Raw genomic sequence first — 40,785 nt, forward strand, 5'->3', positions numbered from 1 at the left:
TCGCCTACATTTGTGATGACCCGTAGCCAAAAATGGATAAAGTCGAGCTCAGAGCAAGGATTATTAGGACTAAAGTCCTTACTACAAACTTGAAATTTATTTATGCCTAGATACTTAGCAGTTTTTAACTGTCTAGAATCAAAGACGTTTGTGGAAGAGAAAGCTTTTGTTCTTCCATAACGTGTTACATAGATATGAGAATATTTATAAAGTTAATAAAGCTTAATCTTAAAAAGTTTGTTTTTTATTACAAAAACAAAGATTTTTGTATAAGGCGTCACTTTTTACTAGTAAACTATCGCACTATTATCACACTTTAAAGTTTGATATTGTCAGCTTTCTATTAAGTTGGCTGATTCATCTACAGGAAAATTCATAAAAAGATGAGAAGACAATTTAACCGACGCAAGTTTATAATCTACGGTTCTTTAACTTTTGGTAGCAGCTTTTTTTTGAAAGCTTGCGCGAATAATTCTCCATCTGCTACAGAGAGTCCAGCCGCACCTCCTGCTGCTTCCCCAGCTGCGGCTACTGCTGGTGACACGATCAAAGTAGGTATTTTGCACTCTTTGAGTGGTACGATGTCTATTAGTGAAAAAAGCGTTGTTGATGCTGAAAAATTAGCAATCAAAGAAATTAACGCAGCTGGTGGTGTCTTAGGTAAACAAATTGAAGCAATTACCGAAGATGGCGCTTCTAACTGGGATACTTTTAGAGAAAAAGCAACTAAGCTAATCGATCAAGATAAAGTCGCTGTAGTTTTTGGTTGTTGGACTTCTGCTAGCCGCAAGAACGTTAAGCCAGTATTCGAGAGCAAAAATCACATGCTCTGGTATCCCGTGCAATACGAAGGTCAAGAGTGTTCTAAAAATATTTTCTACACTGGCGCTGCACCAAATCAACAAATTGAACCATCTGTTGATTGGCTGTTAAAAAATAAGGGCAAAGAATTCTTCTTAGTTGGCTCTGACTACGTTTTTCCCCGGACAGCTAATACCATCATTAAAGCTCAACTGGAAGCTTTAGGCGGAAAAACAGTTGGTGAAGATTATTTACCTCTTGGTAATACAGAAGTTACACCAATTATCACTAAAATCAAGCAAAATTTGCCCAATGGGGGCGTGATTTACAACACCTTAAATGGTGATAGCAATGTTGCTTTCTTCAAACAATTAAAAGGGGCTGGATTGACACCAGATAAATATCCCTCTATGTCTGTAAGTATTGCCGAAGAAGAAGTGAAAGCAATTGGTGTAGAGTATCTCAAAGGTCATTATGCAGCTTGGAACTATTTTCAAACAATAGACACACCTGCTAATAAGAAATTTGTAGCAGCTTTCAAAAAAGAGTACGGTGAAAATCGGGTGACAAATGACCCAATGGAAGCTGCGTATATTGCAGTTTATTTGTGGAAACAAGCAGTCCAAAAAGCTGGTACTACAGATATAGCTAAGGTAAGTACTGCGGCTTATGGTCAAACTTTAGATGCGCCTGAAGGTAAAGTGACAATGGATGCCAATCATCACATATCCAAAATTGTGCGGATTGGTGAAGTTAGACAAGATGGTTTATTTGATATTGTCTATGCTACTCCGACAGCAGTTGAGCCGGTTCCTTGGAATCAATTTGTGAAAGAAACTAAGGGATTTGCTTGTGATTGGAGTGACCCTGCTAAGGGTGGTAAGTTCAAGAAAGTTTAAGTCATTAGTCATTAGTCATTAGTCATTAGTCATTGGTGAATAACAAAGGACGAATGACAAATGACCAATGACAAATAAGGAGAAATAAGTGTTAGCAGGATTCTTAGAAGCTGTATTTAATGGTATTAGTATTGGCGCGGTATTATTAATCGCGGCGTTGGGGCTGGCGATTATATTTGGCTTGATGGGCGTGATTAATATGGCGCATGGTGAATTGATGATGTTTGGTGCTTATACAACATTTGTTGTGCAAAATGTATGTAAGCAATTGGGTGGGGTGTGGTTTGAAGTCTATATATTTTTGGCTTTGATTATTGCATTTATATTCACGGCAGGTGTGGGATTAATTTTAGAAAAAGGTGTGATTCGTTATCTCTATGGCCGCCCATTAGAAACTTTACTAGCAACTTGGGGAGTAAGTTTAATTTTTCAACAGTTTGTCCGCAGTGTGAATTGGGTATTGATAATTGGTATCGGCTTATTTTCTCTGCTGTTTTTTGGAGGTTTATGGATTTTAAATTCTCGCACTGATTTGGGAAGGGTTCGTAACTGGATTGTGGCGGTGATATTTTTATTATCGCTAGGGATGACAATCACAACGGGCAATTTATTGAGTCAAACTTATCAGTTAGCAGTAACTCAACCTTGGTTTGGCGCTCAAAATGTGGATGTAACAGCACCGACTTGGTTACAAGCAGGGATATCTTTAGGTGGTGTGCAATTGCCCTTTGCCAGGTTATTTATTATTGCTTTAACAATAATCTGTGTGGCAGGAATTTACTTATTTTTACAACGTTCTAGCTGGGGTTTAAGAATTCGGGCGGTGACGCAAAACCGGAGTATGAGTGCTTGTTTGGGTATCCCAACTCAAAAGGTGGACGCGATTACTTTTGCACTGGGTTCTGGTTTAGCTGGTGTGGCGGGATGTGCGATTAGTTTACTTGGTTCTGTGGGGCCAAATACGGGACAAAACTATATTATTGATACTTTTATGGTGGTTGTCGTTGGAGGTGTGGGCAATTTAGCTGGGACGATTGTGGCTGCTTTGGGTATTGGTACGGCTAATTTTTTAATTGGTTCTGGTACTTTGGCTTTATTGTTGACTCCTGTTAAACCTTTGACTGATTTTTTTACTTTTTTTGCAACGACAAGTATGGCGAAGGTGATGGTATTTGCGCTGATTATTGTGTTTTTACAGTGGAAGCCTGGGGGAATTTTTCCGCAGAAGGGACGTACTGTTGATGTTTAAACCGCAGAGACGCAGAGGACGCAGAGAATGAGGAAGAGGGGAGGAGGGTTATTAATTGAGGTGGGGGTGACGATCGCGATCGCACTCTTCCTTATAATTGTTATGCCACTGCTGCTGTCGGAGTTTCGCCTAAATTTGTTGGGGCGATTTCTGTCGTTAGCGATCGCAGCTTTGGGTATCGATTTGATTTGGGGTTATACTGGTTTACTAAGTTTGGGACATGGTATTTTCTTTGGTTTGGGTGGATATGCGATCGCAATGTACCTGAAGCTGCAAGTCCCTACTGGAGAATTGCCTGATTTCATGGGGCTTTATGGGGTTACAGAACTTCCCGCCTTTTGGCAACCTTTTTATTCTTTTCCTTTGACAATAGCTTTGGTGGTATTAATTCCGGGGTTGTTGGCGGGATTGTTGGGATATTTAGTTTTCCGAAATCGCCTCAAGGGAGTTTATTTTTCCATCTTAACTCAAGCCGGAACTATTGTATTTTTCAACTTCTTTAACGGTCAACAACAATTTTTCAACGGCACGAACGGACTGATAGATTTTACAACTTTGTTTGGCGCAACGGTGAGCGATGCCAAGACGCAGTTTATTTTCTACACGCTGACGGTAGTGTTTCTCGCAGCCACCTACGGAATTTGTCGCTGGTTGACAACTGGACGCTTTGGGAGGTTGTTGATAGCGATTCGTGATGATGAAAGTCGGGTAAGATTTTCTGGCTACGACCCTACAGATTTTAAGGTATTGGTGTTTGCAGTTTCCGGTGCGATCGCAGGTATAGCAGGAGCATTTTACACCATTCAAAGTGGTTCTGTATCACCCAGAGCAATGGATATTGCCTTTTCGATTGAAATGGTGATTTGGGTAGCAGTAGGCGGACGCGCTACTTTAATTGGCGCGATTGTCGGAACTTTGTTAGTCAATTATGCCCGCACTTTTTTAAGCGAACAATTTGCTGAAATCTGGCTGTTTTTCCAAGGCGCACTATTTTTGATAGTCGTCACAGTCCTTCCTGACGGTATCGTGGGATGGTTGCGCAGTCAGAATATTTCTCTTTTCCACCGTGGTCAAGAAATTGCTACATATCCCACCTTAGAAGAAGACCCCGAAGTGCAACATGAACGCGAAAATATTGGAAACTGAAAATGTAACTGTTAGCTTTGACGGTTTTAAGGCTTTAAACCAGCTTAACTTTAGTATGGATGTGGGTGAATTACGAGTCGTAATTGGCCCAAATGGTGCGGGAAAGACAACGTTTCTAGATGTGATTACGGGGAAAGTTCAGCCAACCGTGGGGCGAGTTTTATTCAAAGGAAGAAACCTGCGTTCTTTACCTGAATATAAAATTGCCCGATTGGGAATTGGACGCAAGTTTCAAACACCCCGAATTTACTTAAACTTAACGCCTCGTGAAAATTTAGACATTACCAGTCACAAGAAGAAAAATGTCTTTTCTACTTTGTTTGAACGTTCTCATGCTGTTGAAAAGAATAATATTAAAGGATTATTAGAAACCATTGGTTTAACGCCGAAAGCCGATATCAGAGCAGCTTTACTTTCTCATGGAGAAAAGCAACGTTTAGAAATTGGGATGTTAGTAGCACAGTCACCTGATTTATTACTTGTTGATGAACCCGTTGCTGGTTTAACAGATGAAGAAACCTACAACATTGGCGAACTACTTTTAGCACTAGCGCAGAGTCATTCAATTTTAGTAATTGAACATGATATGGAATTTGTGCGTCAAATTGCTAAGAAAGTGACAGTATTACATGAAGGTTCGGTGCTGTGCGAAGGTAATTTTGAAGAAGTGCAAAATGACTCTCGTGTGATTGAAGTATATTTGGGAAAACAGGAAGACTAAATTTTTAGCTCTACAAGGCTTAGATATACTATAGTCACAAGCTTAGTGACCGAGTATTTGTGGAAAAAGCTATAATTGCCCTAGCTTTAGTTGAAATCGTTTATTCTTATGAGCCAACTGCTAACACTGGAATTAAGTGATGATGTCTATGCAGCTTTGCAGCAGCAAGCTGATGCCATCGGGCTTTCGGTAGCAGAATTGATTGTGACATCTCTTGATGGGCAGCATGGTCTTCTGACTGGTGCAAAGCTACAACCAGAAGTTCAGCCAGAAGAAGCACGTCAACGGTTACTTAGTTATGCAGGTGCAATTAGCTTGGGTTATGCCACAGGTATAGATAACGAAAGCATTGATGCTGACTTGGCAAAAGCTTATGCCAATGATTTTTAAACATTGGAATGTAGATAATGCTGCTTGATACGTCAGGATTGCTCTGCTTTCTCCATAAAGATGAGCCACAACATGAAAGGGCAGTTGAACTGATTGCTACTACAAGCAGAAGTCGGCTTACGCACAACTATGTTTTAGCAGAATTAGTGGCTCTAGCATTGGTTCGAGGTTTTTCCCGTTCAATTGTACTCTCATATAGCCTTGAACTAATCAACAATTCAAACGTTCAAATTGTATGGGTTGATGAGCGGCTACATCGAGAAGCAATAGATTTATTGTTAGCAAGACAAGATAAAACCTATTCATTATGTGATGCTGTAAGCTTTGTGTTAATGCGTAGGCAAGGAATTATGGAGGCATTAACAACTGATAAACACTTTGAGCAAGAAGGTTTTACTCGTTTGTTGCAGTCAGCAGGCTAACACTGCGCTGCACCTCTGTATGAAATTTTCATCTCTATATCTTCCATAGAAATTTCTAATGTCTGGCGAACAAATAGAAAATTGTGGACATCCCAATTGTGATAAAAAGCTTGCTTTAGCATAAGTAGAAACACCTTTGAGATTTTAGATTGTTCAATCCAAAATCTCAAATCCAAAATCCAAAATAATATGTAAGGATTCAGGTCTAATATTGAGGAAGTAAAGAAGGGCGGGACACAGAGTTACGAGAATCAGCAATTAGAGCCTGTGCAAAAAAATCAATAACAGACCTACCTTGACGGCGACAACTCTGCACCACTGTCAGCAAATTAGCAGTGTGTTGAAACCGCTCCATCGAGCGAGAACCACCACTAATCTTACGTTTTGTGACAGCCAAACGCAGCGATCGTTCGGCCTGATTATTATCAGGAGGAATTTCAGGATGGTCGAGGAAATACCACCATTGATGAGCTTTATCGCGTAAAGAGCGTAAAAGCTGACCTGCGGTAGCCCCTGCTAAGTCAATCCACTGATTGAGTGAGGAGTGTAACTTGGATTTGAATTGATTGACCCAATCGTTGTAATTGGTGGAGTTAAGAGTCTCAAACCATTGGGCGTAATGTCTAAAAGCTTCATCAATTAAATCAACAAACGCTTTGCCAATAGCTTGGTTGTGAAGACCTGGAAGCTGAATTAATTTTTTGAAGTGACGGCGTAGATGTGCTAAACATTTCTGCTGGGCTACAGCTTGATAGCCATTGTAAACGCTAAAATCATCGCTGCTGAGTATACCTGTATATTTGGCTCCTAAAATTGTTTCTAGTTCGGCTCTAGAACGAGTATCAGCCGCAGTAAACAGGCAGAAATCGGAATTGGCAACTACCCACAACCATTCTTTAACTCCTTTGACTGACCAAGGAGTTTCATCTACATGAACATTAGGTTGGGTCTGTTTTACCCAATTACTTAATTCTATAATGCTGGGTTCAATTGCTAAAGTAATCCGTTCATTAGTGGCGACTAAAGTACCTAGACCAATTTCAATTTGCCCTAGTTCCCAAAGCATTTCTTGCTGTTTTTCATAGGGCATATGTGCATAATTATTTGCCCACCCTAAAAACGCTTGTAAAGAGGTTCCTAAATCTTGTCCTGGGATGATATCTTCTGGCCAAGAGGAAGTTTGTACATTGCCACAACTCTCACACACGCAGGTGTGGCGTTGATACTCCACTATTTCTATGGGACGTTCCACTAATTGCGCTACGACGTGTTTTTCTACTTTTACTGCCACACTTGCAAACGCTTTGTGACCACAACAGATACAATCTGTAGGACGTAAAATTTCAAAACGATCTATTCTGCCAAAACCTTTACGAGTCTTCCCTTGATGTCCTGGCTGTCCCCCTGGTTTTCTTTTGGGATGATTTGATTGGTCTTGGGTCAGTGCTTTTTTGTTTTCGCTCTTTTTGTGAATGTCTCCTGATGGCGGTTTTGATGAAGTCTTACTGTCAATTTTTAAAATTTGTTTGAGCCTTGCTACTTCCTCTTGCAACGCCTTGATGATTTCTACCAACTGTTCCTTTGACAATTGGTTTAGTTCTTCCTCTGCAATGGCTTTTACAGTTTTTTGGCTCATGACAGTGATGCTCTCGCACTCTTGTCTCCTTTGTCAACTAGCTTCTACCTGAATCCTTACAATAATATTATCTCATTTTCTATGCAGTTTTCTCATTTTTATCTGATGCTTGCTCTGCAATATTTTTTAAGCGGCTCGCTCTCATTTTGCGGAGGCGATCGCTATTACGAACACCACCCGCCATTTCATATTCAGCGCTGTCTTTACCGTACTTGATAGCAACCACCATTAACATTTTCTCAGAAAACTGCTTCAAGTTTTTTTCCATATCTTCAACTTCTGTTAAAGTAGAGTCAACTATAGCCAGAGCGCTATTATGAACATCAATTTTATTACGTAACTGTTCGATTGAATCAATCAGTTTTTCTAAAGTATAATCTTCTTCAAATTTAATGCTTGGAATAATCGATTTCATTCCAGATGCTCTTAATTCAGCTTTTTCTAAAACGCGGGATGTACGTTTTTGACGAGACATAAATTTTCTCTTTTAAGATACTTCTAGAACTAGCTTGCCTTAATTAAACCCGATTCTGGTTCAGCATAAATCGCAAATTGCGATCGCAAAATTTTTTGCTTATACCAGTAATATCCCGGTATATAATTACTCATATACGAGGGCAAGAGGTAGAAAACACGAGAGTAGTCGCTACAGACTTGAGAGTAGTCGATACAGGCTTGAGAGTAGTCGCTACAGACTTGAGAGTAGTCGCTACAGACTTGAGAGTAGTCGCTACAGACTTGGGAGTAGTCGCTACAGACTTGGGAGTAGTCGCTACAGACTTGAGAGTAGTCGCTACAGGCTTGGGAGTCGTCGCTACAGACTTGGGAGTAGTCGCTACAGGCTTGAGAGTAGTCGCTACAGGCTTGAGAGTAGTCGCTACAGACTTGAGAGTATTTGATTTTTGAAAAAAACTCAGTACACTACACTTCTTGGCATTTGTCGGGAAAAGGGGAAGGAGAAAGGGGGAAAGGTTTGTTATTTTCCCTTTCCCCTTTAACCTTTACCCTTTTCCCCTCTCTTGCAAAAAGCACTTTTGCAAGAGGTCTACTTTTATTCCTTCTTCCCTGTTCCCTGTTCCCTATTACCTATTCCCTGCCTACGCAAATAATTTCAGGAATCAAAATGGATTCCTATACTTTCAGATTTAACGCCATAAAAAACCCCACTAACTTATAGAAAGTGGAGCAATCAAGTTACAAATTTAGGAGTTACTCATCGTTAAAATCGCTATTTGTACTAGACTAGCGAAATTATTCTAAAACTTTTTTCAGTTCGTCTTTAATATTTTCTACGGTGTGACCAATTTGGGCTTCAGCTTGCTTTGCTTGTCCTTCAGTTTTATCTTGTGGATTACCTGTGACTTCACCCACAATCTCTTGAATTTTTCCTTCAATATTTTTTACAGTCGCTTCTATTCTCTTTTCGACACTCATGGTTTTTATCTCCAGCTTGTAGTTGATTCAGAGAACTCGCAAGATAACAGGATTTACGCAACTGGGATATTATTTTCAGTTCGTAGTGTACCCCTCCGGGGAAGCAAGCTACGCGCAGCGTCTCGTTGGCGTAGCCTCTCGCACAGAAGAGAGGACTTTAGTCCTCAATATAAGGGCTAGAGCCGCTTACTACAAACTACAAATCCGATTTTTTTGTGACACTTGCGTAAGTCATAGATAAATTACTACTACTTGCAAAGTGGGACGAAAAGCCCGCCCATTTCACGGAACGGGTAAGACGCTCACCCTACAAGTAATAAAATATTGCTTATCTTATTACTTGTAAGTCCCTAAAGCTATTACATAATCTAACAGTTATGTATTGTTTTTTACTTCCATCAACCGAGATAATATTTTGGTAAATTATATTATCTTAAGATAGATGCCGATCGGTACTGTAGCAGATATTACAAAACATGAAAATCTGATAAATAAAATTTATATATATTAAACAAATAACTTTTTCGCCAATAAATGAACTATAAATTAAAACAAAATTTAAATAAAAGGAAAATAAAGGAGTGCCAACGAAAAGTCAAAAAAATATCTGGAAGAATGAGATTAATGACATCATTCGAGGTGCTTGTGGAGGTTTTTTGTTTGGCATACCCTTGCTGTACACAATGGAGGTTTGGTGGATTGGATCGCTGGCGAAAGCACAATTTATCATGACGGCGATCGCATTGATGTTTATTGTGGTTTACTTGCTCAATTATACAGAAGGCTTTCGGAAACGCAGATATACAGGCCTTGCTCATCAAGCCGCAATCGATACCATCGAAGCGATCGCGATCGGCATAGCTTGTTCTACCTTTGTGCTGTTACTATTGCGAGAATTGGCACCAGAAACCTCCCTAAAGGAATCTTTAGGTAAAATTATCTTTGAAAGTGTGCCCTTCGCTCTCGGTGTAGCATTAGCGAATCAGTTTTTGGGAGAGACTGAAAACACTAATGGAAAAGGACAAGGAAGCGATCGCGAAAATAACACAACCAAGAACAAAGGTGATGAGTTACACGCCACTTTTGTGGATGTGGGTGGAACCTTGATTGGTGCAACCATAATTGCATTTAACATCGCTCCCACAGATGAAATTCCTATGCTTGCAGCCGCAACTTCTCCACCTTGGGAGTTGGCAATGATCGCCGCATCTTTGCTGATTTCTTATGGCATTGTATTTCAGGCAGGTTTTTCTAACCAGCAAAAACGTAAAGAGCAAAAGGGAATTTTTCAACGACCATCGAGCGAAACTATTATGTCCTACTTAGTATCATTGCTAGCAGGCGCTTTTATGCTGTGGTTCTTTCAAAAATTAACTTTTAGCGACCCCTGGACAATGTGGTTAGATCACACATTGATACTGGGTTTACCCGCAACCATTGGTGGTGCAGCCGGAAGGTTAGCAATATGACTAAAACAGAACAACCAAAGCGCTCAATAGCTGAGTGGATAACATTCAGCATCGCCTCATTCATCCTAGCAACGATTGTGATTCTAGTAGGCTACACTTGGCTGAACGAAAAAAATCAACCTCCCGTCCTTTCTGTCACTAAAAAACAAACAATTCGAGAAGTTAATGGCCAGTTTTATGTTCCTTTTGAAGTTGTAAATAGTGGAGGAGATACAGCTGAGTCAGTTCAGATTATGGCTGAGTTAATGATTGACGGCAAAGTTACAGAAACAGGAGAGCAACAAATCGACTTTTTATCTAGTGGGGAAAGCGAAGAAGGCGCATTTATATTCAGCCATAACCCGCGCCAAGGTCAGTTAAATCTACGTGTTGGTAGCTATAAATTACCATAAGGTACTGACATATAATTTTAAGAAATAGGTAATCGTATTTTTTTCTCTCGCCAGAGATATAAAATCGGATTAACTATTTTTAAGTATATTTCATCAGAAATTTATAATTGCGATCGTTGTAATATGGGACTATTACGACGATCGAATACATTTGATCTACAAAACTATAAAGGTATATTTTATATCTATCGTTGCTGGTACTCCCCTAACGATAACTTTTTGCTAGGTAGTAGTGACGAGTATATTTTTACTCGTGGAGGCAATAATAATATCTCTACTAATCTGGAAATAACCTGATTGATGCTGGAGAAGACAATAACAAGTTGGTTAGTAATGGCGGTAATGAAACATTTAAGCTCAGTCGGTGCGATCGCAGCAGTTGCTTTCACTCTCTCGATCTGAGCAAAGCATTGTCTGAACGTGAATATTTAATTGTTGCATTTGATGATATTATCTTAAAAAATTAAGGAGAAAACTTTGTGGAAGTTACGATAAATAAATTATTTAAGTTATCTGTAAAATATTTTTCAGCGATCGCAGCTATAATAACGGTTCTCCCATTACCAGTTAAAGCCGCTACATTTTTAGTAACTGACCGCGCTGGTTTAGGAGGCAATGATAAAGTTAATTGGGAAAGTTTAGGTAAAGTCTTTAATCCTTCTGCCCCTGATTTTTCGGCTTTTCTACCTAACTCTTTTTCAGCAACATCGCAACGTGGTTTAGGCTTGAATCTAAATATAACTCCAACTAATAAGCCTCAAATTACTCCACCATTTGTTTTTCAAACTTTACCTCCACCTGGCATTCGGAGTAACTTCGCTCTAGGTGATTTTATTCTCTTCGGAGGTATAGACCCAACAGGTTTTATTCCTCTTCCTCCCGGTACTCCCGATCCTGGTACTCAGGGAAACGGCGGCCCTTTTTCGATTAGTTTTGCCCAGCCAGTTTTTGGCGCTGGAACTCAGATAGCTGTAGACACTAGTAAATTGAAAATTGAAAATTCGATCGCCGCTTTTGATAAAGCTAATAACCTATTGGGTACTTTCTCAGTTCCAAATATTTCGTCTTTAGCATTAGATAATTCGGCAGTATTCTTGGGGATTCGTAGTGATACTCCAAACATCTCACGGCTTGTTTTTAGCAGTTCTGCTCCACAATACGGCTTGGCTATTAATCAGGTAAGTATTCTTGCAACTCCCGAACCAACTTATACCTTAGCGATATTAGCTTTTGGTATTTCAGGTGGTGTTTTGAAACGACGTAAAAGTTCTTGACACTCGCACTGCATTGAAATAGTTTTCATTTAATAAGTTAGACATAAGTTAGAGATTTCGGACATACTCTAACTTATGTAAGTAACGTAAGTTTCAGATAATTATTGTCTTTAACCAAGTTCAACTCAATGTTATACAAAGAATTAGAAAATATCATAGACGCTAAGATACAAAAAGCCATACGGAAGCACGAAATTATTGTTGCTTTAATTAGTAGTATTATTGGCTTGATTTTTATTATGGGTTTGTTCCATGCTATTTTGCTCAATCACACTGAAATTCATACACTTTGCTTGTACTGATTACTGGTTGTATTCAATAGGTCTTTACGATCGAGCATTCCCTGCTGTGCAGAAAGCTAATTCAAGTTACACATCTTTTTTATAAAATGGCATTGCCCAGATGGAGAGTAAAAATAATCGCAGGGCTATATTCGTCTTATTTTTGACTGTATTTATAGACTTGCTCGGCTTCGGAATTATTCTGCCGATACTGCCTTTGTATGCCGAACAATTTGGTGCAAAACCTAATGAAGCGACTTTACTTGTAGCTATTTATTCTTTAATGCAGTTCTTATTTGCACCATTATGGGGCAGATTTAGCGATCGCTACGGTCGCCGTCCGATTTTATTACTGACTTTATTCGGTTCGGTAATTGCATACGCAGGTTTAGGTTTTGCCAACTCCTTATGGATTTTGTTTATTGCTCGTAGTCTAGCCGGGATTATGTCAGGGAATATTGCCACTGCTCAGGCGTACATAGCAGATATTACCACGCCAACTAATCGAGCTCGTGGCATGGGTGTAATCGGCGCAGCTTTTGGTCTTGGCTTCATTCTCGGCCCAGCGATTGGAGGTCTTCTAATCGGGTCAGATCCGAACAACGCTAACTTTCATCTACCGTCATTGTTTGCAGCCGGATTATCTTTATTGGCATTTGTTTGTGCTTTAATATTACTTCCAGAATCTCTAAATTCTGAGACTAAAGCCAAAATCCAACTTCATCGCCACCGTCAGCAATCCCTAAACTTGTTACAGTTGTCACAGCGATCGCAGTTTTGTGTACTTGTTGGCATCTACTTTTTAGTTACCTTTGCTGTTGCAGCTATGGACTCTACATTGGCTTTATGGTCTAAGCAGCAATTAAATTGGGGGCCTCAACAAGCTAGTTATCTTTTTGCCTTCATGGGGATTGTCAGCACAATCATTCAAGGAGGACTAATCGGATTTATCAAGAAACAATTAGGTGAAATAAAGTTACTTATCTTGGGGATATTAGGATTAGGTTTAGGATTACTGTTAATTGGATTCTCGCAAAGCTTAATTTTATTATTAGTCGCCGCCACACTTGTGGCATGGGGAATTAGTGTTAGTCAACCAATATTGAACAGCTTGATTTCCCAGATGACAGCCCCAGAAGAACAAGGACAAATATTAGGAATTGCCAGTTCTTGCTCTGCATTGGCACGCATCGCTGGGCCAACATGGGCAGGGGCGAGTTTTATGAAATTTGGAAGTTCTGCTCCTTTTTTGAGTGGATTTTTAGTAATGCTAGTAGCTTTAACTCTTAGTTTTCGAGTAACAAAAAGTGCATCTGAATCAAAAACAGAACGTATCGCCTGACAATCTTGATTTCAAAGTTTAACAATTTTTTGAAACAGCCTTGTATTAACGTGAGTTCGATGAACCTCTCCCTCCCAGCCTCCCTCTCCCACGGGGAAAGGGAGGAGCAACGAGAAATTAGGGTTTTGGCTCCCCTCTCCGTGTCGGAGAGGGGTTGGGGGAGAGGTCAAAAAAGGGCTTGTCGAACTCACGTTGTATTAAAAATTTTTAATCTAAAATCTAAAATCTAAAATCTAAAATCTAAAATTACTATGACTGGTCGCCGAGTATTATTTTTAGGTATCTTTGTAAGCATCCTCCTCACCTACGGAATTTGGATCGGTGGGAGCATTCCTGCAAGCATTATCAAACTTCCTGACCAAGGATTAAACTGGTACTACTGGAAACTTCCCCAACCAACCTTTTGGAGTCGAGCAACGGCTTGGGGTATGTACATTGGGCATCAGTTTAGCATCTGGGCGTGTATCTTGTGGGCGCAGCGATCGCAGTTGAAATACAAATCAGCGTTGCATCCGATAAATTACCTCATGCTTGCCATCAATGGTGGATTTATCGCTTTACACTTTCTCCAAACATATATTTGGTACGATGCTCTAGCTCAAGATACTTCAATTTGGGCTTCTCAAGGTGCAGTTGTACTTTTACTAGTCTTCGTACTGATTTTAGAAACACCTCGACGCGGTTTATTTTTTGGCAATTCTGTTCCCTTCCATCAACAGTTTTTGCAAATTATCAAACTGTACCACGGCTATTTTTTCTCCTTTGCCGCTATCTACACCTTTTGGTATCACCCAATGGAAGCGACTTTGGGGCACTTAATTGGTTTTCTCTATATGTTCTTGCTTCTGCTCCAATCTTCCTTGATTTTTAACCGCACCCATGTAAACCGTTGGTGGACATTTACTTTGGAGGTTTCAGTGCTTTTACATAGTGTAATCGTGTCATTAATACTAGGACAAAGCAAGTGGCCCACATTTCTCTTTGGTTTTTTTGGTATTCTCGTGCTTACTCAGCTTCACGGTTTACCTGTGGGTATCTGGGCTAAACGTACTATCTACGGAGCCTTTTTAGTGAGTGTCCTGGCCGTTTATGCACTGACTGAACGCGGCTTGGGCAGAATTTACGAAGTAACCTACATTCCTCTGATTGAGTTTGGATTAGTTGGTGCAATTTACTTAATCTTCCTACTCATCTTATGGACAATTTCTCGTTTACCAGTCAAGACGTAAGTAATATATCGCTACGGACTTGTGTTCTGCACCAACGAACTCTAGTTTTGGTCAGCAGCATGAAGTTAGACAACTGCTAAATTATTCAAGCTGCCTTTGTAGCCACTAATCTCAATCACAGCATCCGTGAGGGCAGAGAATCCATTAGTGTTATCGTTGAGTGCCAGAAAAGTCTGCCCCTTATTGCCTGTACCAAGGGTAAAAGTTGCTGCACCTTTAGCTACAAAAGCAGTTGCAGTCAATATCTGTTGTACATCAAAAAGATTTAGACTCGCTACTTTGCCAAGTTGAACTAAATTAGCAGCGCTAACTGCATACAGCCCATCAATTTTATCTTGAGAAATGTTCAAGTCAGTTATTTTATCAAAACTAGACAGCAGCGAATCACTCAGACTACTGAACACAAATTTATCAGCGCTACAACCGCCTGTGAGGGTATCCCGCCCAGCGCCACCATTGAGGATGTCATTACCATTACCACCAACTAGTTTGTCATTTCCGGCTAATCCAAAGAGTTTATCGTTGCCGTTTTTGCCGGAAATTTGATCATTACCAGCCCCACCACTGAGTTCATCTGCACCGTTACCACCTTCTAAAGTAATCTTTGGCACATTTCCCTCTGTGGTGGTTTTGCTGGTTAATTGACCATTGGTATTATACAGATAAATGGCAACTGCATCAGTAATGCCATCCCTATTGTTGTCAATATCTGCGGAAATTAGTTTGCCATTGCGATCGTAGTTGAAAGTGGTAATCTGATCAGGGATGCCATCACTGTTGTTGTCAGCTACCTGTGCAGCGAGTTTGCCGTTAGCGTCGTAACTATAAGCGATGACTTGATCAAAGATGCCATCATCATTATTGTCAATTTTTTGTGATTTCAGGTTGTCGTTCAAATCGTAGCTGTAGATGCCAACTGCATCAATTACATCATCATTGTTGAAGTCATAGCTAGCGGATGCGCGTCCATAAGTAGAGGTTTCGACAGAATCAACTTTGCCGTCGCCGTTCAAGTCATAGCTGGTGGATGTCCGGTTGCCCTTGGCATCATAAGTAGAGGTTTCGACTCTATCAACTTTGCCGTCGTTGTTGTTGTCATTGCTCGTGGATGTCCGGTTGCCTTTGGCATCATAAGTAGAGGTTTGGACATAATCAACTTTGCCGTCGTTGTTGTTGTCAATGCTAAAGGATGTCCGGTTGCCCTTGGCATCATAAGTAAAGGTTTCGACATAATCAAGTTTGCCGTCGCCGTTGTCGTCAGTGCTAAAGGATGTTTGGTTGCCCTTGGCATCATAAGTAGAGGTTTCGACATAATCAACTTTGCCGTCGTTGTCGTTGTCAATGCTAAAGGATGTCCGGTTGCCCTTGGCATCATAAGTAGAGGTTTCGACTCTATCAACTTTGCCGTCGTTGTTGTTGTCAATGCTAAAGGATGTCCGGTTGCCCTTGGCGTCATAAGTAGAGGTTTGGAGAGAATCAACTTTGCCGTCGCCGTTGTCGTCATAGCTAAAGGATGTTTGGTTGCCTTTGGCATCATAAGTAGAGGTTTGGAGAGAATCAACTTTGCCGTCGCCGTTTTTGTCATAGCTAAAGGATGTCAACTTGCCGTTGGCATCATAAGTAAAGGTTTCGACTCTATCAACTTTGCCGTCGCCTTTGTCGTCATAGCTGGTGGATGTCCGGTTACCCTTGGCATCATAAGTAGAGGTTTCGACTCTATCAACTTTGCCGTCGCCGTTGTAGTCATAGCTGGTGGATGTTTGGTTGCCCTTGGCATCATAAGTAGAGGTTTGGAGAGAATCAAGTTTGCCGTCGGCGTTTTTGTCATAGCTGGTGGATGTTTGGTTGCCCTTGGCATCATAAGTAGAGGTTTGGACATCATCAACTTTGCCATCGCCGTTCAAGTCATCGCTGGTGGATGTCCGGTTGCCCTTGGCATCATAAGTAGAAGTTTGGACATAATCAGGTATGCCGTCGCCGTTTTTGTCATAGCTAAAGGATGTCAGGTCATAGCGGTAGGTAATAACTGAGTCTATTATCCCATCACTGTTGTTGTCTGTCCTCTCAGATATCACTTTGCCATCGACATCGTAAGTGTAAGTTGTGGTTGAGGTCATAAATTGGTGTTCCTTATCTGTTTGATTCCAGTTGTTTTACTACTGCATTTATTATCTCATTTGTCAATGCGTAAGAGAGATGTAGCACTGCTACGTTTCTCGTCAATAAGTAGTCGGACAAAAATATTTACAGTCATTGCGATCGCTCGCGATGATATTGTGTAATTAATTCTGTCTGACTACTTATTTAGATGCGATCGCCCTATAGCAAAATTCTTATTATGATACGGCGTTGCTGATTAGATGTATGAATTTTGGTGTAGAGACGTTGCAATGCAAGGTCTCTACAAGGGTTTTGAAATCACGCAAAATCATTTTAATATCTTAATTCAGCAACGCCTATGATACAATATAAACTCTAAACTAACATTAAAAAATTCACAATTTTACTCACCACTACTAATATTTTTTTGTTGTTGATAACGCTGTTTAAACTGCTGTTGCTGTATTTTATGATCCACAATTGGGTCAGGATAGCCAACAGCATGACGTTCTAAAGATGGAATTTTACCAGTAACTAAATATTCTGTATCTACAGACCGCAATTCTGATACCCATTGCCGAATATATTCCCCCTCTGGATCAAATTTTTGTGTTTGACTGGCTGGGTTGAAAATCCGCACAGGTTTAGGGTCCATGCCGCTAGAAGCACTCCATTGCCAACCGCCATTATTAGCAGATAAATCACCATCAATTAGGTGCTGCATAAAATATTTTTCTCCCAATTGGGGATTAATTAGCAAATCTTTAGTGAGAAAACTAGCGACAATCATCCGACAGCGGTTATGCATCCAGCCGCTTTCATTCATCTGGCGCATTGCTGCATCCACAATGGGATAGCCAGTTCTCCCCTCACACCAAGCTTGGAAGTGTTCTTCGTTAGTTTGCCAAGGAAAGTTTTTAAAAGTGTCGCGGAAAGCACCATCAGCTAATTCGGGGAAGTTATACATTGCATGTTGATAAAATTCCCGCCAAGCTAATTCTTGTTGCCATGTGCGGATATTAACTGCTGTTTCCTCACTGCGACTATTTTCTTGCGCTTCTATCGTGGCTTGCCAAACGGTGCGAATGCCAATTACGCCAAATTTTAAAGCTGCACTCAGTTGTGATGTTCCGTCAACTGCGGGAAAATTGCGCTGTTCTTGATATTGAGTAATCGCTTTATTAGTAAATTCTTCTAATCGTTCTTGTGCCGCCGCTTCTCCTGGTGAAATAATTAATTGTTCATCCCAAATAAATCCTAAATCTTTTGCTGAAGGTAGTGCGATCGCTCCTGCAACTTTGGCAATTTCCTGTTCGGCTTCCGTTAATCCCTCAACATTTTGCAGTGTTTCTACTGGTTGACTCTTTGGTTTGGCAATCCAATTTTTCCAGAAGGGTGTGTAAACCGTGTAAGGATTGTTACTACCTGTGCGTAACTCCTCTGGAGAGTTGAGGATTTGATCCCAGTTTTGGTTAAGAAACTCAATACCTTTTTCTTTGAGGGCATTTATAATGGTGCGATCGCGTTTTTGTGAATAAGGTTCTACATCCCAATTCCAAAAAACAGCTTTAGCATTTATTGCTTCGGCTAAAGTTGGTATCGCTTGTACAGGATCGGCGTGGAGGATTAACAACTGGCTACCAACTTGAGCATATCGCTCTTGGAGTTTCTGCAAACAACCAATCATATAAGTTACTCTCACAGGAGCAACATCATCCCGTTCCAGAAGATTCGGATCGAGGCAAAACACGCCCACCACCTTCGGACTTTGCCGTTTTGCCGCAGCCAGTCCCGTATTGTCAGAAATGCGTAAATCGCGCCGATGCCAAAACAGAATTAAGTCAGACATTCCATGCTGGATATAGTTCACCCGTACTAGCTTAGATGCTAGTGGTACCAATAAGCATCATTCTGGCGATAAATTTATTCTTTTAATGGGCATTGGGCATCGGGCATTGGGTATTGGGCATTGGGCATTGGTTATTTTTGTTGTCCCTCTAAAATTCTGATCTAAGGAAGCCTTATCTTAGTTTTTGTATACATTCCCTTTTGCCCATGCCCCATGCCCCATGCCCCATGCCCTATTCCCTATTCCCTATTCACCATGCCTTATTCCCCGGTTTCTCAGTCGGGAATAGTGGCTTTTCATCTCAAAATTGAGTATACTCTTCTTAACAGTTAATTAGTCTTTTTGTCATGGCTAACCTACTACTTGACGACGGTACGATTGAGAGCGATTTAGACGAAATAGCTTGCGAACTTGCGCCTCTTGGCATTCAACTCAAACACTACGACCCAGGAACATCGCTACTCTTCCCTAATCTGCGAGACCAGGACGTTTTAACTGAGACCGAGAAACGTTATTGCGTAGAACTCCATAACAGCGTCTTTGAATTTCTTCAGCAAGAAAATGGCGCTCTCTGGTGTGACTTACTAAATGTGCATCCAGGTTCGTTCAATCTTCACCACCTGATCGCAACCTACGGTCGTTATCATACTCATCCTGCGCCTGAACCCCTGTATGTGTTGTCAGGAGAAATGATTTATGGCTTCGTGCAACCTGATGGCAGCCAGGTACAGCTTTTAGTTCAGGCACAAGACTATCTCTACATCCCGGCTGGAGTTGAGCATTGGTGCAGCCCAACTGCATCGTTGAATTTCAAAGGGATACGCTATTTTGCGATCGCAGAAGGTTGGGTTCCCAATTATACAGGGACTCAAATGAGTGATTCGATCCAAAAGCCGCGTTAAAGCTCATTTATGCACGTCCTTTGGCCGAGGTCACGAAATCGCGTTGCTCCCCCCTAAGCCTTGTGAAATGCGCTGTCTTTGAGTATATCCTGTAGTCTTTAAAGCAACAGTCTCAATTCGACTGTAAAGGAACTGGGGCAAAAGACGAAGGAAATAGGCAGCTCCTAGGGTTAAAAGTGTACGGCGTGGTTCTTTAGAGAGAATATGCCAGTTGGTTGCTAATGCTTGATTCACCAACTTCACAGCCATTGCACCATCTTGCAGGCTGACTGCTCTGCGGGCTAAGTAACGCAACATATAGGCTCTAGCTAGTGTTTCCCATTGATTAACTATTTCTGGAGCATATAAGCGTGCCCTACTAACCATTAATTCCCAAGCATCTAACTGCTTGAGAACGTTTGCTGATAGTCCCCCTGAATTTACCCTATATAAGGTCAAAGCTTCAGGAATACCCTCTATTTCCAGATCGCTCTTAACAGACATCCGAAACCAACATTCAACATCTGTTGTGTCACCATTAGGATGGCGCGATCGCTCATCGAAATAAAAATTTTCAACTGTACCGTAAAGATTGTCTTGGAATTCAATAGCTTCAAAAACTTCTCTTTTAATTACTGCTACCGAACCATTGCTAATTGGATTGCGGCAAAAGACAATTGCTGGAGTTATTCCTTCCATCTGAGGCATTTGATAAATACCTAAAGGGTTGCCATTATCATCAATAAAAGCAGAGCGGCTAAAGCTTACCCCGACATTAGGCGAATTATCTAAATGCTTAACGTGTTTTTCTAATTTTTCTGGCAACCATAAGTCATCAGCATCTAAAAGAGTTAAATATTCTCCCTGTGCATGGCGAATCCCAGTGTTTCTTGCCCCAGGTAGACCCCGATTTTTTTGACGAATAATTTTAATTCTAGGGTCTGTAAATTGCTGACAAATTTCTATACTTTTATCAGGAGTACCATCATCAATAATTAAAATCTCGAAGTTCTCGTAAGTTTGTTCAAGAGCCGATTGCAGTGTAGCAGCTATATATTTTTCTGCTTTGTAAACCGGAATAATGATAGAAACTTTCTTCATTGTTGACTATTCCCATTGATTTAATTTAATTAATCTCTAATTAAATTTACTATGCATTATTAAGAAATCTAATTATGCTTTAGCATAGAAACTTCTTAATTATTTATAGAAAAGTTATTAATTATTTCTAGATATTTTCTTGAAGAATACGACGTTTTTGGTTAGCCCCTACTATATTATTTGAAACCAGAGCTTCAAATTTATTGTAAACATTTTGAGGTAAGAGTAAAAGTAAATAGGCTGCTACCAGTGTCAAAAGTGTACTTTTGGGATTTTCAAGAAGAATATGCCAATCAGCTATTAACGCCCGATTAATTAATTTTACAGCCATTAAACCTTCTCGTAGTCTCACGGCATTACGAGCTAAATACTGCAACTGGTAAGCTCTAGCTAGTGTTTCCTCTTGAGTAAATATTTCTGGAGCGTAGGAGCGTGTCTTTTCAATTAGCTTTTCCCAAAAATCTAACTGCTTGAGCATATTTGCTGAAAGCCCTTTTGAATTAACCCGATACAAGGTCAAGGGTTCTGGAATGCCCTCTATTTGCCAATTGCTTTTAATGGAAATACGAATCCAAAATTCGTTATCTTCTGATTGGAGTAAGCGTTCATCAAAATAACAATCTTCATTAGTACCGTAAAGATTATCTTGAAATTTAATCGCTTCCAAAACTTCTCTGCGCATTACCGCAGCCGAGCCATTACCAACCGGATTGCAACTGAGCAAATAGGATGGCGTGATTTCTTTAAGCTTGGGCATCTGATACGTACCTAAAGCTTGTCCAGCTTCATCAATAAAAGCAGAACGACTGAAGCTAACACCGACTGCTGGTGAATTTTCTAAGTGAGCAATTTGTTTTTCTAACTTTTCTGGCAACCAAAGATCATCTCCATCCAAAAAAGCTAAATATTCTCCTTGAGCATGGCGAATACCAGTATTCCTAGCTCCAGATACCCCTCGATTTGCCTGGCGAATAATTTTAATTCTGGGGTCAGTAAATTGCTGACAAATATTTATACTCCTGTCCAAAGAAGCATCATCGATAATTAGAAGCTCGAAATTTGTATAGGTTTGCTCAAGAACAGATTGTACAGTAGCAGCTATATATTTTTCGACTCCATAAACCGGAATAATTACAGAAACTTTTTTCATTTTCCAGACTGACTTTAGTTTCAGTTTGCTCTCAGGTTTTACTAGTAGTACAGTAATCTTTGATATGGCAATGGGAATACTATCTGATGGATACGATCGCACCTTCTAGTGATAGCATCTAAAAAAGTGAGATATTTATCCACTTGGCTATCCGTCTAGTTATAGGACGAATCCCACTTCCTAACTTTTCACCGGATAATGTAAGATATTTCCTTCTAGTATGCGTTATCAAGCAATTGCTGTAGTTAATAATACATTTTTTCTACGTGTGGATAGTCTGATTGAAATTTTTAGCAAGCGATCGCTCCACCATTATCCAGAATAAGACTGAGTAACTATCCCATTGAGTTACCAAGTGGCAAGTACTACAACTTACCTCAACCGATTCTTTTTTCATGAATATTCAACTTTTGAACGTGAGCAACGCGAATTTTACTAATAATCTGGAGCAAGTATGCAGAAATATTTTCTACAAGTATTTTTTTCAACAACAATTTAATAATTAGCTTTTGAGTTTCCTTTTCCAGGAGAATTTTTGGATATAGCTGAATTGCCTTCCCCAATTTTTGACTTGCTTTTTCAACTCCTTCATCACCTGTAATTCTTGTTAAGCATAGCTTACAAGAATATCGGTAAACATAAGCTAAACTATAATTTTTCAGTATTTGAATTTCTGGCGATCCTGATTGAAAAGCTCGCTCCAATACTTGGAACTGACAGTCTTCCATAAATTCAACTTTAGATGACATTGAATTTGAAGATTGACGATAAAAAATCTGCGGTTTGCTAACTACAACAAACGACCATTTTGCAGCTAAACGTAGCCAATAATCCCAGTCTGCTGCTCCTGATACTGAAGGTTCAAACTCTCCTACAGATTCAATCGCTTGCTTACGGATTAAGGGATTTGAACCACTAGCAATAAAGTTCCAGGTTAATAAATTCGCCAAAACCTTACCTTGGAAAAAGATCGGCCGATCCAGATGGCAATTTCCAGTTTGTTCATCCATAAAATAAGTCCAGCTATAAGCAACACCTGCTTCTGGATTTTTTTGCAAAGCTTCTAACTGAAGTTCTAGCTTGTCGGCTGTCCATAAATCGTCAGCATCAAGAAAGGCTATAAAATCTCCCTTAGCATGAGAGATACCACGATTACGAGCTACTGATAAACCCCCATTCTCATAGGAAAAGACTTTTATACGACTATCTTTCAACTCATCCAGTAGCTTAAGAGTTCCGTCTGTTGAACCATCATTGATAACAATTATCTCAAAATCAGAAAAAGTTTGTTGTTGTACCGAGACAATTGTATCGACAATTGTGCGCTCAGAATTATAAGCGGGAATAATGACAGATATAGTTGGCATATGATTTCAATAAGTTGCTAAATTATACTAGCTAATTAGTATCAAAAGGTTGCTTTCTAATAACAGCCTCTATTGCAGCCTTGGAACCGCAACAGACCTAGCCAAAGAAAAAGGTCGAGTCAAGTACTTAGCAATTTGAGGAGAAAGGACTTGCATTACTAGCCATTTCATTAAATAACGCTGAGTTACTCTTTCTCGCAAAATCTGAGGATATAAAGAAACCGTCTTCCACAATTTACGACCAGCTTGGTTGAGCTGTTCTCTATTAGTCACATGAGCTAGTTCCATACCCGTTAAATATTGATAGATATTTGCTAGGCTTTGATTTTTAAGATTTTGTAACTCTGGCGGTGCTGCTTGAAAGCCTCTTTCCAAGACAATAAGCAAATATTTCTCCATCTTCTCAACTTTTGTTGACATAGATTTTGAAGAGTGACGATAGAAAATTTGAGGTTTGGGAACTACTGCAAAATCCCAGTGCTGTGCTACACGAAACCAATAATCCCAATCTTCCACGGAAAAAAGAGTTGGGTCGAATTCTCCAGCAGATTCAATTGCTTGTTTACGAATTAAAGGATTAGAACCATTGGAAATAAAGTTACTAAGTAATAATTTGTCATATACATTACCTTCGTAGACTACATTATGACCAGGGTGAAAAATCTCTGCTGTTTCACTCATGTTCAGAGTCCAGCTATAAGCAAGTCCTGCCTCTGGATGTTTTTGCAATGCTGCTAGTTGTAGCTCTAATTTATCAGGTGTCCATAAGTCATCGGCATCGAGAAATGCCATAAACTCTCCCGTGGCATGAAAAATACCACGATTACGAGCTACTGATAGACCAGCATTGCTGTATGAAAAAATCTTGAGACGAGAATCTTCAACAGTCTTCAATAGTTCTAAAGTCCGGTCGGTTGAGCCATCATTAATAATAATTAACTCAAAATCAGAAAAGGTTTGTTGAAAAACGGATTTTATTGTTTCTAAAATAGTGCGTTCAGCATTGTAAGCGGGAATAATAACGGATATAGTTGTCACGTTGCTTCGCTCCGAATTCAAAATTCAAAATTCAAAATTAATGATCCCTATAAATAAATTTAGTTGCTCTGTATCATGAGTCGTTTTCGGTCATAGAGTTTAACCAGATGGAAAGTAGAAAGATTTTTGTAATTCATCGTGTAGGCAGAGCATAAACCAGTTAGTTTGGGAATAGTTCCAAAAGTTCTTGTGCAGCCACCTGAATTTGTGAAGATTCTTTTACAAATCTGCAAAAGGGAATTGAGTAAGTCCAAGCTTGATAAAATGCCTCATTTTTATGGTAAGCATTAGGTAGAAAGACATGAGGAATACCCATAAGAATGCAGAGAATATGTCCGTGCAGGCGGTTTGTAATAATTAGACGATGCTGTTTGAATTGATACATCCCATGATGCATATAACTTAAGGATTTAAGATGCATTGAGGAGTTATATAAGCTATTGAATCCAAAGGAATAATGATGGAAGTATTTCCAAAGATGTCGGTATATCCACTCACCAGGAATCACTGTACCTTTTTGCAAGCCTTCCCGAATTCGCTCCATACGTTCAGTTGTGTCATATTTGAAAGAAGTCCAATCTTCTACAACTAAATTAGGGAGATCGATAGAAGTCTGAGAATTACTTTGATTCAACTCTTTGTCATTTCTATAGTGATATAAAATAGAGTTACTACGGTTAGACCTAGATAAGAGGCCAGGTAGATTGACCATTTGAAAAGCCATATCAGGTGCTTTAATTACCTGACAGTTGTAGAAATATTTTAGAGCTAGTTCATAGCTATATTCGTCACGCACAAACAAAGTCAAATTAGGATGTGAGTTTAATACATTTGCTGCTTCTATTAAATTGGTAGGTTCAACAAAATAAATACTTTGTGGTAGGATAATTATTGGTCGATCTCGGTATTTAGAAATAATCTGTTCGCGAAATTTTTGATGAGCAGTCCAAAGATCGCCTAAATTCCCTCCTCCTTGCAGGAAAATAGGAGATTTTCCAATTCTTTCTTCCATTACTTTGCTAGAAAAGTTATTAGGACTAGCAGTATATTTAATTTTTGTTTTTTGCACATTAATTAAATAAAGTATAGTACCTAACCCGATAAGGTGATCGCCAATATTAGGATAGTCAGGATAGTCTAGTAATGCACACTCTGGAAATGTCTCTAATTTCACTAGTGATTTATGCAGAAGTTCTTTCAGCTGTTCCGGTTGGGGGGTAGCCATTAATTTTAGTTCCTCGTTGTTATTCGTTATGTCTCAATGAATGAGTGTAGTTAGAAAAAGGTATTTTTCTAAAAAGCCAAATTTTTACTCAGCTTTAGTTTTTATTTTGCAATTGATAAAGATTGAGTTCTAGATAAAACATATTTACTAACCCAAATGCTGTAAAGAGGTAATGCTAATATATGAGCCATGAATACCGCAACAGCTACCCAAAAAATTCCCCATTTCACAGCTACTAGTAATGAAATTGTAAAAATTACAGTAAAAATTAAGTTCCAGTAAAGATTAATATGACTTTTATCTACAGAGTTAAGTAACATAGAAGCGCCATCAGCAAATGGGCGTGGTATGGCTGACAAGCAGATAACTATCAATACTGGAATTGCTGTTACCCACTTTTGCCCAAAAACAATTGGGACATAAAATGGAGCTAGACTTGACTGTAGCAAAACCAATGGAAAGACAATTAAGGCAAATGTTTTGAGGCTACTAAAATAACGTTCTCGAAGCTGCTTAACGTTTCCCCGAGCAGCACAAAGATGCGGGTATAAAGACCAAGTCATTGTATTTATTACATTCATGCTGATTCCTAAGCCAGCATTGAAAGCAAAATAGTAAATTCCTAGCGCCTGGACTCCTAAAAAACGTCCAATAATCAGGTAATCAAGATTAGCTCTTAGCTTATTTAGTAACTCAACGCCAAGAATATTTCTAGCATAACTAACAACTTCCTGCCACTTATTAAAACTAAAGAACATGGTAGGACGCCAAGGATGATTCATTAGATTGATAACAATCCAGACTGGAGTCGTAATAACAATAGGTATAACAACAGCCCACATTCCCATCCCTAATAGAGCTAAACATATAGTGAGAATATTGATTAGAAACGACTGAGTAGCATTACATAATGCTGTGATTTTCAGGCGGTTCTCTCGCTGGATTAAGGCAGATTGAACTGCAAAGATTGGTAGCATTAAGTAAACTAATGCCATAATGCAGATAGGCAAGATAACTTGGTTATTACTATAAAATAAAGCAACTGGTAAAGCGGCAAGACACTGAAGAATAAACATTACTCCACATAGTATCCAATTAAGGCAGTAGGATGTCTGACAAATAATTTTCAGATCCTTCTCTGCTGCCTGAACAATCTTAGAGCCAATTCCAGCTCTTAAGGTAAAAACAGTTGCGAATTCATTGGTAGTCAAAACGATTGCTATCAATCCATAATCGTAAGGATTTAACAGTTGAGATAAAGTAACTGTTGTTCCCAATCGGAAAACACGATTTACTAACTCTGCTCCCCCCATCCAACCAATATTACGCACATATTGACTAGATACTTTTTGCCTTAGCTTTTTGATTAACATGAGGGCATCCTTAAGAGAAAATTAGATATTTTTTATCAATTTTAAATTTAAGTATAAGCAGCTTTAGGCTTCTTATTAAGAGAAGATTTAGGAAGCTGCACTTCTTCTTTAAATGCAATTCCCATGATAATTAAACCGGGATAGTATAAGTAACCTAAAACCTCTTGGCTATCATTAAATGTAAAAAGTAATAGAGTGACAAGAAAATATAATGCTACCCTAGCAGTTGTGCTTTTCTGTGCTTTAATCAGCAAAACTATAAAACTCAATAAAATTGGTACTAAAAAAGCGATGAAGCCAACTATCCCTTTCACAAACAAGAGACCAAACCAAGTATGGTGAGAGCCGATAGGCATTTCCGCTAATGCTTTAGGCCCTGGTGCTTCTCGAAAACCATGACCCCATATAGGAGCTTCTTTCCATTTCTCCAAGGCAATCATACCTAAAGCTTCATGCACTCGTGAAGAGTCCGGTCTAGCATTATAAAATGCTTCTTTAGCATCCCTAATAGTACCAAGAAGTGCCGTGCTAAAAATACCTGCTAAAAAGCTAACAAATCCAAGTGCAATTTGTGTAGTAGGTTTAGTAATTTTTGTAAGTAACAAAACTAATATGAAAACTATTGGTAAAGCTATAAAAGATAAGCGAGAAACAGATACTATACTCATCGCTAAAGAGCCAGCTATCCCAATCCAGCGCCACTTGTTGTTATGTTCTTCAACAGCAAGGAAGAAGTAGATGTTTCCAATAAGACCGAGCGCAGGTGCCCAAGGTGCAAATAGAAATAGACGGATATCATTCGTACCGTAATCACTACCATAGAGATTTACATTGTAAAAAAGCTCACCATTCTGGATTAATCTTTCAATTGGAGAAGAATATAGGTGTGCAGGTAACTTTAGTATCCAAGCTAGATAAAAAAAGGGAATTAAAATCAAACTTTGAAGACATAAGATGCAGACGGCCCTATAGATTAGTTGTGGTCGAATATTGAGACAGCCGCTTAATGGAAATAGTGCTAGCAAAGCCCAATCTGTAAACCAGTTAATCAATGACCTAAGAGTTTGATTTGTACCTACATCATAAGTTATACAGCCTACAATTGTAGCGATCGCTACGATCAGAATAGAGACAATCCAAATCCAATGTATCCAATAAACTTTGATTCTTTTTTCAATACGAGTTTGCGCTGTTTGGTTCCAAAGCCGCTTACATAAGTAAAAAAACAGTATCCAGGCTAATACAAAATTTACAGGATATAAAATACCAATAAAATAAAATACATAGGTACTAATTATCCAATACCAAACAAGACTTTCTTCAAAGTTTTGAGGTTTCATTGTTCCATTCTCTTCCTCTCTGTACTCACAGTCTTATCAGATATTAAATTTTTACGTTCGCGCCACCAAAGTAACACCAGTCCAAGGGATACGAAAAGGGAGCCTAAAGTTGAACCTAGTAAAACTAATTTATCTTTTGGTGAAGTCGGTTTCTCAGGTAATGTAGGCTGTATAACAAGTTGAATCAGTGGATAAGATCCAAAAGTATTCGACTTGCCAATATCCAGTCTGGTCAAATTTGAAGAAAAGACCGCTCCAGCAATTTGCGTATTTCGCTTCAACGAATCCAAGGTGCTTTCCAACTGTGTTAAATTCTTGAGCCTACTCTCAAGCTGGTTAATCTGTTGTTCTATTGCTTGAGCTTGAGCAGTGAATCCCCTTTGGTCTGCCTGAACTATAACTAGTTCTTGGGAAAGAGCGTCTCGAGGAACGTTGTTACCAGAGTTATTGCTACTAAGGCTTAATTGCTTTAGAACTGCCAAAGTAAATTTTCGCCCTAAAAGAGACTGACCTCGAACTAGCAAGGCCTCTTGAGCAGCGTCTCTTTTCGCTTTCTCTGTAATTAATGTCGGATGGCTAGGCAGAAATTTGGATTCTAAAACTACCACAGAAGCGCTAGCATCACTATAATTTTTTAAGTTTTGTTGAAATATCTGGTCTGTTTGAAGGGTAAAAGCATCTGTAGCTTGTCCAGCAGATAGTTTTAAATTATTCGATAATTGTGCCAAACGAGTAGTAGCCTGTTGCTGTTGACCGATTATTTCAGCTCGTTGTCTGCGGAGCTGTTCAATGTTGGTTGTCAAATCCTTAATTTGATCTTCAGAATTCAAACCCGAACGTGCTTTGTAATCGGAAAGCCGCTTATGAGCATCTGCTAATTTTTTTTGCGAAGAAATCAGGGACGTTTGATAACCTATATCTCTTTGAACAGCTTCTTGATTTCGTAGCTTGTTGAGTCTTGTTTGCAAGGCTTTGTAAAAAGCTAAAGATTTATTTTGAGCTTCCTGGGGACTCGCGCCTTCGAAGTCAACGCTCATCATGGAAGTATTAATTATTAGCTTGAGCCGAGGTTTGCCAAACTCTTCTAAAGACATATTAAGTTGCTCGGCTGCCGATCTTAATATAGGTTCGCTTTCAGCTATAAATTTATAAATTTCTCTTGGATCTTGAGAAGAAAGAGCAGCGTATGGAGACACATTTTCATAATTAGCATAGCCAATGTCTGGTAGATTAATATTGGCATTTGACCATGCTCCTGGCAGATTAATAGCTGAAGAACTAGTGTAGGTCGGTGGTGTAAGTTTTAGATAAAGAAAAGTTGCAGCCCAAAATGCTATGTTTGTTGTTATACCTAGAAGTAAGTAACGCTGCCAACATCCTTTTCTCGCTACTAATTTTCTCAAACTGCTAGGGTAACCCGCAGAGATTTCTGTATGATTGGCCATTAAAAATCCTCTAAAGTCGGGAACTGGCTGCGGAATTACAAAGTCTAGGTGGGTTTTACGATTTGCCTAAGTAAACTTACAGGATCGTACTACATTGTTACTTAAAAATTGATTAATAATTCTTAGTAAAGTTTCCTTCCTAAACAGCAATGACAAAACCGCCTGATGGTCAATATTGCATCCATGCAGACAGCATCCTCTAGGGTTCAATAAAATTATCCACCCGGATATCCACTTAAGTAGGTGCAAATAAAGATAAGCAGTGAGGGTTGTCATTTGTCATTTGTCCTTAGTCATTTGTAAGGGTTTTAGGTGTATTTACATTTCGTAACCTAGTTAGGTTTTTTCTCGCAGACTTACTTAATTGGGCTAACCGAGAAGTATCGATCTGTAGCTGATTTACTTGACTTTAATTTACTTCCTGTAACGTCAATTAAAATAAATACGTGCAAATACCATGAAAATAGCAATGAGCGATCGCCGTTTCTGGAGACTGCTAGGGAAAACAATTTGTATTGCTATACTTGCGCTGGCTATTATCGTCAAATTTACACCCCTCAAGTCTAGTTGGAGTACTACATCAAGGTATCACTGGAATAATGTCTCTATTGGAGGAGGTGGTTATGTTACAGGCATTTATTTGCATCCACGAGAGCAAAATTTAGCCTACATCAGAACTGATATGGGTGGCTTTTATCGTTGGAATTCAAAAGATTACAAATGGATTCCGCTAACAGATATATTTAGCTTGCAACACAGCAATTACTACGGGGGAGAAGCCTTAGCACTTGACCCAAATAACCCAGATATTGTATACATCGCAGCAGGGAAATATACTACTAGTTGGGGTGGATTAGGAACAATCTTCAAATCGAGCGATCGCGGTCAAACCTGGAATAAGCTGAAAATAGACTTGCCAATGGGTGGCAATGAAACTAAACGTTGGCTCGGAGAGAGGCTAGCCGTTAATCCCTTTAATTCCAATGTTATTTTATTTGGTTCGCGATTGAATGGGCTATGGAAGTCTTCAGATGGTGGTACAACATGGGGCAAGGTTAGCTCTTTTCCCGAAAAGCCGGAAACAAAGATTGGAATTACAGGTATTGTATTTAGCAAAAATGTATCTGAACTAGTCTATGCCAATGCCTATGGAAATGGCATATATGAATCCACTGATGCGGGTGTTACCTGGAGCAAAATACCAGGAAGCCCATCAAAAGTGAATCGAATGGCTCTGGCAAAAGACAAAGTTCTGTATGTAACGCATACGTCGGGTGTCAGCAAATATGCAAACAGTATTTGGAGCGATATCACACCAAGTAACGCGAAAACTACATTTAATGCCATTGCTGTAGATCCAAACAATCCCAATCATCTTTTAATTGTTTATGACCAGTATGTTTCCACAACAAACAATCGTGTCATATTTCAATCTACTGATGGTGGAACTACATGGCAACAGAAAAAGCATACTTTGAAACCTCAAGTGCCCTGGTGGCCTAAGTGGTTTTTTGCCTCCTCAACCTCAGCGATTGAGTTTGACCCAAAAACTGCTGGACGATTATGGTTAACAGACTGGTATGGAACATGGCGGACAGATAACATCAACGCAGAGTCATCTGTTTGGTCGAACTATGAAAAAGGACACGAGCAGTTAGTTAGCTTCGCCCTAGTCTCACCTCGAAGTGGCTCTAAATTGTTGAGCGGTGTTGCTGATACGGATGGGTTTGACCACAGCAATGGATTAGATGTCTACCCATCTACGCAGTTTGGCGGCAAAAATAGTCCTCGATTTCAGGATACCTATGGTCTTGCTTATAGCGAAAGCAATCCTTCACAAATGGTACGTGTTGGTGGTAATCGATGGAACAATACTTATACGGGAGCAACTTCGCAAGATGGGGGACTGACATGGAAACAATTTTCCTCGTTTCCGAAGAACACAATCCCGTTGCGTGTAGCCATGTCAGCAACAAATTCAAATCTATTTGTCGCAATTATTAATCAAGGACAGCCTATTCGTACAACCAATGGCGGATGTTCTTGGAGCAAAGTATCAGGATTACCCAAAGGCCCCAAAGGCCCGTGGTACTGGGGTCAACCATTAGTAGCTGACAAATTAGATGGCAACACTTTTTACTACTACAGTGGTGGCAAGTTATACCGCAGTAAGAACGGAGGCGCATCCTTTAGGATTGTAAACTCATTATTGCCTTCTGAAAGTTGGTCTATGCTCAAAACAGTTCCGGGGGTTAATGGCGAAGTTTGGCTCAGTCTTAACTCTCACGGACTTTATCGCTCAACAAATGGCGGTGTAAAATTTGCCCAGATTCCTAAAGTGAAGAAAGCTTACTTATTCGCCCTTGGTAAGGCACAAAAGGGAAGCAAAATTCCTGCACTGTATTTGTATGGGGAAATTGCTGGTATGGGCGAAGGAGTATTTCGCTCTCTCGACAAAGGAAAAACATGGATAAATATCGCCTATTTACACCAACCTATGGGCAATGAGCCTAATGTAATGGAGGCTAGCTGGCAGAAATTTGGACTAGTCTTTATTGGCACTAACGGTAGGGGAATCTACTATGGAACTCCGTAAAAAAAGACTCTTGTGTTTTTCTCTCACGCAACTGACATCAGTTGCAAGAAAACCACGAAGCTAAAAGATTATTAATTTTTGTGCATTATGTTAATTTTTGTAAAAAAGGTAGTAGTATATTTTTGCTACATTATTTAATACAATTAAGTTGTTAATATGAAGGATATTGATATGTAACACACGCATAGTTAACGCTTTTGAATCACATCTGAACACCAGCAAAGCTTTTTCAGTACTGGTGTATAAGGGTTTTAAGTAGTATTCTAGGTAACTTTAATTAAGGTGGTAGAGATATTAAATAGTGATAGCTATTAGCTTGATACCTTTCTTAATTCACTCATCTAGGAAAGGTAATTTTTTAAACCCTCTGCATACTAGTATTTTACTGCTAGTGTTCTTTTTATTTGGACAGCAAGTCTTCAATCTCTTGATAGCACACCTAAATCATGAGGCATATAACCAGATAACCCATGCTTTATTCATAGGGCGAGAAGGAGAACGTCTACTTAATGCTGTAATAGATAATCAAGAAAAAGGTTTTCTAGAAAATTCTAATCAGGGACAAACTCATCCGATAAGTTATCGTCAGAAGAAGCCCAGCTTCCACAACAGCTTCAACCATCTGTACAATCTCGTACAAGACAACCCTGCTCAAATAAAGCAACTCGATAAAATTAAATATATCTATAACCAGTGGCAAAGGGAGTTGAAGCAAAAAGCGCTTTCTGGGTCTGTAAGGAATTCTGCTTTGACAAAAAGCACTTTATTTGATTCTTTGCATAAGGAGATTGAGAAACTCATTCAGCACGAAGAGATGCTTTTGAGAGTTCGCAAAAATCGTATACAGTACTTGAATAGTATTAACAGTGCGATCAATATTTTCAGCACATTCATCATTTTATTAGTAGCAATTTTAAATATCCAGTTGTTGCATTGGCGAGTCAAACTTCCATTAAACAAATTGACACAAGTTTGTAAACTTTGGCAAGCGGGACAAATGGAAGTGCAACTATCCCATTCTTCTATAGATGAGATCGGGCAACTAGCCGGAGTTCTTAACGCGATCGCTGATAAGACTCGTCACCGTCAACAAAGTATTGAGGTGCGTAACCAACAGCTTGAAGACATGATATCTGCACTTTCCCACGACCTACGTATTCCTTTACTTGCGACTCGTAACACTTTAAACTGTATGCTCAGAGGAGCTTTTGGTTCAGTCAATGACACTTGGAAGGAAGTTTTTGAAGAGTACCATGAAGCTAATGAGGATTTGCTTAAGCTTGTGGAACTCCTTTTAGATATCTCCCGTTATGAAGCAGGCAGCACTTGTTTAATGTGCGATCGCCTAAACTGGGAAAAGATTTTAATTAAAGTAATTAGTCAGATAAAAGCAACATCTACACGTGAGTTAGCCTTCATTTGTAAAACTTCTCAATTGCTGCCAGCTGTCTATGGTGATGAATTAGAAATTCAAAGAGTTCTACAAAACTTACTTGATAACGCTGTGCGGGTAAGTAAGCCTAACGGGGAAATTCTGATTGAGATAATGCCTTATGAACAAGAGCAAGTGCGGATTTCGGTGCGCGATCGCGGTTTGGGAATTGCACCGCAAGCTCAGGAAAAGCTGTTCCACCGCTTTATTCAAGGACGAGGGCATCGTGGAAGAAGTGGGCTTGGTCTGTACTTATGTCGTCAAATTATTGAGGCTCACCGAGGAAACATTGGTGTTGAAAGTTCTCTTGGAGAGGGAAGTACTTTCTGGTTTACTCTCCCAAGTGCCATAAATCAAGTTGATAGTAACGATGAACAGAATATAACCAGATGTAGCAATAATGATATCTAATATTGACGAAAAGAAAACTGTACGGATTCTATTAGTTGACGATCACGCTTTAATCCGCCGAGGGATGAAAGGGCAATTTAGCCTAGAACCTGGTTTTAGTATAGTTGGAGAAGCATTGGACGGTGGAGAGGCTGTTGAATTAGCTAGTCAACTCCAACCAGATGTAGTTTTAATGGATATCGATCTACCAGTTATGGATGGGATTACAGCCACCCAGCATATAAAAAGCAACTGCTTGACTACTTGTGTTCTAGCCTTAAGTGCCTTCGACGAAGATATTCAGGTCATGGGGATGCTTGCAGCTGGTGCTGATGGTTACTGTCTTAAAACCATTGAATGGGAACAGCTGATCGCCGTTATTCAATTGATACTCCAAGGTGGCGCTTATTTAGATCCTCTAATCGCTCAAAAAGTTGCTCGGATGCTTAGGTCAACCGCTGTTGCTCCCGATGTTCCTGTATCTCAGGTAATAGCGCAACCTATTCTCAGTAATCGCGAACGCGAGATTCTTAAACTTATTGCACAGGGGCGCTCAAACCAGCAGATTGCAAACCAACTCTACCTCTCACTCGGAACCGTCAAGTCTTATGTACGTATGGTTCTCAACAAACTTAGCGTTGACGATCGCGTTCAAGCAGCAGCTTTAGCTGTACGCCAAGGGTTGATTTAAGCTTAGAGGAATTTATGTAAACAGTCAGATAATTCTGTCAAAGTGGTAGCCAGTGGTGAGATGTCATTCACGAGTTGTTCTGACCACAAAATGTAAGGCTGAAGTAGTTCATGCTGGAATTGCTCAGGTATGGGTAGACATAACACCAATATATGAGGTTCAAACAAAGTTATCTCTTCCGGCGTGGGAATACAATAATATGGAAAAACTTCTGCATTTTGTTTTAAGCAATGACTGCTGACGCGCTGCACGGTCATGACATTTTTACCAATAACCATAATTCGGTGTCTTTTCATATTTCTATACTTATCTGCAAACGGGAAATGCCTACTATACAACAATGGTTTTAGCGATCGCAAAGGAAGTGCGATGGCGTAACCGCCCAGCGTTGAATGGATGTAACAATAAGGCTTGGGCGAATAAGTTGAGCTAAATCATCAGTTAAGAGCAAAAAGATAGAAAGAAGAAAGATTTATTTTTCTCAAAGAGGCTCAAGTCATTAACAGATAAAAAGCATAAGCAATTAAATTGCAATCTGACAACTCTACAGACTGCCATTATTACCTGAATATAAAAATGACGAGAGAAACAGAAATTCTCACTCGCTACTGGAAATATTTTCACTCAACATATCATCTGTTCAACATCAATTCTGGGTGGCAATAATTGTTTGTTATCTTATTTCTGTAGTTGTCAAAGCTCTAATTTTTTTGGTTTTTTATGTCCTGTAGTCAGTCAATCAGTGTTAAAAAAGTAAGCTATGTAAAGAAATGTAAATTCGCTGAATAGCTTATAAGTTGGTTACTGTACAGGTTTGAAAAAACTAAACATACGTTTGTTTTTCCGTGCCTAATTATCTTATTATGAAATTTATACTATCTGTACGCCACAGCCAAACGGATAGTTAGCTGGATAATTTTATTCCTCATTAGGATACTGTATAAAAAATAATTTAAGTAGCCATCAGATAGTATTTTCTATCGGTATTTGCGTAAGAAAGTATACGTAGAGTTCACTAAGTCTTGACTCAACCTCGCGAACAAAGTCTCAAGTCCTATCAAATCTATGGCGTTGCATGAATGCGGTATAAATTGGCAGTTGAAACAATTGAAAGGCCGTTCAAAACTGAGTGAAATCATCCCATAATTCAGCAACACCAAATCTTTTATGGTGCTTATGCGTAGCAATGCAACTGTATTAAAAGCTTTGACAGATAAAAATTGAAGTCTGGCAACAGACATTGTTCATATTTTTAGCATTTATATGGTTTGATATCACCCAAACGTAACACTCTAAATATACCCGCATAAGCAGAAAACATCGGCAACGTTCTAAATTTTACTATTTCTCAATTGTAGATAGCGAACTTCAAAGTTATATGGCACAAAAAAATAGTCTCTTTAACATTCGCTTTGACCGTATTTTCTCATCTGAAACACTCAGTTTTTTCCTAGTACAGCTTTTAAGACATCAGGGTAAATCCTTTGAATGGAAGAACAACCAAGTACAAAAGGTTAATCTCTTAAATATTGAGATTAACAATGTCTTAACAACAGAAGTTTTAGAAAATCTTAAATATGGTACTGTATTTACTCCCAATGTAGATCACATAATGAAATTGCAAAACGATCGTGAATTTCTTGAAGCTTATAAGATTGCTGATTACAAACTATGTGATAGTCAAATTTTAATATATGCATCTCGTTTCTTAGGTCAGCCCATCCAAGAAAAAATTTCCGGTTCTGACTTTTTTCCAGCATTTTATAACTTCCACAAACAAAATGAAACAATTAAAATATTTTTATTAGGTGCAGCACAAGGTGTAGCTATTAAAGCTCAAGAGAAAATTAATGCCAAGGTTCATAGAAATATAATTGTCAGCTCATATTCACCACCTTTTGGATTTGAAAAAAAAGAAGCGGAATGTAGAAAAATAGTTGAGATGATTAATTCTTCAGACGCCACAGTATTAGCCGTTGGGCTAGGCGCACCAAAACAAGAAAAATGGATATATAAATACAAAAACCAACTGCCAAATATCAAAATATTTTTAGCAATAGGTGCCACTATTGATTTTGAAGCAGGTAATATACAAAGGGCACCAAAATATATAAGTAATATGGGTTTTGAATGGTTATATAGAATGGTATCGGAGCCTCAAAGATTATGGAAAAGATATTTAATAGAAGGATTACCATTTTTTTGGTTAATTTTGCAACAGAAATTTCAGATAAATAAAATAACAAATAATCCTGGCTCTTAAATACCTTATCAGTTAAATATAATGAAACGAGTATGTGTGGTTTACCACACAGTTTCATGCTTTTGAAAGTCAGCTTCTTAGTTAATTAAATCTATAAAACTTATGACTCTGACACAAGAAAGGCAACCGATCGTGATTCAAACTCAGCAATGCTTAGATTTTGAGCATGGTAATACCTTAAGGGAACAGCTATCTAGCTTAGTACCTCACCCCAAACATCTTTGGGTGATTGATCTAGTCAAAGTAAATTTTATGGATAGTTCAAGCTTAATCGCTTTACTTAAGGAGGTTTTGTCTAGACGTTCAAGTGCTTATTGTTCGGTAATTTGCAAGCACTTGTTCGGACGATTTTTGAACTGACTCAGATGGATTCAGTGTTTGAAATTTATGAGAACTAAATACCGTCGTAATGATGTTGAATGCTTAAATATGAAGCATCGATCGCTACCGTCATTGCAAATATCTTAAAGAACAGATTGACTGGTGACATATTTACTTGCTTAACCTATTAGAAAATCTCATTCTCGCTTTTACAGGGTACTGAAATAAGTAAATGTACAGACGATCGAGTCGATCGACTTACTACTGAAACTGCAATTACCATGTCTAATACTTTTACTCCCCATCGTTTTGATATGCAAGTTCTAGATGATACCCATACTCTTCCTAAAGTTAAAGTTCCAGTTCATCCCTCTGTCATCAGTAAAGCCAAGCGAATGATTGACATCTTGGGTGCTGTTATTGGGCTATCGATTACAGTATTCTTAGCAATTCCGATTGCGATCGCGATTAAGTTAGATAGCCCAGGTTCTATATTTTACAGTCAAATTCGCTGTGGTTTGAATGGGCGTCACTTCCGAATTTGGAAGTTCCGTTCGATGTCAGTTGGAGCTGACCAACTTAAGCATTTAGTTAAGAATGAAGCTCAAAGCGATCGGATATTCAAAAATGAGAATGACCCCCGCATTACCTGTGTAGGAAGGTTTCTCCGCCGCACTAGCTTAGATGAACTCCCTCAGTTTTGGAACGTGCTGCTGGGGGAAATGAGTCTAGTAGGCACCCGCCCTCCTACTCCTAATGAAGTGATACACTACTCAAAGCACCACTGGGAACGTTTGAATGTCAAGCCGGGTATGACTGGTGAATGGCAGGCTCATGGCCGCTCCAGTATTAAAGACTTTGAAGATATTGTTCATATGGACTTAGACTACCAACGTAAGTGGTCTATAGTTTATGATATTAGTCTAATCTTCAAAACTTTAAAAGTTGTGTCAGATAAGAGTGGTGCCTGCTAACGCAGAGTTAATCGAAAAAAGTTATAACTTCACTGAAAAATAAGCTTGCAACAGTTCCTCCGAAATTGTGTAGGCGAACGCAAGTGCATCTCGTAAAAAAACCGTCGTAGACATCGCAGATTGAAGTATTGTCTCTGACTCAATTAAAGGATTTAAGAGGTTGTTTGAAAAGTGTTTTGTTGTGACTTTAGGCACTTTTAGATCCGTCCTAACCCACCTGAAAAAGGGAATTTAGAGGAAGCTAAAACTTTTGATAACGACAACGAACTTTTCAAACATCCTCTCAGTTCAACTTTATTCAAACAAGACATGATTTATTGCGTCTCTACATGAGTATTTTGGACAGCAGCGGATTTGATTTGCTAGTTCAATAATTTTAAAAAAACCTAACTAATTTACTCAACTTCCTCACAATGAATTAACAGCTTTTCCATCGCTTCTGCTAGAGAAATCAATTCTGTCCAAGAGGAACCACTAACTAAATTTTGGGCGTGAGCTAATCGGTTTCGCAACTGTTCAGCAGACTTGAGGAAACGTTCGCCAAACCGTTTTGATTTTAGTCCTAGTTGCTGGAGAAGTTCTGGTTGATTTAAAATCAACTCTCGCTTATCACAGAATTGTAGATAATCTAATAAATCGGTGGCTTCGTTTCTTTCCTGACTTTCTCGCCATAGTCGTTGAGCAACTTCTAAGCGCTCAGGTTTAAGGACTTTTTGCCAAGAATCTTGAGGATAGTAAATCCGCACCAGCCGTAGTAAATTCATTTCTAGCAGCGTTACTAAGCCAAATAGTAACATTCGCACCGGTGCTTTCTGCAAGTCACCACAGGTGACAATACCACTTACCTGATTGCAATCTAAGACAAACAATCGCGGAGTTTGTTGCAAAATGGGTAGCAACTTTATCAGTGGGGTGGAAATGGCAATTAGTTCTTTGGGATGAAACACTCGTTGATAGTCGCTACATTTACCTTTTTTGCCTGGGATCAAACTAGAGCGTTCTACATAACCGCTAATAATATCTCCCGTCTCCACGCCGATAACATCAAAATTTTGTGCTTGCATCCAATGCAGCACTTCTTTCGCCTCCGCATCAGCTGGCATAGCTTTTAGGGGTTCTGCCACGTATTCAATGGTGATATTGTTCTCAAATAAACTCCGCAAGTCTTGAGAACGTGATTTTAAGTGTTTCATCCCCCGGCTGTGAACTCACGTTAAATAATCCTACGGCACTCATGCGATGTCTGCGACGGGCTATTCGGCGTCGCCAGTGGAATTTTCTGTTAGGGACTGACAAATAAAAAAATATCCAATTAACTCTTGTGGGGTGGGCGTCTCGCCCGCCCTATGGACTGGGCGGGCAGGATGCCCACCCCACAATATTGGATAATTTATTTCTTGGAGTTCTCTTAGATTATCCTTGCGTAAGCGTAGCTATCCCAACAAATAACATAGACTAATGTTATACCATCTTAGTTGGTATCATGTTCGTGATGATTTAGACAATCTCAAGTAACAAAATATTTCACATCTAGAAAAAAATAAATATATATGTAGTTAACTATATGAGAATAGTTGATTAATTGCGGTAGAAATGCCGAAAATACCAACAAAAAAATGTTATTACTAAAACGACGTATCGAATTGATACTTGGTAGAATTTTACCAAGATAACCAAAATTGATAATAATATTATTATGCCAAGAAAAGAACAAGGATGGGTTACATTTCAAACCTCAGAGGACGAGCGGAAGATTCTAGAGGAGTTCTGCGAACAGTCTCAACGCACTAAGACTGAGATTTTGCGGGAACTCGTGCGTAGTCTCACTCAGCAAAACTTAGCACCAATATCACCACCAACTCAGCAGGAACAACAGGCAGATATCTATTACACTCAAAAGCCTAACATAGAAAGTAGTATTCAAAAGAAACCACTAAAAGTTAGCTCTCGCAATATTCTTAAAGGTGTGGTTAAACGAGTTGTTTATGGAGCAGTTAATAGTGAGGTTACTTTGGAGATTATTCACAAAGTAGAATTAACTTCGATTATCACCAGAGCTTCCGCAGAAGAGTTAGAATTATCTGAAGGAAAAGAAGCTTATGCAGTTATTAAATCTAACGATATTGTCATTGCCAGAGAATAGAAATACGTTGATTTGGGGCGTTATATAGCAATCCTATTTGATTCCTGATTACTTGTAAAGATCGGGGACTAGGGACTGGGGACTGGGAAGATAGGAATAAAGGTGTACTGAGTTTTTTCAGAAATAAAATATGAGTCCTATAGTTAAATATTAAGAGAATAAACTTTCTTTACTTGAGTAAATATAGTTGATGCGATCGCTTATGTAATAACCAATACTTTTGGGTTAAGGGGGAAAGGGAAAAGGTTTGAATTTACCTTTATCCGCAAACCCATTAGCCTTACCCCCAGACCAAAAAAGAGATTGTTGGGTTTATCCGAAAAGTATTGATGTAATAGCTGGTTTTCGTATTAATGGAATACACGATAAGCTCGACTTTATCCATTTTTAATTCAATCAAGCAGCGTAAACAGCAATATCT

At 39.2% G+C, this 40,785-nt stretch carries 35 protein-coding genes; 20 read left to right on the top strand and 15 right to left on the bottom strand.

Annotated elements, in window-relative coordinates; genetic code table 11:
- The first annotated feature begins 383 nt into the window (after positions 1-383).
- The 6 genes from urtA to RMZ95_RS30100 all read left to right on the top strand — a co-directional run bounded on the left by urtA (position 384) and on the right by RMZ95_RS30100 (position 5,628).
- Positions 384-1,700 (top strand): urea ABC transporter substrate-binding protein, encoded by a 1,317-nt coding sequence (gene urtA, locus RMZ95_RS30075; protein ID WP_322682852.1) that lies wholly within the window; start codon positions 384-386, stop codon positions 1,698-1,700.
- Positions 1,701-1,788: 88 nt separating this feature from the next.
- The gene (locus tag RMZ95_RS30080; RefSeq protein WP_322682853.1) at positions 1,789-2,949 is read left to right on the top strand and encodes an ABC transporter permease subunit; all 1,161 of its coding nucleotides are present in this window, start codon (positions 1,789-1,791) and stop codon (positions 2,947-2,949) included.
- 27 nt (positions 2,950-2,976) lie between these two features.
- A complete protein-coding gene (gene urtC, locus RMZ95_RS30085; protein ID WP_322682854.1) occupies positions 2,977-4,095 on the top strand; it encodes an urea ABC transporter permease subunit UrtC in 1,119 nt (372 codons plus the stop codon).
- Positions 4,070-4,816 carry an urea ABC transporter ATP-binding protein UrtD gene (urtD, locus tag RMZ95_RS30090; RefSeq protein WP_322682855.1) on the top strand — a complete coding sequence of 249 codons (747 nt, stop codon included), beginning with the start codon at positions 4,070-4,072 and terminating at the stop codon, positions 4,814-4,816. The genes urtC and urtD overlap by 26 nt, the downstream gene beginning before the upstream one ends.
- Before the next feature lie 108 nt (positions 4,817-4,924).
- Positions 4,925-5,206, top strand: coding sequence for a hypothetical protein (locus RMZ95_RS30095; RefSeq protein ID WP_322675043.1), 282 nt, complete (start codon positions 4,925-4,927; stop codon positions 5,204-5,206).
- Between the two features lie 17 nt (positions 5,207-5,223).
- Positions 5,224-5,628: a type II toxin-antitoxin system VapC family toxin gene (locus RMZ95_RS30100; RefSeq protein WP_322682856.1), complete on the top strand. Its 405-nt coding sequence runs from the start codon at positions 5,224-5,226 to the stop codon at positions 5,626-5,628.
- A gap of 205 nt (positions 5,629-5,833) precedes the next feature.
- Here RMZ95_RS30100 and tnpC read toward each other — a convergent pair whose 3' ends face one another.
- Positions 5,834-7,264 carry an IS66 family transposase gene (tnpC, locus tag RMZ95_RS30105; protein WP_322682857.1) on the bottom strand — a complete coding sequence of 477 codons (1,431 nt, stop codon included), beginning with the start codon at positions 7,262-7,264 and terminating at the stop codon, positions 5,834-5,836.
- Between the two features lie 79 nt (positions 7,265-7,343).
- Entirely contained in the window at positions 7,344-7,739 is a 396-nt protein-coding gene (locus RMZ95_RS30110; protein WP_322682858.1) for a hypothetical protein, read from the bottom strand.
- A 95-nt stretch (positions 7,740-7,834) separates the two neighbouring features.
- On the opposite strand from RMZ95_RS30110, the gene RMZ95_RS30115 reads away from it, so the two are divergent.
- Positions 7,835-8,170, top strand: coding sequence for a hypothetical protein (locus RMZ95_RS30115; RefSeq protein ID WP_322682859.1), 336 nt, complete (start codon positions 7,835-7,837; stop codon positions 8,168-8,170).
- 345 nt (positions 8,171-8,515) lie between these two features.
- On the opposite strand, the gene RMZ95_RS30120 is transcribed toward RMZ95_RS30115, so the two are convergent.
- Positions 8,516-8,698 (bottom strand): CsbD family protein, encoded by a 183-nt coding sequence (locus RMZ95_RS30120; RefSeq protein ID WP_322675039.1) that lies wholly within the window; start codon positions 8,696-8,698, stop codon positions 8,516-8,518.
- Between the two features lie 581 nt (positions 8,699-9,279).
- Between RMZ95_RS30120 and RMZ95_RS30125 the strand changes: the two genes are divergently transcribed.
- The 5 genes from RMZ95_RS30125 (at position 9,280) to RMZ95_RS30145 (ending at position 14,685) form a co-directional block, all read left to right on the top strand.
- The gene (locus tag RMZ95_RS30125) at positions 9,280-10,167 is read left to right on the top strand and encodes a TIGR02587 family membrane protein (RefSeq protein ID WP_322675038.1); all 888 of its coding nucleotides are present in this window, start codon (positions 9,280-9,282) and stop codon (positions 10,165-10,167) included.
- Positions 10,164-10,559, top strand: a complete 396-nt coding sequence (locus RMZ95_RS30130; protein ID WP_322682860.1) for a TIGR02588 family protein — start codon at positions 10,164-10,166, stop codon at positions 10,557-10,559. The genes RMZ95_RS30125 and RMZ95_RS30130 overlap by 4 nt, the downstream gene beginning before the upstream one ends.
- Positions 10,560-11,038: 479 nt before the next feature.
- On the top strand, positions 11,039-11,833 hold the full coding sequence (locus tag RMZ95_RS30135) for a hypothetical protein (protein ID WP_322682861.1): 795 nt from the start codon (positions 11,039-11,041) through the stop codon (positions 11,831-11,833).
- A gap of 402 nt (positions 11,834-12,235) precedes the next feature.
- On the top strand, positions 12,236-13,456 hold the full coding sequence (locus tag RMZ95_RS30140; RefSeq protein WP_322682862.1) for an MFS transporter: 1,221 nt from the start codon (positions 12,236-12,238) through the stop codon (positions 13,454-13,456).
- Between the two features lie 251 nt (positions 13,457-13,707).
- A complete protein-coding gene (locus RMZ95_RS30145; RefSeq protein WP_322682863.1) occupies positions 13,708-14,685 on the top strand; it encodes a hypothetical protein in 978 nt (325 codons plus the stop codon).
- Positions 14,686-14,750: 65 nt separating this feature from the next.
- On the opposite strand, the gene RMZ95_RS30150 is transcribed toward RMZ95_RS30145, so the two are convergent.
- Positions 14,751-16,802 carry a bluetail domain-containing putative surface protein gene (locus RMZ95_RS30150; RefSeq protein WP_409884144.1) on the bottom strand — a complete coding sequence of 684 codons (2,052 nt, stop codon included), beginning with the start codon at positions 16,800-16,802 and terminating at the stop codon, positions 14,751-14,753.
- 386 nt (positions 16,803-17,188) lie between these two features.
- Complete coding sequence (locus tag RMZ95_RS30155; protein WP_322682865.1) at positions 17,189-18,634, bottom strand: deoxyribodipyrimidine photo-lyase, 8-HDF type; 1,446 nt, start codon at positions 18,632-18,634, stop codon at positions 17,189-17,191.
- 347 nt (positions 18,635-18,981) lie between these two features.
- On the opposite strand from RMZ95_RS30155, the gene RMZ95_RS30160 reads away from it, so the two are divergent.
- Positions 18,982-19,536 carry a cupin domain-containing protein gene (locus tag RMZ95_RS30160; protein WP_322682866.1) on the top strand — a complete coding sequence of 185 codons (555 nt, stop codon included), beginning with the start codon at positions 18,982-18,984 and terminating at the stop codon, positions 19,534-19,536.
- A 30-nt stretch (positions 19,537-19,566) separates the two neighbouring features.
- Here RMZ95_RS30160 and RMZ95_RS30165 read toward each other — a convergent pair whose 3' ends face one another.
- The 8 genes from RMZ95_RS30165 to RMZ95_RS30200 form a co-directional block, all read right to left on the bottom strand.
- Entirely contained in the window at positions 19,567-20,616 is a 1,050-nt protein-coding gene (locus tag RMZ95_RS30165; RefSeq protein ID WP_322675032.1) for a glycosyltransferase family 2 protein, read from the bottom strand.
- Positions 20,617-20,743: 127 nt separating this feature from the next.
- Positions 20,744-21,766 carry a glycosyltransferase family 2 protein gene (locus RMZ95_RS30170; RefSeq protein WP_322675031.1) on the bottom strand — a complete coding sequence of 341 codons (1,023 nt, stop codon included), beginning with the start codon at positions 21,764-21,766 and terminating at the stop codon, positions 20,744-20,746.
- A 377-nt stretch (positions 21,767-22,143) separates the two neighbouring features.
- Positions 22,144-23,133, bottom strand: a complete 990-nt coding sequence (locus RMZ95_RS30175; protein ID WP_322682867.1) for a glycosyltransferase family 2 protein — start codon at positions 23,131-23,133, stop codon at positions 22,144-22,146.
- A 69-nt stretch (positions 23,134-23,202) separates the two neighbouring features.
- Positions 23,203-24,171, bottom strand: coding sequence for a glycosyltransferase family 2 protein (locus RMZ95_RS30180; protein ID WP_322675029.1), 969 nt, complete (start codon positions 24,169-24,171; stop codon positions 23,203-23,205).
- A 160-nt stretch (positions 24,172-24,331) separates the two neighbouring features.
- Positions 24,332-25,396, bottom strand: coding sequence for a polysaccharide pyruvyl transferase family protein (locus RMZ95_RS30185; RefSeq protein ID WP_322682868.1), 1,065 nt, complete (start codon positions 25,394-25,396; stop codon positions 24,332-24,334).
- A 101-nt stretch (positions 25,397-25,497) separates the two neighbouring features.
- Positions 25,498-26,769: a lipopolysaccharide biosynthesis protein gene (locus tag RMZ95_RS30190; RefSeq protein WP_322682869.1), complete on the bottom strand. Its 1,272-nt coding sequence runs from the start codon at positions 26,767-26,769 to the stop codon at positions 25,498-25,500.
- A 47-nt stretch (positions 26,770-26,816) separates the two neighbouring features.
- The gene (locus RMZ95_RS30195; RefSeq protein WP_322682870.1) at positions 26,817-28,109 is read right to left on the bottom strand and encodes an O-antigen ligase family protein; all 1,293 of its coding nucleotides are present in this window, start codon (positions 28,107-28,109) and stop codon (positions 26,817-26,819) included.
- The gene (locus tag RMZ95_RS30200; RefSeq protein ID WP_322682871.1) at positions 28,106-29,554 is read right to left on the bottom strand and encodes a hypothetical protein; all 1,449 of its coding nucleotides are present in this window, start codon (positions 29,552-29,554) and stop codon (positions 28,106-28,108) included. Before RMZ95_RS30200 ends, RMZ95_RS30195 begins: the two co-directional genes overlap by 4 nt.
- Positions 29,555-30,011: 457 nt before the next feature.
- Here RMZ95_RS30200 and RMZ95_RS30205 point away from each other — a divergent pair, with 457 nt between their 5' ends.
- The 3 genes from RMZ95_RS30205 to RMZ95_RS30215 all read left to right on the top strand — a co-directional run bounded on the left by RMZ95_RS30205 (position 30,012) and on the right by RMZ95_RS30215 (position 34,663).
- Positions 30,012-32,150 carry a hypothetical protein gene (locus RMZ95_RS30205; protein ID WP_322682872.1) on the top strand — a complete coding sequence of 713 codons (2,139 nt, stop codon included), beginning with the start codon at positions 30,012-30,014 and terminating at the stop codon, positions 32,148-32,150.
- A gap of 391 nt (positions 32,151-32,541) precedes the next feature.
- The gene (locus tag RMZ95_RS30210; protein ID WP_409884149.1) at positions 32,542-33,993 is read left to right on the top strand and encodes an ATP-binding protein; all 1,452 of its coding nucleotides are present in this window, start codon (positions 32,542-32,544) and stop codon (positions 33,991-33,993) included.
- Positions 33,983-34,663: a response regulator transcription factor gene (locus tag RMZ95_RS30215; RefSeq protein ID WP_322682874.1), complete on the top strand. Its 681-nt coding sequence runs from the start codon at positions 33,983-33,985 to the stop codon at positions 34,661-34,663. Before RMZ95_RS30210 ends, RMZ95_RS30215 begins: the two co-directional genes overlap by 11 nt.
- Positions 34,664-34,665: 2 nt before the next feature.
- Here RMZ95_RS30215 and RMZ95_RS30220 read toward each other — a convergent pair whose 3' ends face one another.
- Positions 34,666-34,959 (bottom strand): hypothetical protein, encoded by a 294-nt coding sequence (locus RMZ95_RS30220; RefSeq protein ID WP_322675021.1) that lies wholly within the window; start codon positions 34,957-34,959, stop codon positions 34,666-34,668.
- 1,082 nt (positions 34,960-36,041) lie between these two features.
- Here RMZ95_RS30220 and RMZ95_RS30225 point away from each other — a divergent pair.
- From RMZ95_RS30225 to RMZ95_RS30235, 3 genes are all read left to right on the top strand, one after another.
- Positions 36,042-36,926 (top strand): WecB/TagA/CpsF family glycosyltransferase, encoded by an 885-nt coding sequence (locus RMZ95_RS30225; RefSeq protein ID WP_322682875.1) that lies wholly within the window; start codon positions 36,042-36,044, stop codon positions 36,924-36,926.
- A gap of 102 nt (positions 36,927-37,028) precedes the next feature.
- Complete coding sequence (locus tag RMZ95_RS30230) at positions 37,029-37,286, top strand: STAS domain-containing protein (protein ID WP_322705686.1); 258 nt, start codon at positions 37,029-37,031, stop codon at positions 37,284-37,286.
- Between the two features lie 275 nt (positions 37,287-37,561).
- Complete coding sequence (locus RMZ95_RS30235) at positions 37,562-38,221, top strand: sugar transferase (protein ID WP_322682876.1); 660 nt, start codon at positions 37,562-37,564, stop codon at positions 38,219-38,221.
- A gap of 395 nt (positions 38,222-38,616) precedes the next feature.
- Here RMZ95_RS30235 and RMZ95_RS30240 read toward each other — a convergent pair whose 3' ends face one another.
- Entirely contained in the window at positions 38,617-39,414 is a 798-nt protein-coding gene (locus tag RMZ95_RS30240) for a hypothetical protein (protein ID WP_292731256.1), read from the bottom strand.
- Positions 39,415-39,917: 503 nt separating this feature from the next.
- On the opposite strand from RMZ95_RS30240, the gene RMZ95_RS30245 reads away from it, so the two are divergent.
- The gene (locus tag RMZ95_RS30245) at positions 39,918-40,364 is read left to right on the top strand and encodes a molybdopterin-binding protein (protein WP_322675018.1); all 447 of its coding nucleotides are present in this window, start codon (positions 39,918-39,920) and stop codon (positions 40,362-40,364) included.
- Positions 40,365-40,785: the final 421 nt, after the last annotated feature.

This window comes from Nostoc sp. DedQUE07 (genome assembly GCF_034530975.2).
In the GTDB taxonomy this organism is placed as follows: Bacteria; Cyanobacteriota; Cyanobacteriia; order Cyanobacteriales; family Nostocaceae; genus Nostoc.

Coding starts and splice junctions, on each gene's coding strand:
- urtD (WP_322682855.1), top strand. CDS start 4,070: ATGAACGCGAAAATATTGGAAACTGAAAATGTAACTGTTAGCTTTGAC.
- RMZ95_RS30165 (WP_322675032.1), bottom strand. CDS start 20,616: ATGAAGAAAGTTTCTATCATTATTCCGGTTTACAAAGCAGAAAAATAT.
- RMZ95_RS30155 (WP_322682865.1), bottom strand. CDS start 18,634: ATGTCTGACTTAATTCTGTTTTGGCATCGGCGCGATTTACGCATTTCT.
- urtA (WP_322682852.1), top strand. CDS start 384: ATGAGAAGACAATTTAACCGACGCAAGTTTATAATCTACGGTTCTTTA.
- RMZ95_RS30215 (WP_322682874.1), top strand. CDS start 33,983: ATGATATCTAATATTGACGAAAAGAAAACTGTACGGATTCTATTAGTT.
- RMZ95_RS30145 (WP_322682863.1), top strand. CDS start 13,708: ATGACTGGTCGCCGAGTATTATTTTTAGGTATCTTTGTAAGCATCCTC.
- RMZ95_RS30160 (WP_322682866.1), top strand. CDS start 18,982: ATGGCTAACCTACTACTTGACGACGGTACGATTGAGAGCGATTTAGAC.
- RMZ95_RS30095 (WP_322675043.1), top strand. CDS start 4,925: ATGAGCCAACTGCTAACACTGGAATTAAGTGATGATGTCTATGCAGCT.
- RMZ95_RS30200 (WP_322682871.1), bottom strand. CDS start 29,554: ATGGCCAATCATACAGAAATCTCTGCGGGTTACCCTAGCAGTTTGAGA.
- RMZ95_RS30175 (WP_322682867.1), bottom strand. CDS start 23,133: ATGCCAACTATATCTGTCATTATTCCCGCTTATAATTCTGAGCGCACA.
- RMZ95_RS30150 (WP_409884144.1), bottom strand. CDS start 16,802: ATGACCTCAACCACAACTTACACTTACGATGTCGATGGCAAAGTGATA.
- RMZ95_RS30235 (WP_322682876.1), top strand. CDS start 37,562: ATGCAAGTTCTAGATGATACCCATACTCTTCCTAAAGTTAAAGTTCCA.
- RMZ95_RS30230 (WP_322705686.1), top strand. CDS start 37,029: ATGACTCTGACACAAGAAAGGCAACCGATCGTGATTCAAACTCAGCAA.
- tnpC (WP_322682857.1), bottom strand. CDS start 7,264: ATGAGCCAAAAAACTGTAAAAGCCATTGCAGAGGAAGAACTAAACCAA.
- RMZ95_RS30240 (WP_292731256.1), bottom strand. CDS start 39,414: ATGAAACACTTAAAATCACGTTCTCAAGACTTGCGGAGTTTATTTGAG.
- RMZ95_RS30120 (WP_322675039.1), bottom strand. CDS start 8,698: ATGAGTGTCGAAAAGAGAATAGAAGCGACTGTAAAAAATATTGAAGGA.
- RMZ95_RS30185 (WP_322682868.1), bottom strand. CDS start 25,396: ATGGCTACCCCCCAACCGGAACAGCTGAAAGAACTTCTGCATAAATCA.
- RMZ95_RS30130 (WP_322682860.1), top strand. CDS start 10,164: ATGACTAAAACAGAACAACCAAAGCGCTCAATAGCTGAGTGGATAACA.
- RMZ95_RS30195 (WP_322682870.1), bottom strand. CDS start 28,109: ATGAAACCTCAAAACTTTGAAGAAAGTCTTGTTTGGTATTGGATAATT.
- RMZ95_RS30205 (WP_322682872.1), top strand. CDS start 30,012: ATGAAAATAGCAATGAGCGATCGCCGTTTCTGGAGACTGCTAGGGAAA.
- RMZ95_RS30140 (WP_322682862.1), top strand. CDS start 12,236: ATGGAGAGTAAAAATAATCGCAGGGCTATATTCGTCTTATTTTTGACT.
- RMZ95_RS30110 (WP_322682858.1), bottom strand. CDS start 7,739: ATGTCTCGTCAAAAACGTACATCCCGCGTTTTAGAAAAAGCTGAATTA.
- RMZ95_RS30190 (WP_322682869.1), bottom strand. CDS start 26,769: ATGTTAATCAAAAAGCTAAGGCAAAAAGTATCTAGTCAATATGTGCGT.
- RMZ95_RS30225 (WP_322682875.1), top strand. CDS start 36,042: ATGGCACAAAAAAATAGTCTCTTTAACATTCGCTTTGACCGTATTTTC.
- urtC (WP_322682854.1), top strand. CDS start 2,977: ATGAGGAAGAGGGGAGGAGGGTTATTAATTGAGGTGGGGGTGACGATC.
- RMZ95_RS30220 (WP_322675021.1), bottom strand. CDS start 34,959: ATGAAAAGACACCGAATTATGGTTATTGGTAAAAATGTCATGACCGTG.
- RMZ95_RS30170 (WP_322675031.1), bottom strand. CDS start 21,766: ATGAAAAAAGTTTCTGTAATTATTCCGGTTTATGGAGTCGAAAAATAT.
- RMZ95_RS30245 (WP_322675018.1), top strand. CDS start 39,918: ATGCCAAGAAAAGAACAAGGATGGGTTACATTTCAAACCTCAGAGGAC.
- RMZ95_RS30100 (WP_322682856.1), top strand. CDS start 5,224: ATGCTGCTTGATACGTCAGGATTGCTCTGCTTTCTCCATAAAGATGAG.